Raw genomic sequence first — 53,482 nt, forward strand, 5'->3', positions numbered from 1 at the left:
CGGGATTTCGTAATCACTAGCTGTAACTAAGGTGATAGCAATACTTGGTAAATCGTCACGTCCAGCCCTTCCTATCTCTTGCATATATGATTCAATTTGTGTTGGAAAATGAAAATGTATGACATAACGAATATTTTGTTTATTAACACCCATTCCAAAAGCATTTGTACAACAAACAATTTTAAGTTGATTATAAAGAAATTGCTGTTGTATTAGGATACGTTGCTCTTGATCCATTCCACCATGATAATATCCCACATCATCAATCCCACTGTCTGATAAAATTAATGATAATTTCTCAGTCCATAATCGACTTGAGCAATATATTATCCCTGGCCCTTCTAGGTCTCTGACTAGCTCCACGATTCGTTTGATTTTTTCATTGACTGAAGTCAATTCTTCCACAACCAAGGCAATATTAGGTCTATTAATAGCATAAATAAACTCTTTGCATTCGCTACCGAATTGTAAAATAGCTTTTATATCATGTATGACTTCCTTAGTTGCCGTAGCTGTTAATGCCAAGCAAGGTGGATTATTTAGTTTACATCTTAATTCACCCAGTTTAGCGTAATCTGGACGAAAATCATGTCCCCATTGGGAAATACAATGGGCCTCATCAACGACAAACAATGAAATATTTGCTGATTTTAAAGCATTTATGACATAGTCAAATTGAAGGATTTCTGGTGATGCATAAATATAGCGATATTCGCTAATTCTTTCAAGATTTAATTTTCTTTTCACTATAGGTATTGTGCTATTTAAAGCAATGACACTTTTCTCGCCTCTTTGTTTGATTTGCTCAACCTGATCTTCCATAAGTGACAACAAAGGTGAAACAATTAATATTGGACCGTCAAGAATATACCCTGGAAGTTGATAACATAATGATTTACCACCTCCAGTCGGAAGCATTGCAATCACATCGTTTTGGGCAATAATGTTTTCGATAATATTAAGCTGTCCAGTCCGAAATTCTGTTAGATTGAAGTTTAATTGCAGCACTTTTTCTAACAATTGTCTCATTCTTTCCTCCCCATTAAAGCAAATACAAGCCTAATTTGAAAATAACTATACGTTTTTCCTAAAACTTCTCTAACCTTTTTCAACTGATGTGTCTTTAATTCAATAATCGTTTTTTTTATAATGTTATAATCGCTTTCACTCAAAAAATCCCAAGGCTGAAAACGTTTGTCATGTAAAGTTATTTCAATAATATGGTCCTCTATGGTACTTTCTTTTAACCTTCTTACTCTAGAGATTTCTTGTATGCTTTTACCTTGTAACAGATAGGTTTTTGTTTTTTGACTGGAAGAAGTTAAAAAATCCACCTGAAATTTATCTTTAATTATTTCATTAAACAGAGGAAATTGGTTATCATTTAATTGTTGAAAGTATATAAACGAATGAATCACACTCCAAAACATTAAATAAATGTAATGCGCATCTTCTTCTTCTTTTACAGCAATTTGATCAAAAGTCAGACCAATTTTTTGGCTAGAAGTTAGTTTTCGAACAAAAATTACCGCTTTTTTATCATCATGTACCTTAAGAGCTTCGAAAATTTCAATATGAAGTAATTTTATTAACTCTAATTTTTCCATCTTTATTTGTTTTAGAAACATTTTAACCCATTGCAAATCATCTTGATTTTTTGTAACAGGAAGATACACTTTTCTTTCATAAGCCATATTTGAAAGGACTTGCACTAGTAGTGAAAGCCGTCTCCAGAAAAGTCTTCCTATATCACCGTAATTCCAACCATGAAGATCTTTAGGAAAAGGACGCTGTTCTAGTGCTGTCTCTAACTCAATCTTCCCCATTTCTGTTATAAGAAATTGATTTTCGGGTAATTCTTCAATATAACCTTTCTGTAACAAATCATGCCAAGCTGAATTTGTTTGTACACGAGATAGCTTAGGAAATATGCTAAACATATGAGAAATATTAAAAAGTTTCCCATCTTGAATTGTTTGTGAAGATTTTTTCCCTTTAAGTAAATGATAAATAGCGGAGGCAGATCTTTCTCCATTAAATTGTTTTAAGCAATAAAGCAAAACGATATGGAAATAACTAATTTTCATTATACCACCCTACAATGTTTGACAATATTCGATCTCACTTTATATTTTAACAAATTTATGGACGTTCGTTATACAAATTCATCCGTTTTATCTATTGTTTTCTTTATTTGTTACTTAAAAAACTTGGTAAACCTAATTGTGATAGTGATTCTCAATAGAGTTTTTTATTGAAATGTCCCAAAAACCGATTTACAATACTAAATAGGAGACAATATTAGTGAATGATATCTTTCAGTTAAGGAATCACTCAATTAACCATTTCTACCATATAATGATATGGTATTATACATTCAGGAGGTTTGTTTAATGGCAAAATATACAATAGTAGACAAGGACACATGCATAGCTTGTGGTGCTTGTGGAGCAGCTGCACCAGATATTTATGATTATGATGACGAGGGTATTGCATTTGTTACCTTAGATGATAACCAAGGAATTGTTGAAATTCCTGATGCACTTGAAGAAGATATGATGGATGCATTTGAAGGCTGTCCAACAGACTCAATTAAAATCGCTGACGAGAAATTCGACGGTGACGCATTAAAATTTGAATAGGCTGTAAACTTGAAAACCCCTCTTTAATTAGAGGGGTTTTCAAATTTATGATAAATAAATCTTTGATTTTCACAAATTGTTCATTTTATTTTTCATTAATAATTAAGACTTGTTGTGGGTAAATGGTCTCATCATCAAGTTGGTTTACTGTTTTTATTGTTTCAGGACTTACACTAAATTCTTCTGCAATTGATAAAATTGTATCACCTGATTGCACGACATAACTTTGGTCGTTTGTTATATGTAAAGTAAGCTCTTGATTAGGATAAATCGTATTGCTTTTTAGGTTATTCCATTTTTTCAAAGAATCAATTGACACTTTGTGTGCTAGGGAAATATCCCACAATGTATCACCTTTTGCTACTTTTATTAATTTTTTTTCTACATCATTATGTTCATGACTTACTATCTTTTCCTCTGTTATAGCTGGTAAATCCTCTTCTTTTATTTTGTGTTCCTGGTCTTTCAATAAACTCTGATCAGAATGAACAACAAAATCATTAGGCAAGTCAAATACAAACAATGGATCTAAAGCATGTTCTTTTTCATAGGTCCACTCACCTTTGTGTAATTCAAAATGCAAATGAGTTCCTGTAGAAATGCCGGTATTTCCAATAATGCCTAACACTTGACCTTTTTGAACTTGATCTCCTTCTTCTACCATACGATTATGTAAATGAGCATAAACAGTTTCATACCCTTCTGGATGATCAATAAAAACAACATGGCCATATGTATCTGAATAATATGATCTTGATACTTTACCTTCTGAAACTGATACAATTTCCTCACCTTCAGGAGCAGCTATGTCAATTCCTTTATGTTTTCCGTTACGAGTACCAAATGTGTCTGTAATAGTACCATCCACAGGCTGTACCCATTGGTTTTCCAATTCTTCTATGTATGTTTGGGCATTTGCACTATGACTACTTAATAAGGTAACACATGCTAGAAATCCGATCGTTAATATTCCAATGATTTGTTCTATTTTAGCTTTCATTTTACTCCCCCTCATTTATTTATGGCTTACTTAGTGCCATTTACTTCTAGGCTCTGTTAAACTTTGTTGTTGATTTCCGTTACAGGCATTCGCTTTCCCGGGAAAAAACAGGCCCCTTTTTTTCTTCGGTCCGAGAGCCTCCTCGTAAGCTGCGCGCCTGTGGGGTCTCCCTTTGACACGCTTCTCTAAGCAGGAGTCTCATGCCTTTCACTCCAATCAACAAAGTGCTTAATGTTAACATTAAGCTTTAACATAGCTCACTTCTAAAATAGAAAGATTATCTTTTCAATCATCTTGTACGAAAAACGCTTTTTGTATGCTTAGTTAGATTAAATTCAATTAATAGTTTTGCTAAACATGCCTAAAGTGAGGTGTTTCATAAGCACGTCTTATTTTTTCCACATCGTCAGTCTATGTTAGGCTGTCTTAAAAAAGAACAACAATAGTTTAGTACATTACCTGCCAAACTATACGTAAAAAAGCACAAGGTTCTTTGGTATACATTTTCAAAAGCCTTTAGCAACATGCATAATAGGAATAAAAGGTGCTTTTCTTTCTCTCATTTGACTTATAGCAAGACTTTTTTCAGCCAACAAAAAGAGACTCAATTTGAGTCTCTTTTAGGGAGAATCTATAGAAGAAAGATGCTTTAGACTTTATACAGAGTTGTTTCGAATGAGATCTAAAAACAACAAAGTTTACAAAATATTTTTAATTAATATTAATTGGATTAGGTGAGAAAGGAACTTCAATTGGCTTTTTAAGATCCAAATTCCCAATTTTATCGATAGCAATACCATTGAATTTCACTTTTTCATAGCCAAACTCCTTAGCTGTTAATAAAATCGCCTCAAGCATAATAATATTCTGCTCGTTATCTTCAAAAGAACCACCGTTAATAAATTCGATGTCAATTTGGGTGCCATCTTCTGATGAGACCATGTTAATCATTTGATTCACGATCGGGGGAAGTAGTTTTTTGTCTGGCAATCCTGTTTTCATCGCTTCTATTGCTTCATTTATCGATGAAAATGATTCAGGTGAAGGCACAAGTAATTTGGATGTATTATCATTATACTGATATAAATAATAAGCCTTATTTCGATTTCTTTGAATTGCTAAATCTGTTTGTAAGCCTGAATTACCAAATTCAATACCTTCTGAATCATTCGTTTGGAGGTTCACTTTATTATAACCTAGCCAACGAAAGGTTTCTTGTATTGCTTCTTTGTACATTGTTTCTGATTTAGAACTAGATAAAATAGGTTCTCCGGTATAATTAAGGATAAGTTCTTCTGGGTTCTTTTGTGGCAAGATTTGTGTGTTTTGTAGTTCGAAGCCAACTGGTCCGATCTTCTCAAACAAATTTTCTACTAATATGTCTTGAATTTGTTGTGGCTTATTAAGATATTCTGCATTTACGCTAATCGGTATAATGTACTCACCACTTGCATCTGTTACTCCAATTGTAATCGTCTCTTCTCCATCATTTGAAGGTGTGACAAAGGTTACTTGCTCATTAACTTCAAGAGCTTTAGCTTCGGAATCAGCAAATTCTTCCTGCATTAAACTTGATTCTTTATTTGCAGTATTATCTTGTATTCTAAGTTCAGCTTCATCTGTACCACTTGAAGTATCTGACACTTTATCCATACTTTTTTCTTCATTAGAAGAAGAAGTTATTTCTTGAAACAAATATGGTGTAAACATTAGGAAGATAAACAATGCTGCAACTGTTGCAAAAGTGGGAGCGATCCATGATTTTGATTTCTTGCGGTTTTGTTGTTTATATAAAATACTTTGATAAATATCTTCTGCACTTTGTTTATCATGAACATGAGGTAATTGTTTTAAAAGCTGCTCAAGCTTTTCTTCATTCCACTCTTGTCTTTTCAATAGGAGCCACCTCCTTCTCAGATATACTCTTTATATCTTTTTGTAGCTGTTTTATCGCACGGTGTTGAGTTGTTTTGACTTTACTTACAGACCACCCAAGAACCTCAGCAGTCTCAGTAATTGAAAGCTCTTGAACATATCGTAAAATAATAACCGTCCGTTGATCTATGGTGCAGCCATTAAGAGCTTTATATATCCATTGAACTTGTTCATTTTGAAGGACAACTTCATCAGGGAGTGGTTGATGTTCATCCTCTATTTGACTCTTTTCCCAATCAAACTTTTCAAATATTCTTTGTTTAACTGTTTTTTGTTTACGAAACCAATCAATTGCAACATGCCTTGCTATTGAAATTAACCATGTTTTTTCACTACTTCGACCTTCAAATTTATCATAAGACTTTAATACACGTATATATACTTCTTGTACTAAGTCTTCGGCCTGTTCACGACTTTTAACCATATAGAACAAAAATTGAAAAAGATCGTGATGATATTTTTCATAAATTCTCTGAAAGGTATCCTCCATGAATGCCCCTCCATTCTCTTATTTAGTCGTATTATAAAAAAGTAAGGTTACACCATTATCTTAAGAAATGAATTTGTAATAACTATGTAATAATATGTAATAACAAATTTAACTTTACCATATAAACTACCAATCTCGTAGACCTATTTTTTAAAACCTTGTTTATTTTTTCCATATTATAACAAAAGATAAGGTTGTATTTACATCACAATCATATTTCATGACAAAAAAAAGACCAAAACAAAACCCCCATCTTATAAAAAAAGTGGAGGTGTTTATCAGATAATCTAATTTAAAGGTTTATTAAGATAACATACCATGTGTTGTTCATCATAATAAGTATCCTGTATTTTCAACGCATTTCTTTCTTCAGCGTAAACTTGAAAACCTAATGATTGATATAAGTTTTTAGCTGGTTGATTTTCTGTTACAACAGTTAAATAGATTTGCTCTATTATCGATAAGTTTTTCGCATGTGTTATCGCCCTCTGCATCAATGCTCTAGCAAAACCAATTCCCCGATACTCTAAAGAAACATACATCGCATAAATCGTCGCACGATGCTGAAGCTTACTTTTGCTTTCATGAACCAATGTTACTGTACCAACAAGCTGTTTTTCAGAACATGCTCCAAACGTATAGGAATGACTAGAATGAAGCCTATTCTTAAAATTGATCATATCCAGTTCAACTTCTTCTTCATAACTTGAAGCAAAGGCCTCTGGATTATTTTTCAACGCTTCAAGCCTGATCGTTCGATATAGCTCAGCATGTTCAGCTGATAAGAGGATAATTTCCTTCATTTATTTATCGTCTTGATTTTTAGTTGGTTTATTTTTAAAAACAAGTGCACTTCGCTCATACTCAACATCCTTTACACCTAATCGGTAGTTAATCACACGAGCAATAGCAAAGAAGTAGTCGGACAATCGATTTAAATAAGATAAAACAATGTTATTTATTTCAGCTTCCTTTTGTAAAGTGACCGTACATCTTTCAGCTCTTCTAGTAACAGTTCTTGCAAGATGAATAACCGCCGCTCCAGGACTTCCTCCTGGTAAAATAAAACGCTCTAACTCAGGAGCCTCTTTTACATAATGATCAATTCTTTCTTCTAGAAAAGTGACCATGTTTTCCGTTGTTTTATAAGGATATTTTTCTTTAACAACTGCTAGATCTCCGCCACAATCAAATAACTCATGCTGAATTTTTTCTAATTCATTATATATGTCTTCAAATCGGGAATCAGTAAGCAAAGTCATTGCCTGGCCAACAAAGCTATTTGCTTCATCTATCGTTCCATATGCTTCAACTCGCAGGTGATCTTTATCAACACGACCACCAATGATACTTGTTTGTCCACGGTCACCCGTTCTTGTATATAAATTCAATCGATCCACACTCCAATCATTTTTATCTATTCTTATTAAACCATGATGATCATAACAGGTAAAACGATTAATGTTTTCTTTTGAAAATAAATATTAAATGATAGCTTTTGTTACAGCTACAACCTATTTTACTACAGTGCTGATTGTGAATCGTCAATCATAGACTAAACATAAATAGACGTTAGGTAAATCACCACCTTCAAGTTATAAAAGATGGTTATTAGACCACTCCACATTTCTTAAAACTTAATACAATCAACTGAGATTTAAATAAAGGCTATGTTAAAGCTTAAGGTTGATTTTTAACTTTGTTGATTGGAGTGAAAGGTATGAGACTCCTGCGGGAGAAGCGTGTCGAAGGGAGACCCCACAGGCGCTTGCGCCGAGGAGGCTTCCTGACCGCCCGCGGAAAGCGAATGCCTGTAACGGAAATCAACCACAAAGTTTAACAGAGCCTAAATAAACAATACATAAGAAAAAAAGCTTATAAACAAAATTCTGCACTTAGAATTTTGTCTATAAACTTTATTCAAAACATGTTAATTGTTTCTTATGAAACAAGATTGTTCGTCAAATTTCATTCGGATTTTGGCATATTTTTTGGTAAAAAGAAACTAAATGTCGTACCTTCATCTAATTTGCTATGAACCTGAATTTTCCCTTTATGTGCTTCAATAATATTTTTAACAATCGCTAAACCAAGTCCGGTCCCTGCTCTTCCCCTCGTTCTTGCTTTATCAGCTTTATAAAAACGTTCAAATACAAAAGGTAAGTCTTCCTGAGGAATTCCACTACCTGAATCCTGAACACTAATTGAGAGTCCATTTTGAAGCTCTTCAACTGTAAGTTGTACTGTCCCTTTTTCAGACGTATGGCGAATCGCATTATCGATTAAATTAGTTAAAACTTGCTCAATTCGGTCTGGATCTAATACATACTCTGATGTATTTATAGAAACCTCTGCGTTTAATGCAATTTTTTTGTCTTTGGCAAGGCCTTGAAATTTTCGATTTATCTTATCAATAAATTGTGGTATTGAGATTTCTTCCCGATTTAAAGAGATATGCCCTGCTTCCATTCGTGCTAAATCTAATAGGTCGTTAACTAATCGCCCCATTCTAAGTGATTCATCATGTATAACTTGGGCGATTTCTTTCTTTTCCTCATCCGAGCTAGCAATATCATCTACAATTGCCTCACTGTACCCTTGAAGCATTGAAATAGGTGTTCTTAATTCATGACTTACATTTGCAATGAAATCCTTACGAAGCTTATCAAGTCGACGTTCTTCTGTCATATCTCTAAGAACAGCTACAGCTCCACGTACATGTGATTGATTATATAAAGGGCTCATTAAAATAACCCAACTTCTACCTTGAATCATGATTTCAATCACTTGTTCTTTCTCAGTGTTTACTACCCGATGAAATAGATCCTGTGCTTCAGGTGGTAGCTCCTTACCTAGTTCAACCTTCATTTCCTGTTCATAATACCATGCTTGTAGAAATCTCTCTGCTGGGGGATTAGTTACTAATATCGTTCCATCAATATTTAATGTAATAACACCATCTGCCATACTACTTAGTATATTCGTCAAATGCTCTTTTTCCTGTCTAAGAGCATTAATATGAAATTTCAATTGTTTTCCCATTTGATTGAACGCAATTCCAAGCTCACCAATTTCATCATTAGACATGATCGGTACCTTTGTATCAAATTTCCCCTTTGCTAGCTCCTGAGCTACTTCTCTCATCTTTCTAAGCGGATATGTAATCCTCGTAGATAAGAAAAATGCAAAGATCGTTGTTAAAATGATCGCAATTCCTGCTGCTAAAATGATATATTTTGTTGTATGTTTCGTTGTTTCGTGAACAGCTTGTAATGATTGCGAAATGAAAACGGCTCCATTTTTATTTTCAGAAACTTTATATGGCACTCCAACTATGAGCACTTCGTCTTCACCATTTACATACTGATCATTCGAATTTATATTTGTTCGTTTACTTACTTTCTTCTGATTTGTTAATATTTTATAAAGAATGGGATCCTTTTTAATATCTTCAAAATCTAGATGAGCTATTTCATCTGTCTTAACTGGTGATTTCCAATAATGTGTTTCATCTTCAATGATCAATATATCAGTCATTTTATCTGTTAATTCCCATGATATAGACCTTGCAAGATCTTGATCATCATGACTTTCTATTATTGCTGAGACTTTATTGGCAAGCTGTGATAATTCTTTTTCAGCTTCATCAACATGATAATTCTCTATGAACTCAAGCATTAATATTGTAAGTACAAATAAAACAAAGGAAACGAGTAAAAGAATCGTTCCCCAAAGTTTTCCAACTACACTTCGCCAAAGAATCATGTATTGCTTACCTCAAATTTATAGCCAACTCCCCATACAGTGACAATCATTTTCGCAGCTTCTGGTGAAACCTTACTTAACTTTTCCCTTAACCTCTTAACATGTGTATCAACTGTTCGCAAATCACCAAAGAATTCATATTGCCATACTTCTTTTAGTAGTTTTTCTCGATCGTAAACTTTATCTGGTGTTTTTGCTAAAAAGTAAAGTAACTCATATTCCTTTGGTGTTAAGCTAACTTCAGTACCATCGGCTGTCACACGATGTGCATCATGATCAATCGAGAGATGTGGAAATACGATGACATTTTTAGTTTTGGTGTCCGTTTTTAAATAAGATGTTTGAGATGATCTTCTTAATAGAGCTTTAACTCTAAGCACTACTTCTCTAGGGCTAAACGGCTTGACAATATAATCATCTGTTCCTACTTCAAATCCTTGTACACGATTTGTTTCCTCACCTTTTGCAGTAAGCATAATAATTGGAGTTGCCTTTTTTTCACGTAACTGACGACAAACTTCAATTCCATCGATACCTGGCATCATGACATCTAGCATAATTAGATCATATTCCGTATTTAGCCCCATCTCTAATGCTTGGTGACCGTCCTCAGCTTCTTCAATTTCATAATTCTCTCTCTCTAAATACATTCTTATTAAACGTCGGATTCGATCTTCATCATCAACAACTAATATTTTTGCATGTTGGTTCTCTTCCATTAAGAACACTCCTTATGTATGAGATAAATAATATCTTTTTTGTTTTCCCTACTATTTCTACTTATTACACCTATCTTATCAAATAATATAAGTACATATGAATAAAAGCCTTCACTGCAAGAGTGAAGGCTTTTATAGCAGTGTTATTACTATTAATATGCTACTTACAGAATTATTCAACTAGTATGATGTTATTACAACCTATTATGCATAAGAATGCAAGCCCGCAATAACTAAGTTAACAAATATAAAGTTAAACATAATAATAGCAAAGCCAACTACGGCTAGCCATGCAGATTTTTCACCATGCCATCCTTTAGATAAACGAAGATGTAAATATGCAGCATAAAATAAGAAAGTAATAAGTGCCCAAACTTCTTTAGGATCCCAGCCCCAGAAACGAGTCCAAGCAATTTGTGCCCAAATCATGGCAAAAATCAATGCACCAAGAGTAAATATCGGGAAACCAATCGCAACAGATCGGTATCCAATTTCATCGACAAGCTCTATATTTACATTTTTTGTGAATGGTTTAATCAATGCAGAAATTCGCTTACGAAACACAACTCTGAATAACCCATAAAGAATGGACCCTACAAAAATTGACCATATCACAGTGTTTAATTTCACAGCTGAAATAATCGCAGGTAATTCAATGATTGGCTGGAATTTCCCTTCTGTTAGTAATTCACCTTCATTAGGTCCTACTAAAGCAGGCATATTAAATGTCATAACAGCTTCTTGATCTTTTTTATCAATCCAATTAAATTCTGCTGAATAATCAAGACCTTTGAATGTACTTGTAACAATGATGAAACCTAGTGTAATAACTAGAACATACATGATGGCTTCAAGCCAGAATGTTTTCTTTGATGCCTTACTTTGATCAACAACTGTAACAAGATGAATAATACCTGCTACAGCACTTATAGATAAAATTGCTTGTCCCAAAGCCGCAGTTGTTACATGAATATATAACCAATGACTTTGAAGAGAAGGTATAAGTGGACTTATATCTGTTGGAAACATACTTCCATAAGCAATAATTAAAACTACAATTGGTAAAGTAAATAATCCTAATATAGCTACTTTGTAAATAAAAAATAAAATAATGAAAGCAAAGACAAGCATCATCCCAAACGCTGTCGCAAATTCAAAAAGATTACTTACAGGAGCATGTCCTGATGCAATCCATCTTGTAATAAAATAACCTAATTGTGAAACAAAGCCAAGAATTGTTGTAGCAACAGCTAAAATTGTCCATTTACTCATTTTATCTGTTTTTTTACGTTTATCTCGGATTGATCCACCGAATAAAAAGATCGCTACTAAATAAATAATAAATGCAATCTCTAAAAAAGTAGCACTCAGTGCAGCCATGTTTTCCCCTCCCTAAAACATTATTGTTTTTCATTTTGATCATTTGGGATTTTTAATGGCGTATCTTTTAATACTTTGTTTATTTCTTGTGACAGTCCATACCAGTTCTTATTTGTATGTCCTGCAACAAGTACAGTATCATTATGAAGTTTAATCCAGATACGACGATGATTCCAGTACATTCCTTGGATAACACCAATCATAAAGATTGCGCCACCTATACCTAAGAACCATAATGTCATATCTTTTCTAACAGTTAGTGCTGTTAAATCCTTCGTTTCTACACCTTGAAAGATCATTTTGTACTGGTTATTACCTGAAGGCTCTATATTCTGCTGTATAGCAACAAAACTAGATTCACCTTCTGGAGTTTCTGGTGTGAACATTTTAAAAACAAAAGCAGGATTATTTGGTATCCGTGTTTTTGTAGCCGGTACACCTTCATCATCAAAGTAAAAATCAGGAAGATATGTTGCTAGCTGTACCTTATACCCATTACCAAGATCGTATTCTTTGGCAGGATCTAATAAATCTACTGTTAATTCCCCAAAGCTTTCCTCTGTTTCCTTATCTATTAAACTGAATTTCATTTTATTGAGCTCATTTAATTTATAATCTACTTGATAAAGAGAAAAAGCATCAAACTTTAATGGTTCGTTAACCCTAATCTCTTCTTTTTTTATTTCTTTTAACTCAGGCTCTGCACCATGAACTATTTCACCTGTTCGTTCATATAATACGACATTCGATTGAAAGTTTTTAACAACTGAACCATCTCCAACACGGTTAATCGCATCTTCGAACACTTCATTTTCTTTGTCTTTCTCGTAAACTTCCATAATGAAATCGTCGTTTTTTAAGTAATACTGACCTTCAGTTCCAGGGATAACTGCTGTTTCCCCTTCTCTTACCCAAAGAACTTCATCAACATACATACCAGGAACAAAACGAAGCATTGCACCAAATAAGAAGATAATAAGACCACAATGATTTACATATGGGCCCCATCTTGAAAAACGGCCTTTTTCTGCTAAGATATTTCCATTCTCTTCTCTAACACGATATCGACTAGAAACAAGTCGTTCTTTTATTTGTTGGGAATCATAATCTTCCGTTTGTGTTTCACTATATAATCTTTGACGCTTCATGAATGATTCATGTCTTGTTACACCTTGCTTTTTTAAAGCACGGTAAAGTGGAACAAAACGGTCTAAACTAGCAATAACTAGTGAAATACCAATAGAAGCTACTAAAATCATATACCACCATGAGCCATATAAATTATGAAAACCTAATTCATAGTACAGCTGACCTAAGATACCATATTCATCTTTATAAAATTGTGATGCGGTAGATGTTGGTGGTATATACATCTCTTGAGGAAAAACAGTACCTAAAGCTGATGCGATAAGCGTTAAAACAATTAACCAAACTCCGACCTTAACCGATGAAAAAAAGTTCCATATTTTATCAACGATCGTTTTCTTATAAGTTTGAGAGCGTCTAGCAGATCCTTCATACTTCATATCCAATAATTTCTTAGGTTCATTTCTCTCTTTTTCACCTATTGGATTCCCACATGATTCACACATTAGGGTTCCTTCTGGATTTGCATGACCACACTCACACATAACCTTGTTCATGCTAAAAAACTCCCCATTTTAAGGTTTAATCTGTTCCATATAATCTCTTATCATTCTTTCAGTTAATGTGCCTGAAGTAATTGCCTCTACTCTACCTTCTGGATTAATCAAGAAGGTTGTTGGTAAAGGACCGACGCCATAAGCATTTAGCACTTGTTTATCCTTGTCTAAAATAACTGGAAATGATAGATTATGTTTATCAATAAATGTTTGCACCGCTATATTTGATTCAGCAATATTAACGGCTAACACCTCAACACCTTGATCTTTATAATATGCATACTGGTTATCCATATAAGGCATTTCACGTTCACATGGCTCACACCAAGTACCCCAGAAATTGAGAAAAACTCCCTTTCCTTTGTAATCAGATAATTGATGTTTATTTCCTTCTAAATCCTTTAAAACAAAGTCAGGTGCTTCACTTCCAACCTTCACTCTTTCTTTGCTTACAAAAAAATTCGAATATAATGTGTATCCTAATGCACCAATTAATAAGATTAATATGACAGAGCGCATGAGTAAGCGTTTTTTCTTCATTTCACACTCTCCTACTCCTTAGACATTCTAAATAATTATAACATTAACGTACAATATGCTTGTCAGGATTTTTTGAAGTTTATGTGAAAATTATTTTAATTTATTTCCATGCTGTGCAAGAGATCTTAACTGTTTCACTTCATGTGGTGTTAACTCTCGTGAGTCCCCTGTATTAAGGCCACTAAGATTAAGAAAAGCAAATTTTTCACGTTTTAACTTTTGAACAGGATGATCAATTGCTTCAAACATACGTCTTACTTGACGATTACGTCCCTCATGAATAACAATTTCAATAATGCTCGTGTTTTTCTTTTTATCCACTGATAAAACCTTCACATGTGCAGGAGCTGTTTTCCCATCCTCAAGCATAACGCCTCTTTCTAGCTGCTTAATCTTTTCACGAGTAGGAATTCCTTTTACTTTTGCCACATAAGATTTATCAACCTCGTAGCGTGGATGCATAAGAATATTAGCAAATTCACCATCATTCGTTAGTAGCAAAATTCCAGATGTATCATAATCTAATCTTCCAACTGGATATATTCGTTGTTTTATATAAGGAAAGAAGTCTGTGACAACCTTTCTTCCTTTATCATCTTTAACAGCAGAAATGACACCGCTTGGTTTATATAAAATAACATAAATAGGTTCCTCACGTTCTAATGGAATTCCTTCTACTTCAACTCGGTCATTATCCGAAACCTTTGTACCTAATTCTTTTACAGTCTTACCATTAACCTTCACTTTACCTTCTAAAATTAATTCCTCTGCCTTTCGTCGTGAAGCTACACCAGCATGAGCAATTACCTTTTGTAAGCGTTCCATTTCTTTCACCTCTATAATATATTACTTTTTTCATTTTATTTTCACAAGTTTCGACAATTTATAATCAAACAGGTTTTTATGTTGTATTTATAACTAATGACCTTTTTAAAACTCTTTAGTATCTCAATTACCTGCTATACTGAAAATCACTTTCACTCTATGTAAAGGATAAAAGCAAAAGTTGTGAAAATGTGCTTTCCTATCATACCATAATTATGAATCAATATACTATCTCACCATTTATTAAGTAGACTATGTTAATGCTTAATGTTGATTTTTAGCACTTTGTTGATTGGAGTGAAAGGCATGAGACTCCTGCGGGAGAAGCGTGTCAAAGGGAGACCCCACAGGCGCTTGCGCCGAGGAGGCTCCCGGACCGCCCGCGGAAAGCGAATGCCTGCAACGGAAATCAACAACAAAGTTTAACAGAGCCATTAAGTAAAACTACCACATCTTATACTTGTTTGATTGACTTCTTAACTATTACTATCTCTTCCTTACAAACAAAAAAACCCGGCAAGACATGAGCCGAGTTAAGAATTCTATATAAATTTCATTTTGATTATGAAAACATTAATGTAACAACCACAATAGCTGCAATAATTCCTACTAAATCTGCTAGTAATCCTACCTTTAATGCATCACCCATTCTTCTAATTCCTACTGCTCCAAAGTATACAGTAAGTACATATAAAGTGGTATCTGTACTACCTTGCATCGTTGCTGCTAACATACCGATAAATGAATCTGGTCCATAAGTTGAGATAATATCGGAAGTTAAACCTAATGCTGCAGTACCAGATATTGGACGAATGAAGGCCAAAGGAACAATCTCAGCAGGTATATTTAAAACTTCCAGAGCAGGTTTCATAAAATTCATCAAAAATTCTAATGCTCCAGATGCTCTGAACACTGAAATCGCTACTAACATTCCTACTAAATAAGGAATAATGGAAAAAGAGATATTTATCCCCTCTTTTCCCCCCTCTACAAATGACTCATAAGTTGGAACCTTTTTCAATGTTCCATAAATTAATATGAAGCCAATAATTACAGGTATGATCCATAATGATATTACACCAATGATCCCCATGTATAATCACCCTTTTCTCTTTCTCCTATAATAAAAGTAACGATCTATGACAATTGCTCCAGTTGTTGATAAAAATGTTGCAATTAATGTAGGTCCGACAATGCTAGTTGGTGAAGAAGATCCATAGGTCATCATAATCGCAATTACGGTTGTAGGTATAAGTGTTAGGCTTGAAGTATTAATTGCTAAAAATGTAATCATCGACCTACTCGCTTTATCTGAATTGCCATTTAACACCTTTAATTGTTCCATGGCCTTTATCCCTAATGGAGTTGCTGCATTTCCTAAACCAAATAAATTAGCCATCATATTAGACAGCATATATCCCATCGCTGGATGTTCAGGCGGTACCTCTGGGAAAAGTCGTGTCACAATTGGTTTGAATAAATTTCCTAGCTTTTCTAATAATCCTGCATTTTCAGCAACTTTCATTAGTCCTAGCCAAAATACTAAAACACTAATAAATCCTATAGAGATTGTAACTGCTTCTTTACCACCTTTAAAAATCGCTTCATTTACCTGTTCCATTGTTCCATTAAACATGGCAAATACTATACCTATAACCGTTAACATGACCCAAATTATATTCACCATATTACTTCACACCAGATACAGCGAAAAATAGATTTTTAAACAATTCCCAAAATGAACCTTTTGGCTTTTCAACGTTTCCATTATCAAAATAGATGGGAATTTCCGCAATTTTTCTTTCGTCTAATTTAACTTGTAATTCTCCAACTACATTTGGTACTTTGTCTTCCCTTTTCCACTCTTCACTTGGTTTTTGTAACTTTAAACCAATGTTCACTTTCTCCTGTTCTTCTTTTGTTAAAGGATACGTAACATTTCTTTCGATAAAAACCTTATTTTTATAAAACTCATTGTCTATTCCTTTAAGCGTACCTTCATTCTTCAACTTTACTAACTCAAAATGGCTATATGCATAGTTGTGAAGATTCATATGATCCTTCCAATCATCAGGATCATTTAAAGTGACAACAATTGTGTCAAAGCCATCTTTTGATGCAGTTGATACTAACGTTCTTTTTGCTCGAACAGTATATCCTGTTTTCCCCCCAGTGCTGTATTCATAAAGTTGTGTTAATAATTTATTTTTGTTATGCCATACTCTGTCCCATTTTTCATTAGGGTTTGGCGCACGATGTGTTTCAGTACCTGATATTTTTTGATAAGTTTCATTTTTCATTGCATATTGAGTTAAAATCGCCATGTCGTAGGCAGTTGAAAAATGGTTTTCATGATCATCAAGTCCATGTGGATTAGCAAACACAGTATTTGTCATACCTATCTCTTCTGCTTTTTGGTTCATCATGACAACAAATCCTTCAAGACTTCCTCCAACATGCTCAGCAATTGCTACTGCCGCGTCATTTCCAGAACGAAGCATTAATCCGTAAACTAAATCCTCTAATTTAATTTTTTCACCTTTTTGAAGATATATAGCCGATCCTTCAGCTTTAAGTACTCGATCACTCACTGTGACCATTTCATCTAGTTTTCCAGATTCAATAGCTAAGATCGCTGTCATTATCTTTGTGATACTTGCAATTCTCATTTTTTTGTGAGCATCTTTTTCATACAATACTCTACCAGATTCTTGATCTATTAAAATGGCAGTTTGTGCACTTACGCCAATAGCTGAAGTCTGGTGTGGGAGTAAAGTAATAAGAAATAAAATGATCAATACCCCTGTTGTCATTTTCTTTATTTGCAACATAATGCATCCACGTCCCCTTACTTGTTTTGTACAAGTTTATGCAGGTGGACAAAGCTTATGATAAAAAATTCAATTTACAACTAAGGTTTCAATTCTTCCTTTTGACTAGAAACTGATCGTCAATTAATTCACCAATATAAAAAAGCCTGATAGTATCAATTGATTTTAGTGTGAAAATCAATGTTTTATCAGGCTAAGGTTTGTTCATTAAGTTTTATTATGGCTGTTTTCGCAAATTTTGTTGCTTTTATATCCCCTAAGCAATCAGCACTGTATTAAGTCTAGTGACATCTTTTCTTCTTAGAATAGTACCCTAGTGGGAAAACACTGTTTTTATTTCATATTTTGGTTACATAGCAACAATCGTTCAGAAAAGAGCCTTTATTATAGATCTTCTAATGTTTCATTAAACTTCTCGAAAAACAAATCAGCTTCTTCTTGTTCAAAATCATCATCTGTTTTCTCCGGAAGCGGCGGTAACTCTTTAATTGATTTCAGGCCAAAATATTCAAGAAACTCTCTTGTTGTTCCATATAAAATCGCACGACCTGTACCTTCCGCTCTTCCAACCTCTTTGATCAAGATTTTTGATACGAGAGTTTGAATTGGTCTTTCTGTTTTCACTCCACGTACTTCCTCAATTTCTACTCTTGTAATCGGTTGTCTATATGCAACAATCGCTAATGTTTCAAGCGCAGCTTGTGACAATGAGCTGTTTACTGGAGATTCCACTAATTTTTTCAAATAAGAAGCATGGATTTTTTTAGTAGTAAGTTGATAATGTCCTGCCACTTCTACTAATTCAATTCCTCGTTTTTTTTCTTTATAGCTCGAAGAAAGCTCTCCTAAAATGTCCATGACCTCTTGCTCTTCTAACTCTAATACTGTAACTAACTGCTTAAGAGAAAGCCCCTCATCTCCTGAAGCAAATAAAAGAGCCTCGACAATTGAATTCCACTCAATAACTCCTAAGGACATGATACTACTCACTCCCCATTATAAAAATGTCTGCAAAATTATTTTCTTGTTCAATCAATATTGAATGTGTTTTCATTAATTCTAATATTGCCAAAAATGTAACAACTAAATGATCTTTATTATTTGATGTAAATAAGTCGGTGAATTTACGTCTACCTGGATTTGTTTTAAGGTCCATTAATATTTCTTCCATTCTTTTTTCAATCGGTATTTCTTGTCTTGAGATTGTCGTTTGAACTGGTTTTTGAATTTTTTTCCTGCGAAGCATTTTTTGAAAAGCACCTAACATATCATAAATTGATACATTTAAGGACTCCATATGATTCGTTGATTCAATTGCATATTCACTCAGATCACTAGGAGCCTTTGTATAAACCTGTAAACGATCTTCTTCAAGAGTTCGTAAATCTTCTGCTGCTTCCTTATATTTACGATACTCAATAAGTCGCTGCATTAACTCTTCACGAGGATCTTCTTCAGGTTCATCACCGAATTCTTCATCAAACAATTCTTCCTCTTGCTTCGGTAATAACATTCTACTTTTAATAGAAAGCAAAGTAGCTGCCATCACTAAATATTCTGACGCTATATCAAGATGCATCTCCTGCATTGTGTGAATATATAACATGTATTGCTCCGTAATTTCCGATACAGGTATATCATATATATCAATTTCCAAACGATTAATTAAATGTAATAAAAGATCCAAAGGTCCTTCAAACGCATCAATTTTCACATGATATTGCAATATTTATCCCACCATTCTTACAACTAGCCAACATATAGTATAGAATAAATTTTCAACATGTCCAATATTTATTTATAAACAAGTCTCAGTAACCTGCCAATTTTCTTATGCTAGCCTGAAGATAAGTTTGTTAATGGTCCTTTTAACTTTAGTCAATAAAGTTGCCAAAATATAATCCGTGAGACCCTAATTATGAGGCTAAGTACTTCAACCAAAGGAAGAGCTAAAAGATATGTTCGCAAATAGTTTGTTTATGGAAAATCCCTTAAAAGTTAGCTCATTTTATAATTTTTTCAGTTAAGAAATATTTATCACCACCTAAGATTTATCATAGATTAGACATTATTCGACACCCTCTAATTTTTCTTAAGGTATGACAAAAAATTTCTTCAACAAAATTGATGAATCTAGACATCAGCCTATACCACTCAGCGTTTTGCTCATATATTATAAATTGTAATAGCTAAACATTAAGGAGGAATTCATCATGGGTGAAGCAGGATATAATTATGGAGCAGGATTTGCGTTAATCGTTGTATTGTTTATTTTATTAATAATCGTTGGCGCTGCTTGGTTATAGTAATTAATTAAAGCTGCTGAACTATCAGCAGCTTTTTTCAATACATATTAACATCAAAAAATTGTTTCAATATATGATACACTTATTCAAAAATGGATTTTAAGGAGGAATTCCTATAAATACGTATGATTCGGCATATATCGATTATCTCATTTACTTTCATTGTGAACGAGATTATTTTGAATGTCATGAGGTTCTCGAAGAGCATTGGAAAAAAGATCCACCCAGAGCACGGAAAAACTATTGGGTCGGACTCATACAGGTTGCAGTAGGGCTTTACCATCAAAGAAGAAACAACTTTTCAGGAGCTAATCGAATGATTTCTAATTCAATCCACCTACTTGAAAGTGAAGAGAAAATGCTTAAAAACTTAGGTTTAGACAGTGAAAAGTTAATTAAGCTATTAAAACAAAGACAAAAGGAAATCATGGATTATAAACCTTATCATAGTTTTAATTTACCTATTCTTGATAAGCAGTTAGAAACATTATGTTTAGATCGGTGTTATAAAGAAAACCTTATTTGGGGGAAGCAGAGCGACTTAAATAATGAGTATTTAATACACAAACATACAAAACGAGATAGATCTGAGGTTATATCCGAACGAGAGGTTCAGCTAAAAAAACGAAGCTTTAAGAAATAAAGGTATTCATCACATTAAAAACAAGCCATAAATCATTTTATGGCTTGTTTTTAATTATTCACAATCTTGAGTAGACTCATTCGAACATTTTTCAAAGAAAGCCTTAGTGTCTTCATTAGGAACAACAGTTTTGTTTTTGTAAAGATCTGTGATCGCATTCAACATTGTCTTCCCAACACCTTGATGACGGTGAGATGGATTCACAGTAATATGCTGAACTTCTACAAAATCTTCTCCTTTGAATATAACGCCAATTGCACCAATGATATCTTCTTCATATTTCCACAAAAACAGCTGCCAGTTATCTTCAACTTCATACTGCTTTATCGTTTGCTGCAATTGTTTTATATCTTTTTCTGCTGGCATAAAAGACAATAGTCCCATGGCAATCTTCTCAAAACTTTTTTTATAGCGAATTAACATATATACCCCTCATTAACGAAATAGCTCCCTTTTCCTGGAAGAAAAACATTCCCCAGAAAAATGCAACTTGTGATAAGTAAAATTCCTTATGTTCTACATGTTGAAATGATACAAATCGGTTTTTGACTGACGGTTATTACTTGCCATTTACCATAATTTTAAATAGATATAGCTAAAAATGTAATTGTGTATTTGCTAATTATAAAGTTCTTCTCAAGATATTATATACAGATTTCTATCTTTTTTAAACACTTTTACGTAAATTACTCAAAAGAGTTAAGTAAATTAGCCATTTCAATAGCTGTTACAGCTGCTTCATAACCTTTATTACCTGCTTTTGTTCCTGCTCTTTCCACTGCTTGCTCAATTGTTTCTGTTGTTAAAACACCAAAGATAACTGGCACACCTGTTGTTAAAGATGCTTGTGATACACCTTTAGCTGCCTCGTTACATACATAATCATAGTGAGTTGTTGCACCACGAATAACAGTACCTAATGTAATGACTGCATCATATTTACCTGATTCCGCTAATTTTTTTGCAACTAATGGTAATTCAAAAGCCCCTGGAACCCATGCAATGGTTACATTTTCATTTTCAACCCCATGTCTTCTTAACCCATCTTCTGCTCCACCAAGAAGTTTAGATGTAATAAATTCATTAAAACGAGCTACCACGATTGCAACTTTTAAACCACTACCAATTAAATGTCCTTCAAATGTTTTCATATTAATTCCTCCATATTTGTTTTTTAAAAGGCTATTTTCGTAAACTTTGTTGCTTTTAGTCATATTAAGAAAACAGCACTATATAAAGTCTAGTGGCATCTTTTCTTCTTAGAATAGTACTTATATATAATAAAAACATTGTTACTAACAGGAAATTAGGTTAATTAGCAACATTCTTTCAGAAAAGAGCTTTTTTAAAAGTGTAAAAAATGACCTAGCTTTTCATACTTTGTACGAAGATATTGTTTATTTTCTTCTCTTTCAGGCATCTGAATTGGTATACGATCAACTATCGTTAATCCATATCCTTCTAGCCCAGCAATCTTACGAGGATTGTTAGTTAATAATTTCATTTTTTGTATACCTAAATCTTTAATAATTTGAGCACCTATGCCATAATCTCTTAAATCAGGAGCAAAGCCTAATTTTTCATTTGCAGCGACTGTATCGTATCCTTCTTCCTGAAGCTTATATGCCTTCATCTTGTTAAGAAGACCAATCCCACGACCTTCCTGACGCATATAAAGCAGAACACCTTTACCGGCTTTGTCAATCTGTGTGAGTGCAGCATGTAGCTGAGGGCCACAATCACATCGGTAAGAACCGAATACATCACCTGTTAAACATTCAGAATGAACTCTTACAATCACATCTTCACTTGAATCTATATCACCTTTAACAAAAGCAACGTGTTCTTTCTCATCTAACGTATTCGAATAACCAATCGCTTTAAAAGAACCAAATTCTGTTGGAAGATCTATTTCTACTTCGCGTTTCACTAACTTTTCTGTTCTGTTTCGATATTTAATTAAGTCTTTAATTGTAATAATTTTTAAATTGAGCTCTTCAGAAAGAATTAATAAATCTGGTACTCTTGCCATTGTTCCATCTTCTTTAATAATTTCACATATAACACCACCAGGTTTACCACCACTTAAAAGAGATAAATCTACTGCAGCTTCTGTATGACCGGCGCGTCTTAACACACCACCAGTTTTTGCAATAAGCGGAAAAGTATGACCTGGTCGCTTAAAGTCGGCTGACTTTACATCTTCTGATAAAAGTGCTTTAACAGTATCAGCACGCTCAAATGCACTTATCCCAGTTGTGTTTGTTTTATAATCTACACTGACTGTAAAAGCTGTTCCATGTGGATCTGTATTTTGTGTTACCATTGGTGTCAAATCTAATTTCTTAGCTTGGTCTTCTGTAATGGGAACACAAACTAGACCTCTACCGTGTTTTATCATAAAGTTGATTGTTTCAGGTGTTACGCGATCAGCCAACGAAACAAAATCTCCTTCATTTTCACGATCTTCATCATCCACAACTATGACAACTTTACCTTCTTTTAAGTCTGCTATTGCTTCGTCTATTGTGTGAAACATATAAATACCCCCTATCAAATAAAAGCTTTAAAACAATTAAGCATAACCATTTTCTTCTAAAAATGATTTACTTAAAGAAGAATTTTTTGGAGTTATTTGTTGATTGACGAATTTCTTAATGTACTTACCAACCATATCACATTCGATATTAACAATGTCCCCAACATCCTTAGATCCTAAAATTGTTTCAGTTAAGGTATGTGGAATGATAGAGATTGATACTATTTCTTTGTCTAAACCAAAAATCGTTAAGCTTATGCCGTCTATTGTTATAGATCCTTTATGAATCAGTGTATCTGTTAGACTTTCAGCAATTTTCAAATCATAATACACCGCATTTGAGAATCGCTGCTTTTTAATAATTTGAGCGGTTCCATCAACATGACCTGACACAAAATGACCACCAAACCTACCATTGGCTGCCATTGCTCTTTCTAAGTTCACTTTTGAGCCTTGCTTTAATTGTGATAAAGATGTGCTTTTTACAGTTTCCGGCATAACGTCGACCGAAAAAGAACCTTCATTATATTCAGTTACTGTTAAACAAACTCCGTTCACAGCTATACTGTCACCTAGATTGATATCATGCATTATTTTTTTTGCTTCAATCGAGAACACTATTGCTTCTTTAGAGCTTTGAAGCTTTTTAATTGATCCTATTTCTTCAATAATTCCTGTAAACAAATAAATCCCTCACTTTACAATGTGCTTTTCCTTTTAAATTCCTCCCTATATTAATTGTCATATTATCGTTTACATGAAGTATTTTGGCCTATTCGTGGATTGCGATCTATTTTTCATTTCTCCACTTTATTCTACCTGATTAAGTAAAAGACATTCTTGTTGTAGTAAGTAAACTAAATAGATACCCGTGTAACAACGCATTGAGAAATTGTGACGACAAACCCAAGTCGATAGTTTGCAATCTTTCCTTCAAAAATAATTTATTTCTCTTGAAAAAATCCATAAATTCAACTAGGCAACCGACTTTTCTACAGAAATTACGTGCTAACGAGATGTCTATAAACTTATCCACAGATCAAGAATTTTATTTTTTCCTAAACGATAAAAAGCCCAAAGTCTTAGACTTAGGGCTTTAATAGTTAAGTAATTGATATTTGAGTATGTCAAATAAGAGTATTAAATTTCCTTTTTAAAAAGAATTTAATACACCGCAAGAAAATTGCGCAATTCTTCTCCCATCCAGACTATAACTGTCGGCCCTAGAATTTCACTAGATCCACCGCTAACATGTTTGAAAGCGGGTCACGGACTTAGAAGTGTACAAAATACAACTCATCACCGCCGGTAGGGAATTTCACCCTGCCCCGAAGAATGTAAAAACGAAATATGAAATTTTAAGTTAGTTGTTAACTGGACATGTGTACGATAACATTGTCGATTATCTTTCCAACAACTAGTTTCTACTGTCGAATTCATATCAATTAAACAACAACTATAAATTTATTTTATCTGTATAATGAGCTTCTTGCAATATTTAAGATTTTTTTATGTCATATTTTTTAATTTAGCTCTTGTTTACATGGTTGTCGATATCCTTTACATTCAGTCGCTAACCTCCTGAGAATATTAATAAAGTTCAAAAAACAGCACGATATTCTACTCTCGGTACTACCTAGTTGAAACCTAGAAAATGAAAAATCATAAGAAAAGCTGCACCTATAATGTTCAGGTACAGCTTAAAAACTTATTCTTCTGTGATTTTTACTTCTTTCATCACATCATTTGGTTTAATGTTATAAATTGCTTCAAGATTATCTGTTACTTTCCCAAAAACTGTATGAACACCGTTTAAGTGTGGTTGTGGTTCGTGAACGATAAAGAATTGACTACCACCTGTATCTTTACCCGCATGTGCCATTGATAGCGAGCCAGCTTCATGTTTATGAGGATTTCCTTGTGTTTCACACTTAATTGAGTAACCAGGTCCACCTGTTCCAGTGCCATTAGGACAACCGCCTTGTGCTACAAAACCAGGGATAACACGGTGGAAAGTTAAGCCATTGTAGAATCCTTCGTTTGCTAATTTCTCAAAGTTTGCTACAGTTCCAGGTGCTTCGTTTGGATATAACTCAATTCCAATTGTATCTCCATTTTCCATTGTAATTTGCGCTTTTTTCATATGTATGAAACCTCCAATAAGTATTATACGTCTAATAGACATGAACACCTATCTATTCTACTATAACTAAGATGCAAACACCAAATAGATCAACCTATAAAGTTTAAAAAGATTAGTAACTAATTTTCCTTTTTAACACTTCTTAACAAAAATAGGGTATTGACTATTAAGAAAAAGCTCTATAATAGATGTGATAGAATTTAAAGTGAAGTAAATCACGGAGGTCTTTAATTTGAAAAAAACGATGATTACCATAATGGCTATATTTTTGTTATCTTTTCCAACTCTAAGCTTTGCTGATGCAGTTGTTGGAGACATGATAATCACACTTGGAGAAAATTTAACAGAACAGCAAAAGCAAACACTTTTAAAAGAAATGAATGCAACTGAGCAAGACCAAATTCTTACGGTGTCTAACGAGGAAGAGCATCAATATTTAGGTGAATATATCCCAAAAGCTACAATTGGCACAAAAGCCATCTCTTCTACTAGTATTACTATTGAAAAAGCAGGGTCAGGACTTGAAGTCACTACTAAAAATATCAATTGGGTAACTGATGAAATGTATTTAAATGCACTTATGACCGCTGGAATTAAAGATGCTTCAATCTATGTAACAGCACCTTTTGAAGTTTCGGGAACTGCAGCATTAACAGGTTTAATAAAAGCCTATGAAATTTCTTCAGATAAAGTGATTCCTGAAGATGTAAAACAAGTTGCAAATGAAGAGTTAGTCACAACAGCTAAGCTAGGTGATGAAGTAGGAGCAGAAAATGCCTCTGCACTCATGGCAAAAATTAAAGATGAAATTGCTAAAAATGGTGTACCTGAAACAGAGGCAGATCTTCGAACTCTTATTGAAAATGCAGCAAATGAGCTTGGTATCACATTATCAGAAGATGATATTAACAGCTTAATTAATCTTTTTAACAAGATGAAAGAACTTAACATTGATTGGAACCAAGTTGGACAGCAACTTGAACAAACAAAAGATAAAATTACAAACTTCTTAAATTCTGAAGAAGGTCAATCTTTTTTACAGCAAGTGAAAGAATTCTTTATTGCATTATGGGACGCAGTTATTTCGATTTTCACAAACAACAATGAACAAAATGCATGAAATAATGAGTATATGCACTTTTTCTTGATAAGTTAGTTATCCTTCCGTTCTTATTGCTCCAAAATACTAAGGGCGTGACCCACACTAAAAGCCGGTAGACATATGTTGTCTACCGGCTTTATTTAGAAAAAAAAGCAGAATAACCTAACCTTATTTAAATAATCTACTGTTGTGTAACTTTCGATTTCAATGGAAGATCATTAACTAACAGATCTTCAAAGCTTTCTCTTTGTATAACAAGCTGTTCTTCCCCATTTTCAACGAAAACAACAGCTGGACGTGGAATTCTATTATAATTATTCGCCATTGAATAGCCATATGCTCCCGTACAAAATACAGCGAGAATGTCATTAGGTTTCACTTCTGGTAAAGGAAGATCCCATATTAACATATCACCACTCTCACAGCATTTCCCTGCTATGGAAACTGACTTCTCATGCTTCTCAGTTACTCTGTTAGCTAATACTGCTTCATATTTTGCTTGATATAATGCCGGACGAATATTATCACTCATTCCACCATCAATGGCAACATATTCCCTAATATTAGGTACAGTTTTTTGGGACCCAATTGTATATAAAGTAGTTCCTGCATCGCCTACTAGTGAGCGACCTGGCTCAATCCAAATTTCAGGCATCATGATACCCATTTCACTCACTTGTTTTTTTACAGCTTCTACAATTTTTTCTACATAGTATGTTGCCGGAAGTGGTTCGTCTTCTTCAGTATATCTAATTCCAAAGCCTCCACCTAAATTCACGACTTCTGGAATAAAAGAAAACTGTTTTTGCCATTCTTGTATTTTAGAAAAAACACGTTCTGCAGCAAGAACAAAACCAGCAGTATCAAAGATTTGTGAACCAATATGACAATGAATACCTAATAGATGAATGTTATCAATTTTTAGTACTTGATCAATTGCCTGCTCAATTTGTCCATTTAACAAACCAAATCCAAATTTCGAGTCTTCTTGACCTGTTGTAATATAATCATGTGTATGTGCTTCAACACCAGGTGTAACACGTAAAAGCACTGGAACTTTTGTTGAATACTCTTTTGAGAGCTCGGCTAACAATTCGATTTCATAGAAGTTATCAACAACAATACATCCAACTTTTTGTTCTAAAGCCATTTTTAATTCAGCTCGACTTTTGTTGTTACCATGTAAATGAATTCGTGACGGAGGAAATCCTGAAGCAATGGCTGTATACAATTCTCCACCTGACACTACATCCAATGATAAACCTTCTTGATCTATTAACTGAAACATTGCTATAGAAGAAAAAGCTTTACTTGCATATGCTACTTGTGCACGCACATTCATTTTTTCAAAAGCTTGTTTAAAACTACGAGCACGTTCTCTTATTAAAGCAACATCATAAATATAGAGTGGTGTTCCATATTTAGTTGCTAAGTTTATTGTATCAACTCCACCTATTTCTAAGTGCCCTTTTTCATTAATTCTACTAGTACCATGTAAGAACAACTTGCTTCCCCTCTTTCTAAAACTAGGCTCTTCTAGATCTAAATCCACGTATATTTTCTCGTTCTATTCACACTTAAACATGTTAAAGTAGACAGTTAACACCTAATGGTCCTAACTGTCTGTTATAACTGTAAATCTGCATTAAATTAAAGATACAATATCATAAAAGAGGGGTTCTTTCAATGTCACTTTACCTAATTCGACTGTTTTTTTCTATTTTGGGGATGTACAATACTAGGTCTCAGCTTCGCACCAGGTACAGATGTACGAATAATAATTTGCCACAGAGCCTTTGCATTAAATGGTAAAAAAGGCCATAAGTAAGGAGTGTTTAGTGATCTAATACTTGCAAGAAGTAAAATAAAGACTGTACTACCAATTATAAAACCTTCTAACTGAAACATTGCCACTGCTATTAATAACAACAATCTAGCAATTTTATTTGCTCCACTAAGCTCATAACTAGGTGTAGCAAATGTTCCAATTGCTGCGATCGCAACATATAATATAACTTCTGGAACAAATAATCCAACATCAATTGCTATTTGCCCTATTAACGCAGCAGCAATTAATCCCATTGCAGTCGAAAGTGATGTTGGTGTGTGTATAGCAGCCATCCTTAAAAATTCTATACCAAAATCTGCGAGAAAAATTTGGATAACTATTGGTATGTTTTTTTCTTCATTTGGTCCTATAAACGCAATTTCCTTCGGTAGTAAGGATGGTTCTGAAACATATAAAAACCATAATGGAAGAAGAAAGATAGATGCGATAATACCTAAAAAACGTACCCATCTAAGTAATGTTCCTACAGCCGGTGCTTGGCGATATTCCTCAGCGTGCTGTACATGATGAAACATTGTTGTTGGTGTAATAATTACGCTTGGCGATGTATCGACCATAACTAACACATGACCTTCTAATAAATGATTTGCTGCTACATCAGGCCTTTCAGTATAGCGCACTAATGGATAGGGATTAAAGCTTTGTTTAACTAAAAACTCTTCAACTGATTTGTCAGCCATTGTTATTCCATCAATTTCGATAGATTCTAGTTCTTTTTTTATAATTTTTACCAATTCTGGATTTGCAACGTCTTTTACATAAGCAACACAAACATCGGTTTTAGAGCGCTCACCTATTTTTAACATTTCATATCGTAATCGTTCATCTCTGATTCTTCGTCTAATTAGTCCTGTATTTACAATAATATTTTCAACAAATCCATCTCTTGATCCACGAACAATTTTTTCTGTATCAGGCTCTTGAGGTTGTCTTCCTGGGTAACTTCTGACATCAACTACGAGTCCGTAGTCACTTCCTTCAATAAGAAAGATAATTAAACCAGAAAGTAATTGATCAACAACTTCGTCCAATGTTTTAATTTTTTCAACCGATTGATTGACTATTCGATTTTCTAATATCTCTTTGAACTTGACATGATCCACTTCATTATCACTTATAGCAGTTATCTTATTTAAAATTTGTACAATATAAGCTGTATCACATAAGCCATTTAGAAAATACATATTAACTTGATAGTCCATTATAAATAACTTTCTAATACCAAGATCAAAACTAGTGTTTAATCCTACATGTTCCTTAAAGAACTTCTCGTTCTCTGCAAGATTTCCTGATATAGGGTATTTACTTTTTGTCGTCATCATATCCGCTCCTTTCTAAAATTAATTCAACAGCTTTTAATGTAATTGGACATCCATTCTTCACACTGTCTTTTCTAGCCATTTTTCCAATATCTCCTATCCCTACAATAACAGGCACATTTAATTGATCTAAACAATAGACAGTGTCACCGCTTATCCTTCCTAATTCAAGGTCCTTTAAACCACTTTTATCTACACCATACTCTGTTAACTCTCCAAAGCGATCAATACTTACATCTACTTTTGCCCATTCCGTTTGATGTGTTTTCGATGCAACTGCGATAATACCTAGCACCTCAATCTCAGAGTGCTCTGCAACATATTTTAATGCTGTTTCTCCAGCACCTTCTCCTAGCAAACCACAATCATCAAACATTACAAAAACAGGATCATTCTTTGCTTTGAGAATGAGCTGAACAATTTGTGATCCTGTTAAAGTGGTCGGATTTCCTTGTGATTGAGATATCGCCCTTCCACCTATTTCAGACGCTACATATTGAATTGTTTTTGCAGCATACTCATCGCCATCAGTTACAAGAATGACCCTTCTTTTTTTTGTCAATGTTTATCCTATCCTTTCGGCTTGAAAATGATAGCCATAATAAAAGCAAATAAAATTGCCGAAGAAATACCTGCAGAAGTTAATTCAAAAATCCCAATTCCAATTCCAATAAATCCATGTTCATTCGCTTGTTCCATCGCACCATGAAGTAAAGAATGACCAAAACTAGTGATTGGTACTGTAGCTCCAGCTCCCGCAAATTCAATTAATTTGTCGTAAATCCCAAAGCCATCCAATATTGCTCCTGATACAACAAAGGAACTCATAACGTGTGCTGGTGTTAACTTAAAAATATCTAATAGCAATTGGCCTATAACACAAATTGCTCCTCCTACAACAAAAGCTAATAAATATTCCATTAGCTATTCACTCCTCTATCTGTTCTTTCAAAAACAACTCCATGAGCTATCGTAGGAATTGTTTCTTTCTGTTGAATCATCGTAGGACTAAGAAGAGCACCAGTGGCAACAACTAAGACTCTAGTTAGATTACCTTTTTGTAATTCGTTAAATATATGGGCGTAAGTAACAACAGCAGAGCATCCACAACCACTTCCACCAGCAAAAACCTTTTGATCAGGTCGATAAATCATTAGTCCACAATCATTATGTTTATTATGAACGTCAAAGCCTTCTTCTTTTAATAATTCCTTAACAATAGGACTTCCAACACTTGATAAATCACCTGTTAAAATCATGTCATAATCATCCGGTGTCCGATTTAAATCTAATAAATGTTGAGAAATGGTCTCTGCAGCTGCTGGAGCCATTGCAGAACCCATATCAAACGGATCGGAAATTCCAAGATCTGCAACTTGACCTATCGTTGCAGATGTAATCTTAATATTACTAACTTCTTTACTAATTAAAACTGCCCCAGAACCTGAAACAGTAAAGGTTGCAGTATCAGGCTTTTGTCCCCCGTATTCAGTAGGATATCTAAATTGTCTTTCAGCTGTAGCATTATGGCTACTTGTTGCTGCAAGTACATTGCTAGCAAAGCCACCATCAACTAATGCCGAACCTAATGCGACCGTTTCCATTGAAGTAGAACATGCTCCAAACATACAGAGGAAAGGAACTTTTAAATGTCTTGCAACATAATTGGACGTTACATTTTGATTAAGTAAGTCGCCTGCAAGAAATAGGTCAATATCGTCTGATGTTTTATTTCCTTTTTTTAAACATTGTTCAATAGCTTGTTCCATTAACCTTCTTTCTGCTAACTCCCAATTGTCTTCATCACAGTGTAATTCTTTATGTTTTATATCAAAAAGCTGCCCTAATGGTCCTTCAGCTTCTTTAGGTCCTACAGCCGTTCCACTTGAATGAACAAATAAAGGATTTTCAAACTTCCAGGTTTGCTTTCCAGTTAATTTCATGGTGACCTCCTCCTTTACTTAAAATCCTAACCCATAAAAATACCTAATCATCCCTACTATATAGGCTGCTACAACACCAAACACAATGACACTCCCTGCTAACTTAAACATATTAGTTGCAACACCAAGAACAATTCCCTCACTTCTATGTTCTATAGCAGCACTAGTCATTGAATTTGCAAAGCCAGTAACAGGAACCGCTGAACCAGCACCAGCAAATTGACCAATCTTATCGTAAATACCTAAACCTGTTAGAAAAGCAGAAATTAAAATTAAAGTGGCAACAGTAGGATTACCTGCATCCTTCTCTGAAAAATTAAGAACGTTTATATAAAAATTTTGTATCCCCTGACCAACCAAACAAATAAACCCACCAACTAAAAATGCCTTAAGGCAATTCAAGAAATATGGTGGTTTTGGTTGAAAATTTTTAATTTGATTTTTATAATCATCCTTCATTTTCGCCTTCGCCATTTTTCATTACCTCCCTTACTGATTCACAAAATAAATCCAATGAAATAAAGATCCGATTATTTTTCCTAGCACAATTGCCATCAGTAATATGACTATTTTTTCACCAAAGCCAATTCGTTTCGCTAAAATAGGAAATACATTAAGTACTTCTGTAAGTGCAGCAGCTAGCATCCCAATAAAAATGCCACATAAAAGGCCAATTGGAATTAGCCAAAATGCTGATTGATCTAGCTGTGTATTTCTTAAACTCATCCAACCTACTATGACAGCACCAAGAATAATTGCCCATTCATACACATGAATATATCGATATGTTTTGGTTAACTGAGTCAATCTGGGTATAATTCCCAACACGGCTAAAAATGCAACAAACCCTGACCCTACAACAAGTCCCCCTGATAAACCAATAATCATTAACAGACAAGTGCTAACGATCGTCATCAACACTATTTAAATTCTCCTTGTTCTCATTCATTGCAACATATTGATCTAAATCTAACTGATAGTTAAACATCTCAACTTCTAAGGGACTTGGTTCTTCATTGATTCTCTTTTTAAATAAATGATTAAAAAATAACACCATACCTAACCCTAAACCAATTGAATATGGAACTTGTAGGATAAGTGGCTGATCATTTTTCTTACCGGTTACAATTTTATAAATTCGCTGATGTACTTCTTGCATACTCACATCTTCATGGAAATTCATTATTGCTAGCCCAGCACCAATGAATAATATTAGCCAAACAGCACTAAATAAAAAAGGTGATACTTTCTTCTTCTCAAACACAATTTCAACGATTGTTTGGGTTGAGCCTATTGTTTGAACATCAATTTGATGATCGAACTGATGGATTGCTTTTAATACATGCATTACATCTATTACCACCATATTTTTGTCTCTAGGTTGAATTTTGTGTAATAATAACTTTCTAAGTTTCTCTGTCAACTCCTTATCACCGACAATGAGAGCTATCTTGTCAATTGAAATAACATCGTTAGGATGTACTTGAATGCGATGACGAAGTCTTATATAAACCGTCTTTTCCACCAAGAATCACTTCCTATCGACTAAATTATCATCCAATTTAAAAACTTGATTATCAATGTTGTTCGTATATGTAGTATGCATTGGCTTAATTTTAATCATGCAAGTCTGAAGGCAAGTCCATTAATTACCATCAATTTATCTTTTAAAAAAGCACAAAAAAGACTGATCTTACTATGTGTTTAAACATAAACACATAGGTAAGTCAGTCTCTTTTTTACATTATTGATTCATTCTATCCTTCATTTGTTGCAATATCTTTTTTTCTAGTCTGGAAACTTGAACTTGTGAAATACCTAAGCGATCGGCAACTTCAGATTGAGTTTGATCTTTGTAATATCTAAGAAAGACAATCAACCTTTCACGTTCATCTAAATCTCGAATAGCATCCTTTAATACAATTTTATCAAACCACTTTGTTTCTGTATTATCAGCAATTTGATCTAATAATGTAATAGGATCTCCATCATTTTCATAAACTGTTTCATGAATGGATGAAGGTGCTCTAATTGCCTCTTGAGCAAGAACAACTTCCTCTGGAGAAATATCTAAATAATTTGCAATTTCAGCAACAGTTGGTACTTTCCCCATGGTTTTTGATAACTCATCTCTTGCTCGACGAATTTTATTACCTAATTCTTTTAATGATCTGCTTACTTTCACTGTACCATCGTCACGGATAAACCTTTGAATTTCCCCAATAATCATTGGCACTGCATAAGTTGAGAATCTTACATCATAAGATAAATCAAATTTATCTACAGATTTTAACAAGCCTATGCTTCCAATTTGGAATAAGTCGTCAGGTTCATAACCTCGGTTCAAAAAGCGCTGAACAACAGACCAAACAAGTCTCATATTTCTTTGGATAATTAAATCACGAGCATCTTGGTCCCCTTCTTGACTACGACGAATCAATTCCTTGACTTCATGATCTTTTAACTGCGTATTTGTCTGATCGTTCTTGACCTCCACATCCATAGCAAGTCTCCCTTTAATTGCATAAAGCTTTACTTTTAGATAAGTGTTTAATTAACTTAACTGTTGTACCGCTTGTAGCCGTTGAGTCTACTGTAATTTCATCCATAAAGTTTTCCATAATTGTAAATCCCATCCCAGATCTTTCAAGCTCTGGCTTCGTTGTATACAAAGGCTGTCTTGCTTCCTCAATATCAAATATTCCAATTCCTTCATCACGAATTGTCATATGGATTACCTCATCCTCTAACGTGACTGAAATATAAACAATCCCATTTGGATCATTTTCATATCCGTGAATAATTGCATTTGTGACAGCCTCAGATACAACTGTTTTTATTTCTGTTAATTCATCCATTGTAGGATCTAGTTGTGCAATAAAAGATGCCACTGTCACCCGTGCAAAAGATTCATTTTGACTTAACGCTGAGAATTGCAGGTTCATTTCGTTTCTCATGATGCCACCCCCAATGTCTGGAGTGCTTTCATTTCGTTTTCTTCTAAACGAATGATTTTAAATAATCCTGACATATCAAATAAACGCTTAACAGCTGGTGAAATAGCACAAACGACCATTTCCCCACCCATTGCTTTAATTTGTTTATATCTACCTAAAATTACGCCCAAACCAGAACTATCCATGAACGCTAGATTTTCTAGATTTAATACAATATGCTTGGATTGATTTGCAGCTAACATTTCCGTAACCTTCGTACGTAATTCTTCAGCTGCATGATGATCAAGCTCACCTGAGAGTCGGATACATAATACAGATTTTTTTACATCAAGTTCAATTGCAAGACTCAAGGTTTTACCCCTCCTTAATTTCTGGATAAAGAGTCTTTCTTGATTGAACTTTTAATTTCCTGCTTCATGACAAAACTAGTGTAAATTCGTCAACATTAGCTAGACTTTGTAAAGCTTCCCATTACACGTTTAAATAATTGCCACCAACTAGCTTCTTTTACATCTTTTTCTGCAACGATCTTACTTTCTGCAATAACCTTGTCTTCTTTAACTAATTGAAGAGAACCTAATTCATCTCCTTTTTTAACGGGAGCTTGTACATCCTCTTTTAATACAATCTCTTGTTTTACATCATCCACTTTTTCCCCTTTTTTCGTTAAAACGGAAATCGGCTCTGATGTCATTAGATTTACTTCTTTTTCACTACCTTTACTCACCCTTACTTTTGTTAATAATTCGTCTTTCTTAAATAAAGGGTGAGTTTGATATTGACTAAATGCATAATCTAACATTTTCGTAACCTGTGCATTACGATCCTTTGGTGTATCAGCTCCAAATACAACAGCAATAACACGCATATTATCTTTTTTAGCAGTAGCAGTTAAACAATATTTTGCTTCATTTGTAAATCCAGTTTTAACTCCATCCACACCAGGATAAAATTTAACTAATCGATTTGTATTTACTAACCAGAACTTCTCTTCTGTTCCTTCTCGTAAATAATCTTCATATTTACCTGTAAAATTCGTAATCTCTTCATACTTTAATAACTCTTTTGCCATTAATGCCATATCATGTGCAGAGCTAAAATGATCTGGCTCTGGAAGACCTGTCGGATTTTTAAATTGAGTATTTTTCAAACCCAATTCCTCAACTTTTTTATTCATCATATTGACAAATTCTTCAGCAGACCCCGCAATCTTTTCTGCCATAGCAACAGATGCATCATTACCAGATCCAATTGCAATTCCTTTAAGCATTTGCTCGACTGTCATTTCTTCTCCAGGCTCTAAGAATATCTGCGATCCGCCCATTGAAGCAGCATATTCACTTGTTCGAACTTTTTCATCCCACTTGATTTGATTTTTATCTAGTGCTTCCATAATAAGCAACATTGTCATTATCTTTGTCATACTTGCTGGAGGAAGCTTTTCATCGCTATTTTTATCATACAAGATCGTACCTGTATCTCGTTCAATTAAAACAGCAGACTTTGCTTTATCTGCAAGCTCGACAGTTTTGGAATCTTCTTTGGCTAGAGCCATTGGTGTAACAGAGACAAGCATCGCTATAAGTGTTAAACACGAAATTATTCGTTTCATTTCATAAGCCCTCCATTCTTTATACATCCCATTTTTTCCAGAAGGAGGGAAAATATACTAAGCTTGGAAAGATTTTATTTTTTTAATTTTGATAAATTGTATGAAGTAGCTTTGCCACGGCCAAATTGAGGGACTTTCAAAGAGGATAGAATTTTATAAGTTGTGGATGGTGAGGAAATTTGCAGAAAATCTCTTGTTTGTTTATTCGTAATAGTAGTACCAAATAATAGTTTATAGTCATTAAAGGTTTCTAAATGGGCATTTCTTGAGGAAAAGTTACATTCACCACAATACCATGTACCCCTTACTCTTTGTAATGGATAACAACCGCAATTTGTGCAAAACACTCCCTTACATATATCATTTGAATTTAGTTCAAACAGATGAAAAATATTAAATCCAGAAGGTATATGATCCTTCAGCAAACTCTTGGCTACTTTACGTAGATCCTTCATCGTAAAAATTGGAGCTTTATACTTTTGTTTATAATACTCAACTTTAGTTATAAGCTCACTACTTCTACTAATGGTATCTAAGTATTTCCTACTATTATTTTGATTTCTTAATAATGCTGAATTGTTCGTCATAACTACCTGCGTTTCAATTGGTAAACTTACGATTTTTTTCTTATTCAAATATCTTATTAACTGATATTTTTGATGTTTAACTTGCAGAACAGGATCAGGAAATACTTCTTCACCATCATTGAATTGTCTAATTAATTGGTGGTACGTTTCATCAAATGTAATTTTTCCAGAAATATTTTTAACTTCTAAAATCAGAATAAAGTACTGAGATAAAATTAGTATATCTATCTGGAAATAATTTCTGTTGTCTATTGTTAGTCGTAAATCGTGTAAGATCATATATTCTTCTGGAAGAAAACTCAAATAATATAAAAGGGATTTTTCACCTTTATATCCCGCCGTAGTCTTAGCTAACTCTTTCTCAATTTCTTTCATTTTTACATGAGTTGGAAATAGACGTTTCTTTAGTACTTCAAGCTTTTGGATCTTTACCGGTTCCTCTAATGGTTTTATGATCAAGTATTTTCCTCTCCTCTATTATTTAGTCTAGATAGTTTTCTCCCATATTTATTGGTTTTCCTTTTTTGTCACTTTGTAAAGCTAACTGTAAAAATTAAATGTAGAAAGCGAAAAATGAGTTTCTTCTATATTTAATTTCTCATTATGTAGTGTTATCCAAGTTAAGATAGCATCGAAATTTCTATTTTATCAATCTTTAAAATATCTTTAGTTTTTAAATCTATGTTCATGCTTTCCTACAGTCATAAAATGTACTTTATCGATCATAAAATTCAATTTATCGACCATTCTCCCGCATTTGTCGATCATCTTTACACGTTTGCAAGCCAACCTCGCTTTCACGTCCACCACCTCTTATCTAACCGACTATAACTAACCATTACAAGCCGCTAGCCATGTCTAACTAAACTAGATTTTCAACCCCGTTCCTATTGCACAAGCCTTTCACACCATTAAAACATCTAAAAAACCACAGTCCAAAGACTGTGGTTTTATCACAATAATCATTATTCAACTGTAGCGTAAATTAATTTTGGTTCTTCCACTTCGTTAGTAGAAATCGAAATACTATTATATAATTTGTTTCTTACGTTTTGGACGTCTTCCTGGTTACTATGAATTGTAACTAAAGACTCCCCTTTTTTTACTTTATCACCAATTTTTTTATTTAATACTAATCCAACAGCCAAATCGATCACCGAATCTTTTGTTGCGCGACCAGCTCCTAATAGCATGGCAGCTGTTCCAACTGAATCAGCAATAATTTCAGATACATAGCCATCTTCTTTTGCTTCTAGCTCAAATTGGTATGTAGCTTGAGGAAGTTTTTCTGGCTTATCAACGACAGATCCATCTCCACCTTGTGCTTCTAGGAAGATTTTTAAGGTTTTCAACGCTTTACCATTTTGGATAACTTCTTCTAACATTGAACGAGCTTCTTCTAGTGAAGTAGCTTTTTTAGCTAATAAAACCATGTAACTACCTAATACAAGACAAAGCTCTTCTAAATCTTTAGGACCTTTTCCACTAAGTGTGTCAATAGCTTCCTTTACTTCAAGTGCATTTCCAATTGCATATCCTAATGGCTGACTCATGTCAGATATAACAGCCATTGTTCGACGACCAACAAGATTGCCGATGTCTACCATTGCTTTTGCTAGTTTTTTCGACTCATCTAAATCTTTCATGAACGCGCCTGCACCGGTTTTCACGTCTAAAACGATGGCATCGGCACCAGCAGCTATTTTTTTACTCATGATCGAACTCGCAATAAGCGGTATGCTGTTCACGGTCGCTGTTACATCACGTAATCCATATAAGCTCTTATCTGCTGGTGTAAGATTTCCACTTTGTCCTATAACAGCAATCTTATTTTTGTTAACAAGTTCAATGAATTGTTTATTTTCAATTTCAACGTGAAAACCTGGAACAGCTTCTAATTTATCAATTGTTCCACCTGTATGTCCTAAACCACGTCCAGACATTTTTGCAACAGGTACTCCGACTGCAGCCACTAATGGACCTAGTACAAGTGTTGTCGTATCACCTACACCACCAGTACTATGTTTATCAACCTTGATCCCCTCAATTTCACTTAAATCAATTGTATCACCAGAGTGGACCATAGCCATCGTCAGTTCAGCACGCTCTTGATCGGCCATTCCTTGAAAATAAATAGCCATTGTTAAAGCACTCATTTGATAGTCAGGAATGTCACCTTTTGTATATCCTTCAACGATAAAGTGAATTTCTTCTTTTGTTAATTCTAAACCGTCTCTTTTCTTTTCAATTAAATCAACCATTCTCATTGTTTATCTCACCTTTTCTTTAGTTTGACGAATGTATTTTTTCAATAACATTTTTGACTAAATTTAAGAAATTTGTTTTCACCTTTTCTGTTGTTTCAATTACTTCGTCATGTGATAGTGGTTGATCTAAAATACCAGCAGCCATATTTGAAATACAAGAAATTCCTAAAACACCTAATCCAGCATGTTTTGCAACAATTACTTCAGGAACTGTTGACATTCCTACAGCATCTCCACCCATAGTACGAAGCGCTCGAATTTCAACTGGTGTTTCATAAGAAGGTCCTGTGTTACCAACATAGACTCCTTCTTGTAGCTTAATGTTTAAATCAGCTGCAACGTCCTTCGCTATTTGTCGGTACTTCTTATCATAGCTTTCTGACATGTCTGGAAAACGTGCACCTATTCTAGAATCATTAGGACCAATTAATGGGTTCGTCCCCATATTATTTATATGATCTGTGATGAGCATTAAATCTCCTGCTTCAAAAGATTCATTAATTCCACCGGCGGCATTTGTAACGATCAATGTTTCAACACCGATTTCTTTCATCACACGAACAGGTGCTGTTACTTTTTCTAAACTGTATCCTTCATAAAAATGAAATCTTCCCTGCATCGCAACAACATGCGATCCTTTCAATGTTCCAAAAACAAGTTGACCAGCATGTCCTTCAACAGTAGAAACAGGAAAATTCGGAATTTCACTATATGGTATTTTAACTGCGTCTTCAATTTCATCTGCTAGGACACCAAGGCCTGATCCTAATATCAAACCAATTTTCGGGATTTCTTGATATTTTTCTTTTAAAAAATGAGCTGCTTCTTTAATGTTTTCATAATTCATTATGTACCCCTCCTATTTTAAATCAGCTAAAAAGCTTTTTCCGTTAGCTGGCATTTTCACATTGAAATTATCAGCTATAGTTGCACCTACATCAGCAAACGTATCTCTAATGGTTAACTCGTTTCCATGACCTAATCTTGGACTATATACTAAAAGAGGCACGTATTCTCTTGTATGATCTGTTCCATGGTGAATTGGGTCATTTCCATGATCAGCCGTTATGATTAATAAATCTTGTTCTGTTAATTTCTCTAGAACTTCTGCTAACCTAACATCATACTCTTCTAATGCTTTACCATAACCTGCAGGATCACGTCGATGCCCAAACAGTGCATCAAAATCTACTAAATTAAGAAAGCTCATCCCTGTGAAGTCCATACCTATTGATTCATTTAACTTGTCCATACCATCCATATTTGAGATTGTTCTTAAAGATTTTGTAATGCCTTCACCATCAAATATGTCTGATATTTTCCCGATTGAGATCACATCATACCCACTATCTTGCAGCTCGTTCATCACTGTTCGCTCAAATGGCTTTAATGCATAATCATGACGATTCGATGTTCTTGTAAAGTTACCTGCTGTTCCTAGGAATGGTCGTGCAATGACACGTCCTACCTTGTACTTTTCAGCTAAAGTCATCTCACGTGCTATCTCACAAATTTTATATAACTCATCTATAGGAACAACTTCTTCATGAGCTGCAATTTGCAAAACTGAATCAGCTGAAGTATAGACGATCAATGCTCCTGTTTTTAAATGTTCTTCTCCAAGTTCATCAAGAATCTCTGTTCCTGATGCTGGTTTATTTCCAATTACTTTACGTCCTGTTTTTTGTTCTAATGTTTGTATTAGTTCAGGCGGAAAACCTTTAGGGAACACTTGAAACGGTTGTTCAATATGCAAGCCCATTATTTCCCAGTGTCCTGTCATTGTATCTTTCCCATTTGAAGCTTCCTGCATTTTTGTATAATATGCTAGAGGCTTTTCTTGAATTGGTATTCCTTTAATCTCACTTATATTGCTCAAGCCTAACTTCGCCATATTTGGCATGGAAAGTCCATCCATATGTTCTGCAATATGAGCTAAAGTATTAGAACCAATATCATTGAATTGATCAGCATCGGGCGCTTCACCAATACCTACTGAATCAAGAACAACTAAGAAAACACGCTTATATGTATAATTTGACATTGATATCCTCCTTTTATGTTCTTACCTTATCTTAATCTTCCATAAATCATGATATTCCATTCGACGAGGTAAACTTGTCGGAAGTCTGACAACTATTTTCTCCTCTCCATTATAAACTTCTTTTTACCTTATTTACAACTTAATTAAACCGATTTATAAGGAGTTTTTTTTTGCTCACTATCAACACAAGTAACAGATTAAACAAACAACTATTTCACTAAATGGAGAACTGTTCCAATGACAATGAATTGAAAACAATTCTATTTTAAAATAATAAAAAAGCACCACATTCGTGCGGTGCTTTTATGCTCTTGGGTGAAACTGATTATAAACATCTTTTAATCTAGCTTTTGTCACATGAGTATAAATCTGTGTTGTTGATATATCTGCATGTCCAAGCATTTCTTGTACTGCTCTTAAATCTGCCCCATTCTCAAGTAAATGTGTTGCAAATGAATGCCTTAAAGTATGAGGTGTTAGTTCATTTTGTATCTCTGCTTCAATTGCAACCTTCTTTAAGTTTTTCCAAAAGCCCTGTCTCGAAATTCGTTTGCCATGATGATTGACAAATAACGCTTCTGTCGGTTGCTTTGGATTAAGCAGTTTCGATCTTGCTCTTTCTATATAATCCATTAAAGCTTCCGATGCCGCTTTTCCAACCGGAACGATCCGTTCTTTATTGCCTTTCCCGTAACAACGAATAAATCCCATGGTTAAGTGAACATCTGTTAAATTTAAGTCAATCATTTCACTGACTCTTATACCTGTAGCATATAAAAGTTCAAGCATTGCTTTATCTCGATAGCCAAATGGTGTGGTGAGCTTTGGTGTTTCTAGCAACTTTTCTACTTCTTGTAATGAGAGTATTTTAGGAAGACTTCTCTCTAATTGTGGTGATTCAAGTAATACTGATGGATCCTGATCAGCTTGTTTTTCTCTTAATAAAAACTGATGAAAACTCCGAATTGATGCTGAATGTCTTGCTAATGTTTTACTTGATTTCCCAGCTTCTTTTAGAAACTTTAAAAATTGAATAATATGAAAACGAGTGACATCATTAAACGAAGTAATTTGTTGCTTTTCTACTAAGTGCTTTTGATAGCTTTTTAAATCTCGCTCATAAGAAACAATTGTATTATTTGACAGACCTCTTTCTACAATTAAATAGTGGATAAAATCTTTCAATTGATCTTTCACATTTTTCTACTCCCCATTATCAATAAAAAAAATAAATCTGTTTAGCCAGCTTTCCTCTTCATTATTAACCATATTGGTTACCTTCAGAGCTGCACCTTCTGGTTGATCATAACGATGTATTTCTTGGTACTCTAAGTTCACCCAAATGATAGCATAATAGAATAAAATCGTAAATCCAGTGAACAAGACAAATACCTTCATCATATCTCTAACTGTTTTAAACCATCGAATCATAATGCAACCTCCAAAAAATCAAAGTTCTTTTCAATTATCGAGTAAAGTGATGATTATTAAAAGATATGCCAAAAAGGACAAACTTTATACATCATTTTTCCTGTTTTCGGAACATTGTTGCTACAATACGTAAAGTTCCTTATTTTGTATAAATTCCTACTCTGAATTTTTTAAAAGGAGATTCGAGAGATTGCTTCATTAAAACTGAAGCTAAAAATTTAATTAGTACTGATGTGAAGCATGAAAAGCGGAATGAACCTACATCTAGGATAAAATCCTTACAATTTGAAACAGAAAAAAAGGGTGTTATTTATCCTCCTCGATAGGCTAAGAGCGTGCGTCAAAGTACTTATTGACCGTTTGTGCATTTTATCATTATGTAAACGATACAAAAAGCAAAAAGCCTAACTTTAATAAGCTAGACTTCAATTATTTATTATCATCATTAGTTGATTCATTTTCACTCTTTTCTTGACATTTTGTACATATCCCATGAAAAGTTAAACGATGATCTTTAATTTTAAATTTAAAATCTCTTTCGACGATTTCTTCCACATCTTCAAGTAGATCATCTTCTATTTCAGCGACAGATCCACATTCGATACATACTAGATGGTGATGAAAATGAGCTGCTCCTTCTTTACGAAGGTCATATCTTGAAACACCATCACCAAAATTTATCTTATCAACAACTTTCAACTCAGTTAAGAGTTCAAGAGTTCGATAAACTGTTGCAAGTCCAATTTCAGGTGCCTTTTCTTTTACAAGAAGATAGACATCTTCGGCACTTAAATGATCTTCCTCATTTTCTAATAGTACCCGAACAGTTGCTTCACGCTGTGGCGTTAACTTATAACTAGCAGTATGCAACTGCTTCTTAATCCGATCAATGCGGTTTTCCATAACTACTTTTCCTCCCTCGCCGCGTTCCCAAAACTATTATATATCAAAGAAGAGGAAAGTGTCCAACTAAAATGATTATAATCTAATAAAGATAATGTTTATTATATAATAATAATTATTATTTACTGACGAATTCAACTACATTTTTCATTAAAAATGGTGAAGCATAGGCTTCAAATCCAGAAGCAATAATGGCCAATACACCAATGAATAAAAATACTGAAACGTATCTCATAAATAAGGAAAAAGGCGCCTCCATATTGCTCGTTTTCTTCACAAATAATTGCCTAATTATTTTTAGCGTAAAGGATATCGCAACAGCTGACATTAGTATAAAGGCTGGGATAAGTAAAATATTTTGGGGCAGAACCGTAACGAATGAGAGTAAAAATCCTTTTAACCCCAATTGGTTAACTAAAAAACCAACTGTGAATCCTACTACCATTCCTTTAATAAATAACATGACTAAAATTACAGGTAACCCTATAATTGAGACCCCTAATATCCACATAAGACCTAAATATTTCAAATTATGAAAAAAGCTTTGTTGAAACATATCTGTTGAGCTCGCTACCTTACCTTCTGCGACTTGTCCAAAAAATCGGTTTAAGTAATAATATAAATCTTCTTTTTGACTCAAGTTCATACTATTAACAATGATGGCTCCAAATATTACTCCCATCAAAAATAACACAAAGACAAACAAATATATGGACGAATGCTCCTTAAGATGCTGCTTCATCATTGCACTTAATGGCAGTTGTTTACGCATAATGATTTCCTCCCGTCATTCACTTACTAGAGTATATGAGAGGACTTCATTTCTATGACTCAAAAATGGTTTTCTTTTCTAGTTTTCTCGTTTATACTACTAAAAAATAATAAGGAAGTGATAAGATGAACCCTATTTTACTAGATTTCCCTTCTGAGTTCACAACTAAACGTCTTTTACTGAGAGCTCCACAATCTGGCGATGGTAAAGCTGTGAATGCCGCTATATGTGCATCAATTAAAGAATTAAAACCATGGATGCCATTTGCTCAACACCTACCAAAGGTTGAGGAAACTGAAATAAATATTAGAGAAGCAATAGCAAAGTTTATATTAAGAGAAGACTTGCGGTTTCTAATTTTCGACCGTTTTACAGGTGGCTTTATTGGTAGCACCGGTTTACATCGTATGAAGTGGAAAGTTCACAGTTGTGAAATTGGATATTGGATTGATTCAAGATATAGTGGAAAAGGATATATAACTGAAGCTGTTGAAGGCCTAATTCATTTCGCAGTTACTGAACTTCATGCTAAACGAATTGAAATTAAATGTGATACTAAGAATGAAAAAAGCAAAAAAATACCAGAAAAACTAGGTTTCACACTAGAAGGGACCTTTCGCCAAGATGATTTATCTGCTGATGGTAAGTATTTACGTAATACGCATGTCTTTTCTAGGCTGTTTACGTAGAAATCATACCTCTTACTATTAAAATAAAGTTATCATTGAAAGGAGAACAATAAAAAAGAGTTCTCCTCAATATGTTGACAATCGCTCGCTCTCTGAAAGTCGATGCTCTTCAATAAATCTACAACGCTAACTACTCACTAAGGAGACTTATTTAAACTCCACTAACTTTTCCATATGTTCCTCCGCCACCTGATGATACTTGAAGCTTTCCTTCTCTAGCTGCAATGATAAACTCTACAAGCTTGTTGGGTACGACTTTTTGAAGTTCTTCTTTTGAAACTTGATGTAAGATATTCATTTCTGTACCAAATAAGTCTTTTAATTTATCAAGGGTTTTCGGTCCAACACCAGGTATAAATTGTAATGGCACTTGATGTATATATGGAGGACGAAACTTCTCATTTTCACGATTACCGGCTAATTCCTGTATTCGCTTTGATACACCTTTTGTAAACCGCGTACTTCCACAATTACTACATTTTACTTCATTAAAATTTGGCTTTAAGCCGCATTTTTCACATGTTGTTTCATAATACTTACCTAAGTAAGGATTTAACCCGTAATTCGCTTGAACAGCTCTCCCCTCTTTAGAATGCAAAGCTTTTTGTAACTCGAAGAAGCTTGGCTCTTTTAATAGTAACTTTTGATATTCACGAGCAATTTTCGGTAATGAATGTGCATCTGAATTTGTTAAAAAAGGATACTGATGTAATTCTTCTATTTTGTCTGCCATTAATGTATCTGAGCTTAATCCTAATTCAACAGCATCAATTAATGAAGGAGAAAAAACTTCTGTTAATGAAACACTCACCCCACTGCCATATAAGCTTTTATGAGGTGTAAATATATGCGCAGGTATAAATAGCCCACCTAAATCTTTTACGCACTGTTGAAGAGTTTTTCCTTTTTCATATATCCTTTGTGAGCTAAGTGTAATATTCTTAAGTCTAGACGAAATCCACGTTGAAAATTGCTTCATCTTCTCTAGTGTCGGCATATAAACTAGCACATGAACAGGTCCTTTACAGGCATCATCATAAATTTCAAGCTCACTACCGAGAATTAATGTCGTCCTTTGAAACCTAATACCTCCATCATCTAATTCGTAACAATCACCCTTCTCGATAAGCTGAGTAAGTGTAAGCAACACCTCTGGAACATGACAATCGATAATCCCTATCATATCAATTCCTTTATGCTCACTTGCTTCAACTAATATATTTTCAAGTGTTAATGAACGGGACGCTGTGATTTTCACTGGTTTTCCTGACTTTGTTTGTCCGATATGAATATGTAAATCAGCAAAATAGCTGTTCATCTCTTGAATAAAACACCCTCCTAAATATAGCTTTAATTATCTTTGTGCTCTTTTTTGCATAAGCTGTAAATATTGAACTGCATAAGCTGTCTTCGCATCGAAAATTTGTTGATTCACAATCATTTCCTGTGCTTCTTCTAGTGTGACTTCCATTACTTCTACAAATTCATCTTCATCTAATTCTGCTTTATGTGTTAGCTTCTCCAAATTTTTCGCAATAAATAAATGAACAAGTTCATCAGCAAATCCAGGTGATGTATAAAAAGAGATTAAAGGCTCTAGTTCATCACATGTATATCCTGTTTCTTCCTCCAACTCTCTTTTTGCTGTTGTTTCTGGTTCTTCCCCTTTTTCAAGCTTTCCTGCTGGTATTTCAACGATCGTTCGTCCAAGCGGTTTACGATATTGCTCGACCATCACAATCTTTTGATCTTTTGTAAGAGCTATTACGGCTACTGCACCTGGGTGCTTTACAATTTCTCTTGTACTTGTTTTACCATTTGGCAGCTCTACCTCTTCTACATATAAATCAATAATTCGTCCTTTGAAAATCTCTTTCGAAGAGATCGTTGTTTCTTTTAAGTTTTCCACTTTATCCTCTCCTGTTCTACATACTTTTTCATCACCATATATTCTATCATACCTTACTGGAAGGGAATGGATATGAACACATGAAAATCTATCGAAATGAAAAGGGAATTGTATTAATTGGAAAACCGCATGAAATTCAATCAAAATTAAAGGAATATGTTAAATTATACAAAACTTTAGATCAACTGATCCAAAGTAACAATAAGAGAAAAGGGAGGGTTCTTTTATTACCTTCCTACAAGCGTAATGATTGATTTTCCCATCGCTTTATACTAACCTCAACTTAAAAGAACTCTAGAGGAGTGAAAAGTTTTGCGGAAAAGACGGCTTGGAAATTCAGATTTATATGTAAGTGAAATTGGATTAGGCTGTATGTCGCTAGGAAATAATGAACAGCATGCTGTTTCATTGATTGATAAAGCAATTGATGTAGGAATTAATTATCTAGATACAGCTGATTTATATGATTTTGGAGAAAATGAAGAATTAGTCGGTAAAGCGATTAAGCATCGTCGACATGATATTGTATTGGCAACAAAAGCAGGTAATCGATGGAAAGAAGATAAATCAGGCTGGACTTGGGATCCTTCTAAAAAACACATAAAAGAAGCAGTTAAACAGAGCTTAAAACGTCTTCAAACAGATTATATTGATTTATACCAACTCCACGGTGGGACTATTGAAGACAATATTGATGAAACGATTGAAGCTTTTGAAGAATTAAAGCAAGATGGACTTATACGTCAGTATGGAATTTCTTCTATTAGACCAAATGTGATAAAAGAATATCTAAGCAAATCCAACATCGTTTCGATTATGATGCAATATAGCCTTTTAGATCGACGTCCTGAAGAATGGTTTTCACTTATAAATGAACATAATGTAAGTGTGATTGCTCGTGGACCTCTTGCAAAGGGTCTTTTAACAGAAAAGCCTTTATCTTTAAAGCTAAAAACTGAAAGCTATCTTTCCTATACTAAAGATGAGCTAAAAAATCTATTAATGGAATTTGAAAATATAGATTCACCACTTACAATGACAGAGATTGCTTTACAATATTGTCTTTATGAAGATGTTGTTGGAGCAGTTATCCCAGGAGCTAGTAAACTTGAACAACTACTAGAAAATGCAGCTGCTGGAAATGCCCAACCGTTACCATCTAACATACATCACAAACTTCAACAAATTGCTAAGCTAGATCAATATGAGCAGCACCGATAACACCTTTACCTTTGGCTCTTTTCTGAACGATTGTTGCTGTGTAACAAAATTGGAGTGAAAACATTGTTTTTTCACTCCAAGGGTACTATTTTATGAAGAAAAGATGCCACTTCACTTAATACAGTGCTGATTGCTTCAGGTATTTAAAAGCAACAAAGTTTGCGAAAACGACCTTACCTCTTAAGTAAAAGACATTATGAAGGTAAGATTAGTATCTATTAAAAATCTATTTTATTGATTTCACTTGTTCCACTGAAGGAATATATAAGGCTTTCATCATAGGAGAATTTCGGATTATTTTTCTCCTTAAGCTCTAACTCCTGGATCTAGCCCTTTTAGACAAGGGTGCAAAAGGGATCCCCCTAAAGGCGCACATGCCGAGGAGGATCCCGGAAAGCCCTAGATAAAATGGCTTTTTCATTTTTTCCACAATTGAGTTTAATTGCTCCAAAGCTTGGTTGCTAGGATCGATTTCTTGTCATATTTTTCATTTGTATTCTTTCCACGATAAAGAGCTTTCATTTAATAATTCTTCAAAGCTTTTATTTTTTTCCCTTTGCTTGCGCTCTTCTATTTTTTTCTTCTCAAGTTCAGCGTCTCGTTCTTCTTGTTCTTTTGTTAGGCCTTTTTTTACTGCTTTTAATTGCTCTAGTAAATCACTATTTAAATGATCTGAAACAGATACGCTTTTGTCGTCTTTTTGTTTTTTAGGTTTCTTCATCTAAGTTGCCTCCTTCAATAAGCTTTTTAAAATTATAGGTTTATTTTTATCAATTTTTCAAGCTTTTTCTCCTGGATACATTATGATTTCTATAAAAAAAATAATGATAATTGATTAAGACGACTAATTTGGTAGCTATTGTATCGAGCTTTGCTGTTATGTATTATAGTTTAGGGAGTGAAAATTAGCCTAATTTATCCCCTTTCAAAAAAGAGCTTTAAAATTTCATAGAAAAGAGCTTTTAACCATGACTGATTTAAAACTAGCAAAACAAACTGATTTACATAGTAAGCAAGTGATATCTAGCTTTATTTATACTATTTTTTTGTTGTGTTGTATTATTTTCCTTCTCTTAACTTTTAATATACTTTCAATAGATGACCTTCTATCTTTCGATCAACCTATTTCTCTACTTGTATTTACCTCAGTTTCTTCGGTAGGTTTGATTTTATATGGAGTTTTCCTATCCTATATCATTTCATCTCAATTCATCGATGAGACGAATAAAACGTTTAAAGACTATTCCATTTTTTCAATTTTCATTTTTATGCTCGTAACTTCATTTTATGAAGAACTACTGTTTCGGGCAATTATCCAAAACATCGCATTTATTTTACTCAATAATGAATGGTTTGCAATCGGTATTGCTACAGTGATTTTTTTGCTATTTCACACTCGATACTTTAAAAATCCATTAATGTTAGTAAATATTATTTTACCTAGCTTAGTTTTTGGATGGATTTATATGTTAACCAATAATCTATTTGTTCCTTTTATTACACATTTTCTATCAAACGTCGTTATGACACTTCTTTTTAAATTTAATATCATCATATTGAAAAAGTAGCTTCTTTCACCTTGTATATTTTGTTATCATTATTGACATTTTATATGATAGAAAGGAGTGATTTAAAAAATGGCAAAACAACAAGGACAAAAAGGAAAACCTAATGCTGATACATCTAAAAAAATGATGGCTGCTGAAGAAATGGAAAAGGCTATCCATCCTACTAAAAGACAAAACTCGGAACAATAAGACGCAATCATTAAATAGGTAAATCATCGGAACCATTTTACTGGTTCCTTTTTATGATGGAAACAATTAATAATGAATGTTGATCATACTTACTCAGTTAATCCTTATATGGTATTATTCGTATATAGCTTGAACGAATATTAAGGTAAGGAGCTAATTTTTATGAAAAAACTAGTTATTGGGCTACTCATCTTTTTGTCGTATGTTTTTATTGTCGGATTTTTCTTTACGAATAAACTAATGTACATTAAGAAAAAATCAGATAAAGAATTGATAGATCGTGATACCAATTTCGGCCTATTTAATCAAAAGGAATTTGATGAACTGGATAAGCAACATTTTACAATTCCATCTCAGTTTGGCTATTCTATAAAAGGATCACTTATTGCTCCTTACGATCATCATCGCTATATTATTATTTGTCATGGAGTAACCGTTAACAAACTGAATTCTGTTAAATATATGAATTTATTTTTACAAAAAGGTTGGAATGTTGTCATTTACGATCATCGCAGACATGGAGAAAGCGGTGGAAAAACAACGAGCTATGGCCATTATGAAAAATTTGATCTTCAATCTGTTGTACACTGGCTAAAAAAAGAGGTTGATGACCAGATTTTATTAGGAATTCATGGTGAATCAATGGGTGCTGTTACAACATTACTTTACGCAGGTATGGTTGAGGATGGTGCAGACTTCTATATAGCAGATTGCCCTTTTTCCGAACTTGAGGCCCAGCTTTTATTTCGTCTTAAAGTGGAATTTAAGATTCCTAGTGTTTTTATCATGCCTATTGCGAAGCCCTTCGTAAAACTTCGTGATCGCTATTCTATTCATGAGGTATCACCTCTTAACGCTGTACAAAATATCGAAAACCCTGTTCTTTTTATCCATAGTAAAGATGATGATTACATACCTTCTGAAATGTCACAGCAGCTTTACAAACAAAAAACTGGTCCTAAAAAGCTTTTTATTGCTGAAAATGGATCTCATGCTATGTCATATATCAATAATCGTGAAGAATATTCTAAGGTTGTAGACGAATTCTTTGAAGAAATTGATTTATTCTAATTAAGAGGTGCTATCCGCCCTTAGCACCTCTGTTCACTATAAATTAAGCAAAGCGCAAGCATATTTGTGTCGAACCAGACCCTGGTGCTAGACAGCAACAATAACAATCTTAGAAAGGAGAAATCGTCCAGTGTAAATACAATCCTGCTTACCTAATCAACAAATTAAATCATTTTTCAGGGCGGGATATTTATGTTTAAAAAATCATTTCATTTTTTATGGCTCGGTCAAGCTTTTGCAAATTGTGGTGATGTCTTCTACATTGTTGGTGTGATTAGTTTATTATATCAGCTTACTGGATCTGCCTTTTATACAGCTATGATTCCTTTTACAATCACATGTGCAAGGTTTTTGGGAAGTTTATTTGTTCCTTGGATATTGGATCGGTTGTTATTAAAACATGTTTTAGTCCTTTCACAATGTATAAAGACTTTGTTGCTATTTATTCTCTACGCTTGTTTTTTAACAAACAATATAACAAATAACACGGTCATCTATATCTTTCCACTTATTGGATTTATTGCTTTTTTAGATGGTTGGGCCGTTCCAGCTCGTCAATCTCTAATTGTCAAGATTCTTGACAGAAGTCAACTTTTAAAAGGTAATAGTTTTCTTTCAGTGATTGATCAAGTCATTAATCTTGGTTGTTGGCCTTTAGGAGCCATCATCACATCATTAACTGGTGGGCAAGGATTACTTCTGATAACAGGGATCTTCTTTTCCATTTCAACCTTTCTTATGGTTTTTATTGTTGTGGAAGATACTAAAACAGAGACGTTCAAAGGAAATCCAACTGAGAAAGAGTCTTTTATCGAAGGCTGGAAAGTTATTTGGGAAACACCTTCGATTAAAACTATAGCAATGATTGAACTGTTAGATTCTTTGGCTAGTGTTGTTTGGATTGCTGCTATTTTATACATCTATGTTGAGGAAGTTCTCCATCAACATGAAGCCTGGTGGGGATATATTAATTCAACTTTTTTTGCAGGGTTATTAATAGGCGGCTTTTTCACACTAAGATTTCAGCGTTTGTTTATAACCAATGCTCATAAAATATTGCTGATAAGCTCAATCCTTGTGTCTTTATTTACACTTGGTTTTGGTTTAACATCCATTGGATGGCTGGCACTCGTTTGTTCGGCTGCTGTTGGTATTTTTAGTCAATTTAAAGTAATCATTCAAACAACAATCTACCAAACGGTAGCTACAGAACGTGTGCTTGCAAAAGTATTTTCAGCTCGTGACGCGATTATGACAGGATCTTTTGGAGTAGGAACGCTACTTTTTGGATTCATTGCAGATCTACTTCATGTTAAAGTACTTTTTATCATCTCTGCTGCTTTCATTACCGTTTCTTCTATTATTATCTTAATCGGTAAACGATTTATAAATATTAATATTATGGTAGATAAATAAGAATTGTAAAGGGCTGACTTATGCAAAAAGTCAGCCCTTTTTCTTATCCTAATACATCTGAAATATGTTCCATGTTCTTTTCCATCCACTTTATTGCCTCATCAATAGTTGGGAATTCTTGGGCTTCAAATGACATTTCATCTTGAAGCAACCAAACATCTTTTGTGTCCTCATGACTCCCCCCTATTGACCAATGAAGAAGGCTATAAGGATGATTATCATTTAAAAATGACACCCATGTTTTATTTAACGCTACATTTTCGATCGATTTTAATACATCCTTCACTGTCTTCTCCTCACTTCACTAGCAAGTTCATGCGCGGATTTAGTATTTGTGAAGGACTTTTTAACATATAGCTATTTGCTGTTTTATTATATGAAATGGTAAGTACTTCATCTAAAAACACCATTTTTGTTTTTTCAACGAATAGTGGTATATAATTTGTTTCTATCTTCACATCATCTTCTTCTACTTCATTTACTAACCATAAAGCTGTAACTCCGCTCATCACACATCCACAGCCCTCTGTATCATATTTCATTTTCATATGACGAGCTTTATTACCTTCAATAATTGGTGCTAACTGCTCAATAGCTTCCTTTGTCATTGTAATTTCCATGATAAATCCCCTTCACGTTGTTTTATACGTAATAGTTTATCATACAGATTTCTTTCATGCATGATTCCGCTACGATTAACATAAAAGGGACCTCTTCATGTTAAAGGAGAAGTGAGCTTATATAGAAATTAATTCACTTTGAATGGACTTCTATGAGGAGTTTTTATTTCTGTATTTGCGCGGAGAAAACACGAGCATCTTAGTTTTGTTGGGACATAAGTATTTAAGCTAATAATAAAACCAAATTATTAGGTGATATGTCAATTAATCATTCGCCTAATAGATCGGGATTTTGTTTGTCGTCTTCAATATTTTTTTGATTTTGCATTCGATTTTTAAGAACTAGTGGAATGAAGCGGAAGACACTCGACTCCTACGGGAATAGAGGAAGGCTGAGACCCCGCAGGCGTAGCGCTGAGGAGGCTCAGCTTCAATGTCATCAAGCTAAGAAACCAATAATTTACATCTACATCATACCTATGGTAGTTTACAAGTGTTTTTAACGCTTGTTTTAGATCTAGTCTCTAAAAAAGGCAATAGGATGCCCGGGGCTTGGGTTTTACATTTTTTCAAGCCCCTACATTTTTATATTTACTTCTTTCAATTGAATAA

Annotated in this window: 58 protein-coding genes and 1 riboswitch (1 of these 59 cut by a window edge); of the genes, 10 read left to right on the top strand and 48 right to left on the bottom strand. The window is 34.0% G+C overall.

Annotated features, from left to right (window positions below; genetic code table 11):
* Together LC076_RS05965 and LC076_RS05970 are read right to left on the bottom strand one after the other, a co-directional pair.
* On the bottom strand, positions 1–1,029 hold the 5' portion of the coding sequence (locus tag LC076_RS05965; protein WP_226666913.1) for a RecQ family ATP-dependent DNA helicase. 459 nt of this gene lie to the left of the window's left edge; only the first 1,029 of its 1,488 coding nucleotides appear in the window; it begins with the start codon at positions 1,027–1,029; the stop codon falls past the left edge of the window.
* Positions 1,026–2,087: a helix-turn-helix domain-containing protein gene (locus LC076_RS05970; RefSeq protein ID WP_226666914.1), complete on the bottom strand. Its 1,062-nt coding sequence runs from the start codon at positions 2,085–2,087 to the stop codon at positions 1,026–1,028. The genes LC076_RS05965 and LC076_RS05970 overlap by 4 nt, the downstream gene beginning before the upstream one ends.
* Before the next feature lie 306 nt (positions 2,088–2,393).
* Here LC076_RS05970 and LC076_RS05975 point away from each other — a divergent pair, with 306 nt between their 5' ends.
* Positions 2,394–2,642, top strand: a complete 249-nt coding sequence (locus tag LC076_RS05975) for a ferredoxin (protein ID WP_146946181.1) — start codon at positions 2,394–2,396, stop codon at positions 2,640–2,642.
* 85 nt (positions 2,643–2,727) lie between these two features.
* Here LC076_RS05975 and LC076_RS05980 read toward each other — a convergent pair whose 3' ends face one another.
* The 16 genes from LC076_RS05980 to LC076_RS06055 form a co-directional block, all read right to left on the bottom strand.
* Positions 2,728–3,642: a M23 family metallopeptidase gene (locus tag LC076_RS05980; RefSeq protein WP_226666915.1), complete on the bottom strand. Its 915-nt coding sequence runs from the start codon at positions 3,640–3,642 to the stop codon at positions 2,728–2,730.
* 711 nt (positions 3,643–4,353) lie between these two features.
* Entirely contained in the window at positions 4,354–5,538 is a 1,185-nt protein-coding gene (locus LC076_RS05985) for a hypothetical protein (RefSeq protein ID WP_226666916.1), read from the bottom strand.
* On the bottom strand, positions 5,516–6,067 hold the full coding sequence (gene sigX / locus LC076_RS05990; RefSeq protein WP_226666918.1) for an RNA polymerase sigma factor SigX: 552 nt from the start codon (positions 6,065–6,067) through the stop codon (positions 5,516–5,518). Before sigX ends, LC076_RS05985 begins: the two co-directional genes overlap by 23 nt.
* A gap of 287 nt (positions 6,068–6,354) precedes the next feature.
* Positions 6,355–6,870, bottom strand: a complete 516-nt coding sequence (locus tag LC076_RS05995) for a GNAT family N-acetyltransferase (protein ID WP_226666919.1) — start codon at positions 6,868–6,870, stop codon at positions 6,355–6,357.
* Positions 6,871–7,458: a cob(I)yrinic acid a,c-diamide adenosyltransferase gene (locus LC076_RS06000; RefSeq protein ID WP_226666920.1), complete on the bottom strand. Its 588-nt coding sequence runs from the start codon at positions 7,456–7,458 to the stop codon at positions 6,871–6,873.
* 577 nt (positions 7,459–8,035) lie between these two features.
* Positions 8,036–9,832, bottom strand: a complete 1,797-nt coding sequence (locus tag LC076_RS06005) for an ATP-binding protein (protein ID WP_226666922.1) — start codon at positions 9,830–9,832, stop codon at positions 8,036–8,038.
* Positions 9,829–10,551: a response regulator transcription factor gene (locus LC076_RS06010; protein WP_226666923.1), complete on the bottom strand. Its 723-nt coding sequence runs from the start codon at positions 10,549–10,551 to the stop codon at positions 9,829–9,831. The genes LC076_RS06005 and LC076_RS06010 overlap by 4 nt, the downstream gene beginning before the upstream one ends.
* Positions 10,552–10,755: 204 nt before the next feature.
* Positions 10,756–11,931 carry a c-type cytochrome biogenesis protein CcsB gene (gene ccsB / locus LC076_RS06015; RefSeq protein WP_226666924.1) on the bottom strand — a complete coding sequence of 392 codons (1,176 nt, stop codon included), beginning with the start codon at positions 11,929–11,931 and terminating at the stop codon, positions 10,756–10,758.
* Between the two features lie 20 nt (positions 11,932–11,951).
* Positions 11,952–13,574, bottom strand: coding sequence for a cytochrome c biogenesis protein ResB (locus LC076_RS06020; protein ID WP_226666925.1), 1,623 nt, complete (start codon positions 13,572–13,574; stop codon positions 11,952–11,954).
* A gap of 18 nt (positions 13,575–13,592) precedes the next feature.
* Positions 13,593–14,114: a thiol-disulfide oxidoreductase ResA gene (resA, locus tag LC076_RS06025; protein WP_226666927.1), complete on the bottom strand. Its 522-nt coding sequence runs from the start codon at positions 14,112–14,114 to the stop codon at positions 13,593–13,595.
* Between the two features lie 90 nt (positions 14,115–14,204).
* Entirely contained in the window at positions 14,205–14,939 is a 735-nt protein-coding gene (rluB, locus tag LC076_RS06030; RefSeq protein WP_226666928.1) for a 23S rRNA pseudouridine(2605) synthase RluB, read from the bottom strand.
* A gap of 562 nt (positions 14,940–15,501) precedes the next feature.
* Positions 15,502–16,032 carry a spore maturation protein gene (locus LC076_RS06035; protein WP_226666929.1) on the bottom strand — a complete coding sequence of 177 codons (531 nt, stop codon included), beginning with the start codon at positions 16,030–16,032 and terminating at the stop codon, positions 15,502–15,504.
* A 6-nt stretch (positions 16,033–16,038) separates the two neighbouring features.
* Complete coding sequence (locus LC076_RS06040; protein WP_226666930.1) at positions 16,039–16,626, bottom strand: nucleoside recognition domain-containing protein; 588 nt, start codon at positions 16,624–16,626, stop codon at positions 16,039–16,041.
* A 1-nt stretch (position 16,627) separates the two neighbouring features.
* Positions 16,628–17,770 (bottom strand): D-alanyl-D-alanine carboxypeptidase family protein, encoded by a 1,143-nt coding sequence (locus tag LC076_RS06045; protein WP_226666931.1) that lies wholly within the window; start codon positions 17,768–17,770, stop codon positions 16,628–16,630.
* Between the two features lie 384 nt (positions 17,771–18,154).
* A complete protein-coding gene (scpB, locus tag LC076_RS06050; protein WP_226666933.1) occupies positions 18,155–18,748 on the bottom strand; it encodes an SMC-Scp complex subunit ScpB in 594 nt (197 codons plus the stop codon).
* 4 nt (positions 18,749–18,752) lie between these two features.
* Positions 18,753–19,499 (bottom strand): segregation/condensation protein A, encoded by a 747-nt coding sequence (locus tag LC076_RS06055; protein ID WP_226666999.1) that lies wholly within the window; start codon positions 19,497–19,499, stop codon positions 18,753–18,755.
* 484 nt (positions 19,500–19,983) lie between these two features.
* On the opposite strand from LC076_RS06055, the gene LC076_RS06060 reads away from it, so the two are divergent.
* Positions 19,984–20,076: a YjcZ family sporulation protein gene (locus tag LC076_RS06060; RefSeq protein ID WP_226666934.1), complete on the top strand. Its 93-nt coding sequence runs from the start codon at positions 19,984–19,986 to the stop codon at positions 20,074–20,076.
* Positions 20,077–20,191: 115 nt separating this feature from the next.
* Positions 20,192–20,719, top strand: a complete 528-nt coding sequence (locus tag LC076_RS06065) for a DUF309 domain-containing protein (protein ID WP_226667000.1) — start codon at positions 20,192–20,194, stop codon at positions 20,717–20,719.
* A 54-nt stretch (positions 20,720–20,773) separates the two neighbouring features.
* On the opposite strand, the gene LC076_RS06070 is transcribed toward LC076_RS06065, so the two are convergent.
* From LC076_RS06070 to LC076_RS06090, 5 genes are all read right to left on the bottom strand, one after another.
* Positions 20,774–21,142 (bottom strand): GNAT family N-acetyltransferase, encoded by a 369-nt coding sequence (locus tag LC076_RS06070; RefSeq protein ID WP_226666935.1) that lies wholly within the window; start codon positions 21,140–21,142, stop codon positions 20,774–20,776.
* Between the two features lie 263 nt (positions 21,143–21,405).
* A complete protein-coding gene (gene ribE / locus LC076_RS06075) occupies positions 21,406–21,870 on the bottom strand; it encodes a 6,7-dimethyl-8-ribityllumazine synthase (RefSeq protein ID WP_226666936.1) in 465 nt (154 codons plus the stop codon).
* Positions 21,871–22,064: 194 nt separating this feature from the next.
* Positions 22,065–23,258, bottom strand: a complete 1,194-nt coding sequence (locus tag LC076_RS06080; RefSeq protein WP_226666938.1) for a bifunctional 3,4-dihydroxy-2-butanone-4-phosphate synthase/GTP cyclohydrolase II — start codon at positions 23,256–23,258, stop codon at positions 22,065–22,067.
* A 36-nt stretch (positions 23,259–23,294) separates the two neighbouring features.
* A complete protein-coding gene (gene ribE / locus LC076_RS06085; RefSeq protein WP_226666939.1) occupies positions 23,295–23,942 on the bottom strand; it encodes a riboflavin synthase in 648 nt (215 codons plus the stop codon).
* 503 nt (positions 23,943–24,445) lie between these two features.
* Positions 24,446–24,598, bottom strand: a riboswitch (FMN riboswitch).
* 368 nt (positions 24,599–24,966) lie between these two features.
* A complete protein-coding gene (locus LC076_RS06090) occupies positions 24,967–25,401 on the bottom strand; it encodes a peptidylprolyl isomerase (RefSeq protein ID WP_226666940.1) in 435 nt (144 codons plus the stop codon).
* Positions 25,402–25,633: 232 nt separating this feature from the next.
* Here LC076_RS06090 and LC076_RS06095 point away from each other — a divergent pair, with 232 nt between their 5' ends.
* Complete coding sequence (locus LC076_RS06095) at positions 25,634–26,521, top strand: DUF1002 domain-containing protein (RefSeq protein WP_226666941.1); 888 nt, start codon at positions 25,634–25,636, stop codon at positions 26,519–26,521.
* Positions 26,522–26,684: 163 nt separating this feature from the next.
* Here LC076_RS06095 and lysA read toward each other — a convergent pair whose 3' ends face one another.
* The 20 genes from lysA to spoIIM all read right to left on the bottom strand — a co-directional run bounded on the left by lysA (position 26,685) and on the right by spoIIM (position 44,187).
* The gene (gene lysA, locus LC076_RS06100) at positions 26,685–28,007 is read right to left on the bottom strand and encodes a diaminopimelate decarboxylase (RefSeq protein WP_226666943.1); all 1,323 of its coding nucleotides are present in this window, start codon (positions 28,005–28,007) and stop codon (positions 26,685–26,687) included.
* A 194-nt stretch (positions 28,008–28,201) separates the two neighbouring features.
* Positions 28,202–29,671 carry a spore germination protein gene (locus LC076_RS06105; RefSeq protein ID WP_226666944.1) on the bottom strand — a complete coding sequence of 490 codons (1,470 nt, stop codon included), beginning with the start codon at positions 29,669–29,671 and terminating at the stop codon, positions 28,202–28,204.
* On the bottom strand, positions 29,655–30,233 hold the full coding sequence (locus tag LC076_RS06110) for a stage V sporulation protein AE (protein ID WP_226666945.1): 579 nt from the start codon (positions 30,231–30,233) through the stop codon (positions 29,655–29,657). Before LC076_RS06110 ends, LC076_RS06105 begins: the two co-directional genes overlap by 17 nt.
* Before the next feature lie 8 nt (positions 30,234–30,241).
* Positions 30,242–30,592 carry a stage V sporulation protein AE gene (gene spoVAE / locus LC076_RS06115; protein WP_226666946.1) on the bottom strand — a complete coding sequence of 117 codons (351 nt, stop codon included), beginning with the start codon at positions 30,590–30,592 and terminating at the stop codon, positions 30,242–30,244.
* Entirely contained in the window at positions 30,592–31,614 is a 1,023-nt protein-coding gene (gene spoVAD, locus LC076_RS06120; protein ID WP_226666948.1) for a stage V sporulation protein AD, read from the bottom strand. The genes spoVAE and spoVAD overlap by 1 nt, the downstream gene beginning before the upstream one ends.
* 18 nt (positions 31,615–31,632) lie before the next feature.
* Positions 31,633–32,088 carry a stage V sporulation protein AC gene (gene spoVAC, locus LC076_RS06125; protein ID WP_226666949.1) on the bottom strand — a complete coding sequence of 152 codons (456 nt, stop codon included), beginning with the start codon at positions 32,086–32,088 and terminating at the stop codon, positions 31,633–31,635.
* Between the two features lie 15 nt (positions 32,089–32,103).
* The gene (locus LC076_RS06130) at positions 32,104–32,529 is read right to left on the bottom strand and encodes a stage V sporulation protein AB (protein ID WP_226667001.1); all 426 of its coding nucleotides are present in this window, start codon (positions 32,527–32,529) and stop codon (positions 32,104–32,106) included.
* Positions 32,516–33,139: a stage V sporulation protein AA gene (locus LC076_RS06135; protein WP_226666950.1), complete on the bottom strand. Its 624-nt coding sequence runs from the start codon at positions 33,137–33,139 to the stop codon at positions 32,516–32,518. Before LC076_RS06135 ends, LC076_RS06130 begins: the two co-directional genes overlap by 14 nt.
* Before the next feature lie 219 nt (positions 33,140–33,358).
* On the bottom strand, positions 33,359–34,117 hold the full coding sequence (gene sigF, locus LC076_RS06140) for an RNA polymerase sporulation sigma factor SigF (RefSeq protein ID WP_226666951.1): 759 nt from the start codon (positions 34,115–34,117) through the stop codon (positions 33,359–33,361).
* A gap of 13 nt (positions 34,118–34,130) precedes the next feature.
* Positions 34,131–34,571: an anti-sigma F factor gene (gene spoIIAB / locus LC076_RS06145; RefSeq protein ID WP_226666952.1), complete on the bottom strand. Its 441-nt coding sequence runs from the start codon at positions 34,569–34,571 to the stop codon at positions 34,131–34,133.
* On the bottom strand, positions 34,568–34,921 hold the full coding sequence (gene spoIIAA / locus LC076_RS06150) for an anti-sigma F factor antagonist (RefSeq protein WP_146946215.1): 354 nt from the start codon (positions 34,919–34,921) through the stop codon (positions 34,568–34,570). The genes spoIIAB and spoIIAA overlap by 4 nt, the downstream gene beginning before the upstream one ends.
* Before the next feature lie 95 nt (positions 34,922–35,016).
* Complete coding sequence (locus LC076_RS06155) at positions 35,017–36,183, bottom strand: D-alanyl-D-alanine carboxypeptidase family protein (RefSeq protein WP_226666954.1); 1,167 nt, start codon at positions 36,181–36,183, stop codon at positions 35,017–35,019.
* A 74-nt stretch (positions 36,184–36,257) separates the two neighbouring features.
* Entirely contained in the window at positions 36,258–37,229 is a 972-nt protein-coding gene (locus tag LC076_RS06160) for a nuclease-related domain-containing protein (protein WP_226666955.1), read from the bottom strand.
* Between the two features lie 506 nt (positions 37,230–37,735).
* Positions 37,736–39,037 (bottom strand): pyrimidine-nucleoside phosphorylase, encoded by a 1,302-nt coding sequence (locus tag LC076_RS06165; RefSeq protein WP_226666956.1) that lies wholly within the window; start codon positions 39,035–39,037, stop codon positions 37,736–37,738.
* A 19-nt stretch (positions 39,038–39,056) separates the two neighbouring features.
* Entirely contained in the window at positions 39,057–39,884 is an 828-nt protein-coding gene (locus LC076_RS06170) for a purine-nucleoside phosphorylase (protein ID WP_226666957.1), read from the bottom strand.
* Between the two features lie 12 nt (positions 39,885–39,896).
* Positions 39,897–41,081: a phosphopentomutase gene (gene deoB / locus LC076_RS06175; protein ID WP_226666958.1), complete on the bottom strand. Its 1,185-nt coding sequence runs from the start codon at positions 41,079–41,081 to the stop codon at positions 39,897–39,899.
* A gap of 303 nt (positions 41,082–41,384) precedes the next feature.
* Positions 41,385–42,278, bottom strand: a complete 894-nt coding sequence (gene xerD / locus LC076_RS06180; protein WP_226666959.1) for a site-specific tyrosine recombinase XerD — start codon at positions 42,276–42,278, stop codon at positions 41,385–41,387.
* Positions 42,279–42,284: 6 nt separating this feature from the next.
* Complete coding sequence (locus LC076_RS06185; RefSeq protein ID WP_226666960.1) at positions 42,285–42,512, bottom strand: YqzK family protein; 228 nt, start codon at positions 42,510–42,512, stop codon at positions 42,285–42,287.
* Positions 42,513–42,941: 429 nt separating this feature from the next.
* Positions 42,942–43,415, bottom strand: a complete 474-nt coding sequence (locus LC076_RS06190; RefSeq protein ID WP_226666961.1) for a Fur family transcriptional regulator — start codon at positions 43,413–43,415, stop codon at positions 42,942–42,944.
* Between the two features lie 118 nt (positions 43,416–43,533).
* Entirely contained in the window at positions 43,534–44,187 is a 654-nt protein-coding gene (gene spoIIM, locus LC076_RS06195; protein ID WP_226666962.1) for a stage II sporulation protein M, read from the bottom strand.
* Positions 44,188–44,312: 125 nt separating this feature from the next.
* Between spoIIM and LC076_RS06200 the strand changes: the two genes are divergently transcribed.
* The gene (locus LC076_RS06200) at positions 44,313–44,876 is read left to right on the top strand and encodes a GNAT family N-acetyltransferase (protein WP_226666963.1); all 564 of its coding nucleotides are present in this window, start codon (positions 44,313–44,315) and stop codon (positions 44,874–44,876) included.
* A gap of 151 nt (positions 44,877–45,027) precedes the next feature.
* On the opposite strand, the gene LC076_RS06205 is transcribed toward LC076_RS06200, so the two are convergent.
* On the bottom strand, positions 45,028–46,194 hold the full coding sequence (locus LC076_RS06205) for a TIGR00375 family protein (RefSeq protein WP_226666964.1): 1,167 nt from the start codon (positions 46,192–46,194) through the stop codon (positions 45,028–45,030).
* A gap of 36 nt (positions 46,195–46,230) precedes the next feature.
* Positions 46,231–46,785 (bottom strand): NUDIX hydrolase, encoded by a 555-nt coding sequence (locus tag LC076_RS06210; protein WP_226666965.1) that lies wholly within the window; start codon positions 46,783–46,785, stop codon positions 46,231–46,233.
* Between the two features lie 80 nt (positions 46,786–46,865).
* On the opposite strand from LC076_RS06210, the gene mciZ reads away from it, so the two are divergent.
* Positions 46,866–47,039 carry a Z-ring formation inhibitor MciZ gene (gene mciZ / locus LC076_RS06215; RefSeq protein ID WP_226666966.1) on the top strand — a complete coding sequence of 58 codons (174 nt, stop codon included), beginning with the start codon at positions 46,866–46,868 and terminating at the stop codon, positions 47,037–47,039.
* Between the two features lie 58 nt (positions 47,040–47,097).
* A complete protein-coding gene (locus LC076_RS06220) occupies positions 47,098–48,006 on the top strand; it encodes an aldo/keto reductase (RefSeq protein WP_226666968.1) in 909 nt (302 codons plus the stop codon).
* Positions 48,007–48,493: 487 nt separating this feature from the next.
* Here LC076_RS06220 and LC076_RS06225 read toward each other — a convergent pair whose 3' ends face one another.
* On the bottom strand, positions 48,494–48,727 hold the full coding sequence (locus LC076_RS06225) for a YqkE family protein (protein WP_226666969.1): 234 nt from the start codon (positions 48,725–48,727) through the stop codon (positions 48,494–48,496).
* Between the two features lie 247 nt (positions 48,728–48,974).
* Between LC076_RS06225 and LC076_RS06230 the strand changes: the two genes are divergently transcribed.
* From LC076_RS06230 to LC076_RS06240, 3 genes are all read left to right on the top strand, one after another.
* Positions 48,975–49,574 (top strand): CPBP family intramembrane glutamic endopeptidase, encoded by a 600-nt coding sequence (locus tag LC076_RS06230; protein WP_226666970.1) that lies wholly within the window; start codon positions 48,975–48,977, stop codon positions 49,572–49,574.
* 351 nt (positions 49,575–49,925) lie between these two features.
* Complete coding sequence (locus LC076_RS06235) at positions 49,926–50,834, top strand: alpha/beta hydrolase (protein WP_226666972.1); 909 nt, start codon at positions 49,926–49,928, stop codon at positions 50,832–50,834.
* Positions 50,835–51,026: 192 nt separating this feature from the next.
* On the top strand, positions 51,027–52,250 hold the full coding sequence (locus LC076_RS06240) for an MFS transporter (protein ID WP_226666973.1): 1,224 nt from the start codon (positions 51,027–51,029) through the stop codon (positions 52,248–52,250).
* Between the two features lie 43 nt (positions 52,251–52,293).
* Here the strand turns inward: LC076_RS06240 and LC076_RS06245 are convergent, their stop codons facing one another.
* Both LC076_RS06245 and LC076_RS06250 read right to left on the bottom strand, forming a co-directional pair.
* On the bottom strand, positions 52,294–52,536 hold the full coding sequence (locus LC076_RS06245; protein ID WP_226666974.1) for a DUF2552 family protein: 243 nt from the start codon (positions 52,534–52,536) through the stop codon (positions 52,294–52,296).
* A gap of 10 nt (positions 52,537–52,546) precedes the next feature.
* Positions 52,547–52,870: an iron-sulfur cluster biosynthesis family protein gene (locus tag LC076_RS06250; RefSeq protein ID WP_226666975.1), complete on the bottom strand. Its 324-nt coding sequence runs from the start codon at positions 52,868–52,870 to the stop codon at positions 52,547–52,549.
* Between the last annotated feature and the right edge of the window lie 612 nt (positions 52,871–53,482).

Origin of the sequence: Metabacillus litoralis (assembly GCF_020524045.1) — a bacterium.
Classification (GTDB): Bacteria; Bacillota; Bacilli; order Bacillales; family Bacillaceae; genus Metabacillus; species Metabacillus litoralis_C.

Excerpts from the sequence above, each read along its gene's own strand:
- LC076_RS05970 (WP_226666914.1), bottom strand. The coding sequence starts at position 2,087 with ATGAAAATTAGTTATTTCCATATCGTTTTGCTTTATTGCTTAAAACAA.
- LC076_RS05975 (WP_146946181.1), top strand. The coding sequence starts at position 2,394 with ATGGCAAAATATACAATAGTAGACAAGGACACATGCATAGCTTGTGGT.
- LC076_RS05980 (WP_226666915.1), bottom strand. The coding sequence starts at position 3,642 with ATGAAAGCTAAAATAGAACAAATCATTGGAATATTAACGATCGGATTT.
- sigX (WP_226666918.1), bottom strand. The coding sequence starts at position 6,067 with ATGGAGGATACCTTTCAGAGAATTTATGAAAAATATCATCACGATCTT.
- LC076_RS05995 (WP_226666919.1), bottom strand. The coding sequence starts at position 6,870 with ATGAAGGAAATTATCCTCTTATCAGCTGAACATGCTGAGCTATATCGA.
- LC076_RS06005 (WP_226666922.1), bottom strand. The coding sequence starts at position 9,832 with ATGATTCTTTGGCGAAGTGTAGTTGGAAAACTTTGGGGAACGATTCTT.
- LC076_RS06010 (WP_226666923.1), bottom strand. The coding sequence starts at position 10,551 with ATGGAAGAGAACCAACATGCAAAAATATTAGTTGTTGATGATGAAGAT.
- ccsB (WP_226666924.1), bottom strand. The coding sequence starts at position 11,931 with ATGGCTGCACTGAGTGCTACTTTTTTAGAGATTGCATTTATTATTTAT.
- LC076_RS06020 (WP_226666925.1), bottom strand. The coding sequence starts at position 13,574 with ATGAACAAGGTTATGTGTGAGTGTGGTCATGCAAATCCAGAAGGAACC.
- resA (WP_226666927.1), bottom strand. The coding sequence starts at position 14,114 with ATGAAGAAAAAACGCTTACTCATGCGCTCTGTCATATTAATCTTATTA.
- rluB (WP_226666928.1), bottom strand. The coding sequence starts at position 14,939 with ATGGAACGCTTACAAAAGGTAATTGCTCATGCTGGTGTAGCTTCACGA.
- LC076_RS06035 (WP_226666929.1), bottom strand. The coding sequence starts at position 16,032 with ATGGGGATCATTGGTGTAATATCATTATGGATCATACCTGTAATTATT.
- LC076_RS06040 (WP_226666930.1), bottom strand. The coding sequence starts at position 16,626 with ATGGTGAATATAATTTGGGTCATGTTAACGGTTATAGGTATAGTATTT.
- LC076_RS06045 (WP_226666931.1), bottom strand. The coding sequence starts at position 17,770 with ATGTTGCAAATAAAGAAAATGACAACAGGGGTATTGATCATTTTATTT.
- scpB (WP_226666933.1), bottom strand. The coding sequence starts at position 18,748 with ATGTCCTTAGGAGTTATTGAGTGGAATTCAATTGTCGAGGCTCTTTTA.
- LC076_RS06060 (WP_226666934.1), top strand. The coding sequence starts at position 19,984 with ATGGGTGAAGCAGGATATAATTATGGAGCAGGATTTGCGTTAATCGTT.
- LC076_RS06070 (WP_226666935.1), bottom strand. The coding sequence starts at position 21,142 with ATGTTAATTCGCTATAAAAAAAGTTTTGAGAAGATTGCCATGGGACTA.
- ribE (WP_226666936.1), bottom strand. The coding sequence starts at position 21,870 with ATGAAAACATTTGAAGGACATTTAATTGGTAGTGGTTTAAAAGTTGCA.
- LC076_RS06080 (WP_226666938.1), bottom strand. The coding sequence starts at position 23,258 with ATGTTTCACACAATAGACGAAGCAATAGCAGACTTAAAAGAAGGTAAA.
- LC076_RS06090 (WP_226666940.1), bottom strand. The coding sequence starts at position 25,401 with ATGAAAAAAGCGCAAATTACAATGGAAAATGGAGATACAATTGGAATT.
- LC076_RS06105 (WP_226666944.1), bottom strand. The coding sequence starts at position 29,671 with ATGACGACAAAAAGTAAATACCCTATATCAGGAAATCTTGCAGAGAAC.
- spoVAE (WP_226666946.1), bottom strand. The coding sequence starts at position 30,592 with ATGGAATATTTATTAGCTTTTGTTGTAGGAGGAGCAATTTGTGTTATA.
- spoVAD (WP_226666948.1), bottom strand. The coding sequence starts at position 31,614 with ATGAAATTAACTGGAAAGCAAACCTGGAAGTTTGAAAATCCTTTATTT.
- spoVAC (WP_226666949.1), bottom strand. The coding sequence starts at position 32,088 with ATGGCGAAGGCGAAAATGAAGGATGATTATAAAAATCAAATTAAAAAT.
- LC076_RS06130 (WP_226667001.1), bottom strand. The coding sequence starts at position 32,529 with ATGACGATCGTTAGCACTTGTCTGTTAATGATTATTGGTTTATCAGGG.
- sigF (WP_226666951.1), bottom strand. The coding sequence starts at position 34,117 with ATGGATGTGGAGGTCAAGAACGATCAGACAAATACGCAGTTAAAAGAT.
- spoIIAB (WP_226666952.1), bottom strand. The coding sequence starts at position 34,571 with ATGAGAAACGAAATGAACCTGCAATTCTCAGCGTTAAGTCAAAATGAA.
- LC076_RS06155 (WP_226666954.1), bottom strand. The coding sequence starts at position 36,183 with ATGAAACGAATAATTTCGTGTTTAACACTTATAGCGATGCTTGTCTCT.
- LC076_RS06165 (WP_226666956.1), bottom strand. The coding sequence starts at position 39,037 with ATGAGAATGGTTGATTTAATTGAAAAGAAAAGAGACGGTTTAGAATTA.
- LC076_RS06170 (WP_226666957.1), bottom strand. The coding sequence starts at position 39,884 with ATGAATTATGAAAACATTAAAGAAGCAGCTCATTTTTTAAAAGAAAAA.
- deoB (WP_226666958.1), bottom strand. The coding sequence starts at position 41,081 with ATGTCAAATTATACATATAAGCGTGTTTTCTTAGTTGTTCTTGATTCA.
- LC076_RS06185 (WP_226666960.1), bottom strand. The coding sequence starts at position 42,512 with ATGATTCGATGGTTTAAAACAGTTAGAGATATGATGAAGGTATTTGTC.
- LC076_RS06190 (WP_226666961.1), bottom strand. The coding sequence starts at position 43,415 with ATGGAAAACCGCATTGATCGGATTAAGAAGCAGTTGCATACTGCTAGT.
- spoIIM (WP_226666962.1), bottom strand. The coding sequence starts at position 44,187 with ATGCGTAAACAACTGCCATTAAGTGCAATGATGAAGCAGCATCTTAAG.
- LC076_RS06200 (WP_226666963.1), top strand. The coding sequence starts at position 44,313 with ATGAACCCTATTTTACTAGATTTCCCTTCTGAGTTCACAACTAAACGT.
- LC076_RS06205 (WP_226666964.1), bottom strand. The coding sequence starts at position 46,194 with ATGAACAGCTATTTTGCTGATTTACATATTCATATCGGACAAACAAAG.
- mciZ (WP_226666966.1), top strand. The coding sequence starts at position 46,866 with ATGAAAATCTATCGAAATGAAAAGGGAATTGTATTAATTGGAAAACCG.
- LC076_RS06225 (WP_226666969.1), bottom strand. The coding sequence starts at position 48,727 with ATGAAGAAACCTAAAAAACAAAAAGACGACAAAAGCGTATCTGTTTCA.
- LC076_RS06230 (WP_226666970.1), top strand. The coding sequence starts at position 48,975 with ATGACTGATTTAAAACTAGCAAAACAAACTGATTTACATAGTAAGCAA.
- LC076_RS06235 (WP_226666972.1), top strand. The coding sequence starts at position 49,926 with ATGAAAAAACTAGTTATTGGGCTACTCATCTTTTTGTCGTATGTTTTT.
- LC076_RS06240 (WP_226666973.1), top strand. The coding sequence starts at position 51,027 with ATGTTTAAAAAATCATTTCATTTTTTATGGCTCGGTCAAGCTTTTGCA.
- LC076_RS06250 (WP_226666975.1), bottom strand. The coding sequence starts at position 52,870 with ATGGAAATTACAATGACAAAGGAAGCTATTGAGCAGTTAGCACCAATT.